Origin of the sequence: Flavobacterium lacustre (assembly GCF_027474525.2) — a bacterium.
In the GTDB taxonomy this organism is placed as follows: Bacteria; Bacteroidota; Bacteroidia; order Flavobacteriales; family Flavobacteriaceae; genus Flavobacterium; species Flavobacterium lacustre.
Genome location: NZ_CP114882.2, coordinates 3,286,376 through 3,344,046 on the forward strand (window position 1 = coordinate 3,286,376; position 57,671 = coordinate 3,344,046).

A 57,671-nucleotide genomic window follows, 5' to 3' on the forward strand; every position below is an offset into this window, starting at 1 on the left:
ACTCCAGACCATTACTTTGAGGATTTTTCTGCGAAAATCATGCAGCAATTACCTGAAAATGAACCTAAAGTAATTTCAATTTTTCATAAAAGAAAAAACATTCTTTTTGCGGTAGCCGCTGTTTTAGTTTTGGCATTGATGATTCCGGTTTACACCACACTTTCAACCAATACAAAAACACTAGACGAAACTACTTTAGAAAATTATATCACGTATCAATCTAATGTGAATCAATATGATTTAATAAGTGAATTGGAACTGGAAGATATCAATAAAATAAAAACAACAATCCCAATTGAAGATGAAGCCATAGAAGATGTATTGACAACCAACTCCGATATGGAGCATCTTATATTAGAATAAAACGCTACAACAAATTGAACTTAATCTCAAAAAATACAACAATGAACCTAAAAAAAATATTCCCCCTAGTACTGCTTTTGGTATCTTTCACTTTTTACGCTCAAGGCGAAAGAATGAGAGAGAAAAAAGAGCAAATAAAAACCATGAAAGTCGCTTTTTTGACAACCGAATTAAATTTAACCTCCAGTGAAGCGGAGAAATTTTGGCCGGTGTACAACACTTTTGATGACAAACAATTTGAATTGAGACATCAAAAAATGAAATCTTTCATGAGACGGATGAATGATGAATCTGTTGATAAAATGAGTGAAAAAGAAGCAAGTGCCTTTTTAAATCAGATGGAAAGTACGGAAGAAGAACTGTTTTTGTTGCGAAAAAAATTCATAGCAACCTTGAAAAGCATTTTACCGGCAACAAAAATCATTCAATTGAGAAAATCGGAAGAAGATTTTAACCGAAAATTATTGCAACAATACAGAGACAAAGGCCCAAAAAGATAAACTTAGTCTTTATAAAAACGAAACGCTTGCTACCATGTAAAGTAGTAAGCGTTTTTTTTATTTTTTAAAATGAATGCGAATCATTTTGTTTTTCCCTGCTGCAATAGCTGTAGTATCATTCCAAAAACGAATCGTATAAAGGCTATTGTCTTTTGACAACTGTTTCCATGATTTTCCCGCATCCGCAGTATAATATAAGCCCGAAGCACCAACAGTAACTATCCCTTTACCCAAACTATGGGGAACATATTGCACACAAGATGCATACCCAAAACCTTGATTTTGCGCAATGAGTGACCAATGTTTCCCTGCATCAACCGTTACGGCTTTATTATCAAAATTCTGATTTGGAACTTCATAATTTCCACCAGCAACAAAACCCACTTTTTTATCATAGAAATCGGCCGTGAAAATCCCTGTCATTTGTTGTCCTTGAACTATTGGAGTTTCATAAACCGTCCATGATTTTCCTTTATTGGAAGAATAAAAAACTCTTGATTTTTTACCTCCCGAAACAATCCAGACAGCATTGCCGTTTATTACGATATTCGAATTACTTGCAGCAAAAGCGGCTTCTCCTTCGCTAACTTGAGGCAATTGACGCGAAGGAATTTTAGTCCATGAATTTCCTCCATCCCGGGTAATTAATATTGACAGTGTGTTTTCTACAGGATCTCCTACCGCTATTCCTTCTTTATCATTCCAAAATTGCATGCTGTCATAAAACACTTTTTCATGATTTTCCTGATACACTATTTTTGTTTCCAAATTGTCTTTTGAAATCCTGTAAAGTAATGCCGGATTTGATACGCAGAGCATAAAAATATATTTTGAAGTTTTGGCTATACTTCTAAATTCTAATTTCAAACTGTCTTTGACGATTTGGTGCTCTATTTTTATATTTTTTTCCAAATCAAAAAAACCAAATCTGGAATTATCAGCCGCATACCACATTTTATTTCCATCAAAAACTACTGCTCTAATGCTTATTTTATCCTGAAACAAAGTATCCGTTTCAACAGCAACAAAAGGCTTATTTATGGTGCCATTCCATTCATAACTATTTGTTTTACAAGATATAAAAACAAGCAAGACGATTACTGACCGTAAAATATTCTTCATAGATTCATTTGTATTTGAAAGCTAATTTACAATTAAATAAATGAATACAAACCGATAGATTTATTTATTGGCACAGTAATTGGATTGTCTGAAATAATTAATTTTTTAATTCTATCTACCATGAAAACTAAACTACTTTTACTGACTGTATTGACCTCTATTTTTGCAGCACAAGCTCAAGATAGAACTTCGATAAACGCTATGAATTCTGAAATTAGCGATAACTTAGATTTGCGAGCTGTTGCGGACATTTTTGGGGATTCAAAAAACATTCAGGACTTTGAAAGACGATTGAACGATCCTACACTACAAATATCAAATTTAGATTTAAACAATGATGACGAAGTAGATTATTTACGCGTTATTGAAACCGTTGAGAAACGCACGCATGTGATTATCATACAAGCCGTTTTAGAGCAAGATGTTTATCAAGATATTGCTACTATCGATGTAGAAAAAGACAAATACAACAATGTACATGTACAAGTTGTCGGAGATGTTTATATGTATGGTCAAAATTACATTTATGAGCCTGTTTACTACACTACTCCATTTATTTATGCCTCTTTTTGGGTATCTAACTACCGTCCGTATTATTCTACTTGGTCTTGGAACTATTATCCAAGTTATTACTACAGTTGGAATCCATATCCCGTATTTAGATATAGAAACAACATTCACCTTAGTTTAAATATACATAACAATTACAATTATGTAAACTACAGAAGAAGTAACAGAGCCGAATATTTACACCATTCCAGACGTTCGAACGGATATGAAAGACAACATCCTGAATATGCTTTTTCAAGAAGAAATGCTAGTGTAGCAAACCGTTACGAATTAGATCAACGAAGAGATTCCAGAAATGTAAGAGCTAGCAATCAAGCAGGCTATTCAAACAGAAGTAATTCTCCTCAAAGAGAATCTGTTCAAAACAGAACCCGTTCCAACAGAGAAAATGCTCCACAACGAACTGCATCACAAAGAGATTATACTCAAAACAGAAGCAATTCCAACAGAGAAAATGCTCCGCAACGAACTGAAACGCAAAGAGATTATACTCCAAACAGAAGCAATTCCAGCAGAGAAAATGCTCCACAACGAACTGAAACGCAAAGAGATTACACTCAAAACAGAAGCAATTCCAGCAGAGAAAATGCTCCACAACGAACTGAAACGCAAAGAGATTATACTCAAAACAGAAGCAATTCCAGCAGAGAAAATACTCCACAGCGAACAGAGACACAAAGAAACTATGCTCAAAACAGAGTTAATTCTTCCAGAGAAGCAGCACCACAACGTACGCAATCTCAAAGAGATAATTCTCAAAACAGATCCAGTTCTGCCAGAGAAAATTCTTCACAACGCTCTGAGTCTCCAAGAGAAAACGGAGGTTCAAGAGGTAATGCAAGACGATCTTAGTACCATAAAATAAATCAATCAAAAAAACACGGTTCCGTCAACCGTGTTTTTTTTTATCTTTTTTTTTATAAATCACTTTAGTTTATTATAAAAGATTAAATTTGAAAAGTTTTTTAATAATTTTTCATGAGCGCATCGCACAAAGACCTCCACAGTAAATTAACATTAGGTGGTTTATTAGTTTCATTAGGAATAATTTATGGTGACATTGGTACGTCGCCATTATATGTTATGAAAGCCATACTTGGCAATCACATCATTAATGCGGATATTGTTTTAGGAGGAATCTCTTGTGTATTTTGGACGCTTACTTTACAAACTACCATCAAATATGTAATTATTACCTTAAGCGCTGACAATCATGGCGAAGGAGGTATTTTTGCATTGTATGCATTAGTCAAAAAAACAAAAATACAATGGCTGATCGTCCCCGCCATTATAGGGGGAAGTGCCTTACTTGCCGATGGAATCATTACGCCTCCCATCTCGGTATCTTCTGCAGTTGAAGGAATCAGAACGTTTTATCCCGAAATAAATACCGTTCCTATCGTTATTGGTATTTTGTTTATTCTGTTTACTATCCAGCAATTTGGGACCAAATTAGTCGGTAAATTTTTCGCACCGATGATGCTTATTTGGTTTGGAATGCTTGCTATTTTAGGAACCTTACAAATCATCGAACATACCGAGGTTTTAAAAGCTGTAAATCCTTACTACGCCTATCATTTACTATCGATACATCCAGATGGCTTTTTTGTACTTGGTTTTGTATTTTTATGTACAACGGGAGCAGAAGCGCTCTACTCCGATATGGGACATTGCGGCAGAAAAAACATCAGAATCAGCTGGATTTTTGTAAAAACGGCACTAGTACTTAATTATTTTGGTCAAGCGGCTTATTTGATTCATCATGAAGGTCAAACTTTAGAAAGTTTAGGCGGAAAAAACGGAAATCCATTTTACCTCATAATGGCAGATTGGTTTCAGCCCATAGGAATCGTTATTGCCACGCTTGCCGCCGTAATTGCTTCTCAAGCCTTAATCAGTGGTTCATTTACATTGATTAATGAAGCGATGCGATTGAATTTTTGGCCAAAAGTCAAAATCAAATATCCAACTGAATTAAAAGGGCAATTGTATATTCCATCCATCAACTGGTTGTTATTTTTTGGTTGTGTGGGTATTGTATTGCACTTCGAAGAATCCAGCAATATGGAACATGCCTACGGGTTAGCCATTATTCTTTGTATGATAATGACCACTATTTTACTCAATTATTATTTGATAATGAAAAGAGTAAAACTTTATTTCATCACACCATTAATCACCATTTATCTGTTGATTGAATTTAGTTTTCTAGCTGCCAACATCACAAAATTTGCCGAAGGTGGTTATGTAACGCTTTTTATAGCTATTCTTTTAATATCTGTGATGACTATTTGGTATTTAGCTAAGAAAATCAATAAGAGCTATACTAAAATCGTTAAAATTGAAGATTATAAAAAAGTCCTTGTTGAATTAAGCGCTGATTTAAGCATTCCAAAATATGCTACCCACTTAGTATATATGACTAATGCAGGAAGAACCGATGAAATAGAAGAAAAAGTGATGTATTCTATTTTGCAAAAAAGACCCAAAAGAGCTGATATTTATTGGTTTGTCCATGTAAATATATTAACAGAACCATACAAAACCGAATATAAAGTAACCGAAATGGTCAAGGATGATTTGTACCGTATCGATTTTAATTTAGGTTTCAGAGAGCCAACAAAAATTAACCTAATGTTCCGTGAAGTAATTCGGGATATGGTAAAAAAAGGAGAAGTAGATATCACCAGCCGATACGAATCCTTAAATAAAAATAATATTATTGGAGACTTTAAATTTGTATTGTCCGAAAAATTCTTGTCTAATGACAGCGATTTATTATGGCACGAAAAATTAATTATGAACTCTTATTTCTTCATCAAAAAACTCAGTTTATCAGAAGAAAGAGCCTTTGGTTTAGACAGTAGTTCTGTTAAAATCGAAAAATTCCCAATGGTACTTCACGCACCGGAAAACATTGGTTTGACACGAGTTAAATAAAAAAATTATCAAAATACAACTAAAAACACTGTCTATAAAACAGTGTTTTTTTATGCCATAAAATATTAAAAAGAACATTCATTATTAAAAATTTAAGTTTCAACCAATTAATAGTACCTTTGCACCTCAATTATTTAAAATGAGATTACACAGAAATTTAGTTTATACTACCATCGACGCCTTGAACGCTATCTTTAATGAAGGAGAATATGCCGATAAAGTGGTAGCCAGATCCTTAAAAAAAGACAAACGCTGGGGAAGTTCAGACAGAAAGTTTGTTGCCGAAACCATCTACGAAATTGTACGTTGGAAAAGACTATATGCAGAAATAGCCGAAGTTAAAGAACCTTTTGACAGAGATAACCTTTGGAGAATGTTCTCTGTATGGGCAGTATTAAGAGGCTACCCAATCCCGGATTGGCGTCAATTAGAAGGTACTCCGGAACGAAAAATAAAAGGGCGTTTTGATGAACTTTCGAAAGTGAGAGCTTTGAAAGAATCTATTCCGGATTGGATGGATGAATTGGGTGTAAAAGAATTGGGAGAAAAAGTTTGGGCTACTGAAATTGCTGCTCAAAATCAACCTGCCAAAGTAATTTTAAGAGTAAATACACTTAAAACTACAAGAGAAGCGCTACGTGCTATTTTGATGGATTTAAACATTGAAACCGAAACATTAAAAAACCAACCGGATGCTTTAGTCTTAAAAGAAAGAGCTAACGTTTTCCTTACTGATGCTTTTAAAGCCGGATTTTTTGAAGTACAGGACGCCAATTCCCAATTAGTAGCTGCTTTTCTTGACGTAAAACCAGGAATGCGCGTAGTGGATACGTGTGCTGGTGCCGGTGGAAAAACATTGCATATTGCCGCTTTAATGGAAAATAAAGGACAATTGATTGCAATGGATTTGTACGAAAGCAAATTGAAACAATTGAAATTGAGAGCTAAAAGAGATGGTGCTTTCAATATTGAATATCGCATTATCGATACCACCAAAGTAATTAAAAAATTACACGAAAAAGCTGACCGTGTTTTAATTGACGCACCTTGTAGCGGCTTAGGTGTTTTGAAAAGAAATCCTGATGCTAAATGGAAATTACAACCGGAATTCATTGATAATATTAAGAAAGTACAAGCAGAAGTTTTAGAAAATTATTCTAAAATTGTGAAACCAGGCGGAAAATTGGTTTATGCTACGTGTTCCGTTTTACCTTCTGAGAACCAAGAGCAAGTAGCTCATTTTCTAACTACTGCCATTGGAAAAGAATTTAACTTTATTAAAGACCAAAAAATTCTGGCTTCAGAGTCTGGTTTTGATGGTTTTTATATGGCTTTGCTGGAGCGTAAGGAAGTGAAGAGTGAGTTGTGAAAAGTGAGAAGTGAAGAGTGAGAAGTTAAGAATATACAAAAAACTCCGATGGTTAATTCCATCGGAGTTTTTTTATGATTTAATTTAATATTGAAAACGATTCTTAATCATTCATCGAGATCAAAAACTCTTCGTTATTTCTGGTTTTTTTGAAACGATCGTTTATAAAATCCATAGCTTCCACCGGATTCATATCCGAAAGATATTTTCTCATAATCCACATGCGTTGCAACGTTTGTTGATCTAATAATAAATCATCACGTCTTGTGCTGGAAGAGGTTAAATCTATCGCAGGGAAAATACGTTTGTTGGCAATTTTTCTATCCAACTGTAGTTCCATGTTACCCGTACCTTTGAATTCTTCAAAGATCACTTCATCCATTTTAGAACCTGTTTCGGTCAAAGCTGTTGCAATAATACTCAAAGAACCTCCATTTTCAACATTTCTGGCTGCACCAAAGAAACGTTTTGGTTTTTGCAATGCATTGGCATCAACACCACCACTTAATACTTTTCCTGAAGCCGGCTGAACCGTATTGTAAGCTCTTGCCAAACGTGTAATTGAATCTAAAAGAATCACCACATCGTGACCACATTCTACTAAACGTTTAGCTTTTTCAAGAACGATATTAGCAATTTTTACGTGCTCTTGCGGTTCTCTGTCAAAAGTTGAAGCAATTACTTCTCCACGCACACTACGCTGCATATCTGTCACCTCTTCAGGGCGCTCGTCTATCAATAAAACAATCAAATATACTTCAGGATGATTGGCTGCAATGGCATTGGCAATGTCTTTCAGCAACATAGTTTTACCCGTTTTTGGCTGTGCTACAATCATTCCGCGTTGTCCTTTTCCAATTGGTGAAAACAAATCGATAATTCGGGTTGAAATAGAGCTGCCTTTTTCGGCTAATTTGAATTTTTCGGAAGGGAAAACGGGTGTTAAATGTTCGAATGATACCCGATCACGAACTACTTGAGGATCATGTCCGTTTATTTTTAAAACACGAACCAGAGGAAAAAATTTCTCTCCTTCTTTTGGAGGACGCACTACTCCTTTTACAGTATCACCTGTTTTTAGACCAAACAATCGAATTTGAGAAGTTGATAAATAAATATCATCCGGAGAAGCTAAATAATTATAATCGGATGAACGTAAAAATCCATATCCGTCAGGCATCATTTCCAAAACACCTTCACTTTCTATAATCCCATCGAATTCAAAATCAGAATGGCTGAAATTATTTTTTTTGTTCTTAAAATTGGGGTTTTGATTTCCGTTTCCATTTCCGTTCCCGTTTTGATTTGGATTTTGGTTCGGGTTTTGATTCGGATTTTGTTTGTTTAACTGGTTTGGGTTCACTTTTTTTACAGGAACCGTAACCTCATTATTTTCAGCCGGAATAGTTTCTACAGGAGTTTCACTTTCGTTTTCTGTATTGACTTCCTTATTGGCTACTTTATCTTTTTGCAGTGCAATTTTCTTTTCGTATGCGGATTTGTTGAACTTAATAACTTTACCCACTTTTTTTTCCGGAGCAGCCTCAATTTGTACTGGAGCCGGACTTTCTTCTGATACTACAGGAGCTATTTCTGCTGGAATATTTTCTACTTTTGGAGCTTCTTCACTTTTAAAAAGCGAATTTGCAGGTGTTTTTTGAATAGCTGCTTTTTTTACAGGAACAATTCGAACTCTTTTAGGTTTTTCCTCTTCAATCGCACTTTGCTCGTTTTTAACAGGCACGGCGGCAGTATTAGCTGCTTGATGCTCTAAAATCTGACTGATTAATGTCTCTTTTTTTACACCGTTAAACTTTATGGTTTTAGCCGTTTTAGCTATTTCTTGAAGCTCAGATAGCTTCATTTCTTTTAATGCAGAAATTTCAAACATGAATGTTCTATGAATTTAATTGATTTTGGAAATAATGTAAAAGATAGGTAGTAAACTTTTTCGTTTTGAATAGACCGCAGTATGAAGTGCTTACGGTATTGTGATGCAATAATACGAATAAAATTTAATCATACAATAGTATTTATTAAAAAGAAAAATATATTTTTGTAAAACAATTTCAAACCATGATACAAAGAATTCAGACGATATATTTACTCCTTGCCTTTGTTGTTACCGGAATTTTACCATTTGTTTTCCCTTTGTGGACAATGAGTGACGGAAAAGACTATTTCTTCATGCAAAATCAAATTTATGTGATTGTATCCGGCCTGAGTACCACCCTTACTTTATTGAGCATTATATCGTATAAAAAAAGACAAAATCAATTTGTTATCGGCAGATTGAATATCATATTGAATTTAATTTTATTAGGATTGTTTGTATATCATTCACTAAATTTATCTGGAGAAACACTGGTTGTTTCTGAGAAAGGTATTGGGATGTTTCTACCTATCTTGGCTATCGTATTATTAGTCTTAGCTAATAAAGCCATCAAGAAGGATGAAGATCTTGTAAAATCTGTGGACCGATTGAGGTAAACCTATAAACTTAGTTTATTAGTGCGAGGAAAGCCCGAATGTTATCATTCGGGTTTTTTTATTGGATTATCACAAATTGTTGCTTTTTTTAAAATAAATAAAATCTTATAAAAGGCCAAGCAGTATTATTTTTTTATAAATTTGGATGGAAGAAAAAATTATGGCCCCAAAAATTAAAATCCATCTGGCAGACGACCATCAAGTACTTATTGATGGGATGCGGTTTTTACTGCATACCGTTTCGGATTTTGAAGTAGTAGGGTATTCTTTAAATGGCCGCGATCTTTTTGACCATGTTATTTCCAATCAAACCGATATTCTCATCATGGACATCAGCATGCCCGAAAAAGACGGTATTGCTGTACTTAAAGAATTCAAACAAAAAGGATTTCCCTGCAAAGTAATTATCTTGTCCAGTTATGATGATTTAAAACTAATTAAAGAAGTCATGAAATTGGGCTCCAATGGCTACCTGACCAAAAAATGCGCCGGAGAAAATATAGTTGAAGCTATTCGTGCGGTTTCTAATGGTGAAGATTATTTTTGCAAATCCGTTCGAGAAAAAATATTCAATTCTGCCACAAAAAACAATCCAAAGTTAAACAAACACAAACCCGTTGATAATTCCATTTTAACCGATCGGGAATTAGAGATTATCACCTTAATTTCATTAGAATATAGCGGAAAAGAAATCAGCGAATATTTATTTATCAGTACCAATACCGTTGAAACCCATCGTAAAAACATTATGAAAAAACTGCATCTCAAAAACACCATCAGTCTGGTAAAATATGCGTTGAGAAATAATTTAATAAAATAACAATTTCTGTTGTAAAAGCCCTCCTTTTATGCCCAAAAGTCTCTTTTTTTCATTCTTGTTGCCACTACTCTATATTTGTAGTCCCTCCGCTTTTGCACAAGAAAAAACACCTTCGTTTGCTCTTATTACACAAGAAGTAAAAGAGGCAAAAATACTCATGAAAGCGGGAAGTTTTGAAAAATCATTAGTCCAATCAAGACTCGCTTTACGGCATGCAATTGCCATTAAAGACGATAATCTTATTGCCTCTTCCTACCACACGATAGCTGCCAATTTTGATGAGTTGTCTGAATATGAAAAAGCATTTTACTATTACAACAAAGGCTTAATTTATGCCAACAAAACCAACAATGATGTCTTGAAAAACTGGATTTATAATAATCTAGGAAACATTTATTGTTTTGATAAAAAGCAGTATGAAAAGGGAATTTTTTATTATAAAAAGTCCTTGGCTTACAGCAAAAAAATAAACGACCCCAGCCAAGTAGTCTTTACAAAACTCAATATTGCATGGGCCTATTTTGATATTGGTCAATTTGGGAAAGGCTACCCCTATTTAAAACACATCAATTTGCACCATAAAAAATATGGAGATTCCTCAACTATTGTGGCACTAAACATGCTAAACGGCATGTACTATTCCTATAAAAACGACACTAAAAAAGCCCATTCCTTTTTTCAGAACGCTATAAAACTAGGGAACGAAGGCACCGAAAAATCCGATTTGTCCTATTCCCACCAAGAATATTCTAAATTTTTATTAAAAAACGGAGATTATAAAAAGGCTTATGAAAACCTTGACATATATAATGCCCTGACCTCAGCACTCAATGACGAAGAAAAACTAAAGAAAGTTAATGTTGCCGGCATCAATCTGGAAATAGACGAATATAAAAGAGAAATCGAAAAAATCGAATCGGAATACAAATCCAAGCAACGCATTTTATTACGGGAACAAGCCTTGAATAAAAGAATTGTTATTGTTGTTATTTCATTATTTATTGTCAGTATCATTCTGTTTTATTTCTTATTTCAAAATACCAATCTGAAACAAAAAAACAGACTCAACAGCATTAAAAGTAAGATTCAGCAAAACGTCATCAACGCCTCTATCACCGGACAGGAAATGGAACGCAAAAAAATCGCTACTTTTTTACATGACAACATTAGCGCCTTACTGTCGTCGGCGGGTTTGCATCTGAATGTTTTTGCTACAAATACCAAGAACGGCTGTCAGGAAATTTCTAAAACCATTGCCCTTTTAGAAGAAGCACATGATAAAGTTCGTGATTTGTCACACGAGCTTTTGCCCGTACTTTTGGCGCGATTTGGATTGTTGTATGCTTTACAGGATTTGTGCGAGAAAAATTCTAATTCCAATATTCTTTTTGAATATGAAAGTGACATTGCTATCACCAAAAGATACTCGGAAGAATTTGAAATGAAAATTTATTTCATCACCACCGAACTCCTCAATAACATCATCAAACACAGTGAAGCTACCCTTGCCAAAGTGATTATCAAAGAGCAAAACAGCTTGTTACACATTCAAGTTTATGACAACGGAAATGGTTTTGACACTAATTTAAACCACATTGAAGGTTTTGGCATCACCCAAATAAGAGCCCGAGTTGATACAATGAAAGGGCTTTTCTTCATTAATTCTAAAGTAGGAACAGGAACGACGATAACGATAGATGTGCCTATTTTTGAGTCTTAGCTAATTATCCTTTTTTTCCGATTTCAACAATTTCTAAGTCCTTTATTTTATCCCCATCAATAACAAAACGCAACATCGTACGCACTTGATGGAAACCACTAATTCCTGCCGCACCGGGATTCATGTGCAACAAATTGTGCTTTTTATCAAATATTACTTTCAGAATATGGGAATGGCCGCAGATGAATAATTTCGGGGGATTCGCCTCCAGTTCAGCACGGACAGCGGGATTGTATTTTCCGGGATAACCACCAATGTGCGTCATCCAGACCGCTACTCCTTCGCATAAAAACCGTTGGTGCAACGGAAATTCCAAACGAGCTTGGGCGTCATCAATATTACCATACACACAACGCAATGGTTTTAGTTTTTTAATGGTATCGGTAACCTTTAAATCGCCAATATCGCCGGCATGCCAAACTTCGTCTGCTTGTGCAACGTATTTCAAAATCGTATCGTCAATATGGCTGTGGGTATCGGAAAGGAGCAGTATTTTTTTCATGTAAAACCGGATTCGTCTTTGTCTTTTTTTTGCATCTAAAAAACGAAGCGACAAAGATAAATAATGTTGTCTGTTCCCTGCCGCATTTGTCACCAAAGTTTCAAAATAGAAATTATAAAAACTTTAAAACACAAGTAGTCCCAAACGACAAACATTCTTTGTAAATTTGCCGCTTTAATTATGCAAACCCGATTCGTTCTGAAACTAATTCTGAACTGAAATCTAAAAAACTAAACTTGAGGTATTTTATACAATTAGCATACAACGGAACCCATTATCACGGCTGGCAATACCAACCTAATGCTTCGTCTGTGCAGGAAACCCTGAACAAGGCTTTTTCGGTTGTATTGAATACCGAGATTAATCTTATGGGAGCCGGGCGCACTGACACCGGGGTTCATGCTAAGGAAATGTATGCCCATTTTGATTTAGATATGCCTTTTGATATTCCGAATTTAGTACACAAACTCAATTCCTATTTACCAAAAGACATTGTGATTTATGCTGTTTTTCCAGTTTCTGATGAAGCGCATACCCGATTTGACGCAACCAAAAGAACCTATGAATACCATATCAATACGTTTAAAAACCCTTTTTCGCAGGAACAAAGCTGGTATTTCCATCAACCGCTAGATGTGGAATTGATGAATGAGGCAGCTCAATTATTACTGAATCACACCGATTTTCAATGTTTTTCGAAAGTGAATACCGATGTAAACACTTTTGACTGTACTATTTTTGAAGCCTATTGGAAACAAGAAAAAGACAGCCTTATTTTCACGATTTCGGCCAATCGTTTCTTGCGCAATATGGTACGTGCCATTGTGGGCACTTTAGTCAACATTGGTTTACACAAAATTACATTGGCCGATTTTGAAGCTATTATAGAAAGTAAAAACAGAGATAAAGCCGGATTTTCGGTACCGGCACATGGATTGTATCTGACTAAAATAGCATACGATTATTTGAAGTAGGTGATGGGTGTTGGGTTTTGGGTGATGGGTTTTGGGTGATGGGTGTTGGGTGTTGGGTGTTGGGTTTTAGATTAAAGATTGCAGGAAATAAATTAGAGATAAAAAAAATAGAATTATAATTCAAAATAGCCCTGATAGCAGTGAAAATCCTTTTATGTTTTTTCTTTAAAAACATAAAAGATTGCAACGGATAGCAGGAATAAGCTCCTGAATAGAATCAGGATAAATATAAAAAAATGAAAGCAAAAGCATTCGATACCCGATTATTCAAACGAATATTACACTATACGAAACCTTACCAATGGCGGTTTAGAGGTGTCATTATTTTCGCCATCTCCTTGTCCGTTTTTGCGGCTTTACGTCCTTATTTGTTGAAACAAACGGTTGATGGATATATCAAAACCCATGATCAATATGGGCTTTTGTTGTATGTGATTTTGATGGGAATTGTACTTTTGGCGGAAGTCTTTTCGCAATTTTACTTTGTGTTTTGGGCCAACTGGCTTGGTCAGGATATTGTGAAAGATATTCGAACCAAATTGTTTCGTCATATTTTAAGTTTCCGAATGAAATATTTCGATTTGGTTCCGGTGGGACAATTGGTTACCCGTTCGGTTTCGGATATTGAGTCGATTGCGCGGATTTTCAGCCAAGGATTATTTATGATTATCAGTGACTTGATGAAAATGTTAGTCGTACTGATTTTTATGTTTTACATGAACTGGAAACTGACTTGGATTGTAATTGTTGCAATGCCCATTCTGGTTTTCTTTACCCGAATATTCCAAAAAAAGATGCAAGTGGCGTTTGAGGAAGTGCGTACACAAATTGCGAATATGAATTCGTTTGTGCAGGAACGCGTTACGGGAATGAAGATTGTTCAGCTCTTTAACCGCGAAGATATTGAGTTCGAAAAATTCAAAGAAATCAACGATAAACACAAAAAAGCGTGGATAAAAACTATTCTTTATAACTCTATCTTCTTCCCTATTGCCGATATTATTTCGTCTTTAACTTTAGGTTTTATTGTCCTTTACGGAGGTTTCAAGATTTTGAACGGAGATAATTTCACAAGTTTCGGGGATTTGTTTTCTTATACGATGTTCATCGGAATGTTATTTAATCCGTTGCGTCAGATTGCGGATAAATTCAACGAAATGCAACTGGGTATGATTGCTGCGAACCGTGTTTTTGATATATTAGACACCCAAGATCAAATTCAGGATACCGGAACTATTGAAGCTCCCATTTTTGAAGGAGACATCCAATTTGAAGCGGTACGATTTGGTTATATTCCGGATGAAGAAGTTATAAAAGGAATTGATTTAGAAGTCAAAGCCGGACAAACTATTGCTATTGTGGGATCGACCGGTGCCGGAAAATCAACGATTATCAATTTGCTGAATCGTTTTTATGAAATTAAAAGTGGTGCTATTTACATCGATAATCACAATATCGAAAATTACACCTTGGGTTCCTTACGCCTGCAAATTGCGGTGGTATTACAAGATGTTTTTCTTTTTGCCGATACGATTTTCAATAATATTACCCTGAACAATTCGGCTATTTCACGCGAAGAAGTTTTGGCAGCAGCCCAAAAAATCGGGGTTCATGATTTTATTATGAGTTTACCGGATAATTATGATTTTGATGTCAAAGAACGTGGTGTCATGTTATCGTCCGGGCAACGCCAATTGATTGCTTTTTTACGGGCTTATGTCAGCAATCCGAGTATTTTAATTCTGGATGAAGCCACCTCATCGATCGATACGTATTCTGAAGAACTGATTCAGCGTGCAACCGAAACCATTACAAAAGGCCGAACATCGATTGTTATTGCACATCGTTTAGCAACAATTGTCAATGCAGATAAAATTGTCGTGATGGATAAAGGGTTAATTGTAGAACAAGGAACGCACCAAGAATTAATCAATAAAGAAACCGGCTATTATAAAAACTTGTATGATTCGCAGTTTTCGGTAGCGAATTAGGTTTTTTTTGGGGAGCTGGGTTTTGGGTGTTGGGTGTTGGGTGTTGGGTGTTGGGTTTTGGGTTTTGGGTGTTGGGTGTTGGGTTATTATGTTTAAAAATCTGGAATTACACGAGTGCCGATTGTTTAAAAAAATAAGGGAATGCTGAAAATTTGTTAGTTTACCACTTTATTAGTTTGAAACTTTCTCAAAACAGAATAAATCCTTAAATTCGCCAAATCAATTAATTTAGAAAAAATTATATAACAATGAAATACGATATTATAGTTTTAGGAAGTGGTCCCGGAGGATATGTTACTGCTATCAGAGCCTCACAATTGGGTTTTAAAGTAGCCGTAATCGAAAAAGAAAATTTAGGCGGTGTTTGTTTGAACTGGGGTTGTATCCCTACGAAAGCATTACTAAAATCAGCTCAGGTTTTTGATTATCTAAAACACGCTTCTGATTACGGATTGACTGTTTCTGAATTTGACAAAGACTTTTCTGCGGTAGTAAATCGTAGTAGAGGTGTTGCAGAAGGAATGAGCAAAGGAGTTCAATTCTTGATGAAAAAAAATAAAATCGACGTTATTGATGGTTTTGGAAAACTAAAACCAGGTAAAAAATTAGACGTTACCGATGCAGCCGGAAAAGTAACCGAATATAGTGCTGATCACATCATTGTAGCAACCGGAGCGCGTTCCCGTGAATTACCGAACTTGCCACAAGACGGCGTAAAAGTAATTGGATACCGTCAAGCAATGACTTTACCAACACAACCTAAATCAATGATTATTGTTGGTTCCGGAGCGATTGGAGTAGAATTTGCGCATTTCTACAACTCTATGGGAACAGATGTTACCATTGTAGAATTCATGCCAAACATTGTTCCTGTTGAAGACGAAGACATCTCAAAACAAATGGAGCGTTCTTTGAAAAAAGCAGGTATCAAAATCATGACTAATTCTTCTGTAGAGCGAATTGATACTACCGGAGCAGGTGTAAAAGCTTTTGTGAAAACATCCAAAGGAGAAGAAGTTCTGGAAGCTGATATTTTACTTTCGGCAGTTGGAATCAAAACTAACATCGAAAACATCGGATTAGAAGAAGTAGGAATTGCTACTGACAGAGATAAAATTTTAGTAAACGCTTACAATGCCACTAATATTCCTGGTTATTATGCTATTGGTGATGTTACACCAGGACAAGCATTGGCTCACGTCGCTTCGGCTGAAGGAATCAACTGTGTAGAAAAAATTGCAGGATTGCATGTAGAACCTATCGATTACGGAAACGTACCGGGTTGTACTTATGCTACTCCAGAAATTGCTTCTGTAGGTTTAACTGAAAAACAAGCGAAAGAAAAAGGATACGAATTAAAAATTGGTAAATTCCCATTCTCTGCTTCAGGAAAAGCAAAAGCTGCCGGAACTCCTGATGGTTTTGTAAAAGTAATTTTTGATGCAAAATATGGCGAATGGTTAGGATGTCACATGATTGGTGCCGGAGTTACTGATATGATTGCTGAGGCAGTTGTAGCCCGTAAACTGGAAACTACAGGACACGAAATCCTTAAATCAATTCACCCGCACCCAACCATGAGCGAAGCTGTTATGGAAGCTGTGGCTGATGCCTATGGTGAAGTAATTCACTTGTAAATAAATCAAGCAGACCGTTTCCAGACGAAACTGCCTATATATTAATCCGTTTAGTTCCGTTGCAACACGAGACTAAACGGATTTTTTTTGGTTCATATTACCCTTCCGTAAAAAAAATGATTGCTTGTATATAAAACCCATTAATTTGCTATATTTGATTATTAGATAAATTTTTTGCAAAAGCCCCAATCTCATTTATCCATTTTTTTTAATTTTAAAATATTGGTTATGAAACTTTTAAAAAAATTTACCCCAGCAGTATTTGCCCTCCTTTTTGTTACTTTGTATGCTTGTGATTGCGGCGACGAAAGTCCAACAACCATATACAGCAGCAGTAAAATTAACACTATAGTAACCGGAACAGTCTGGAAAGTCAGTCAATACTCGGAAGCCAATTCGGATAAAACCAGCAATTATAACGGCTATACCTTTAGTTTTACGAATACCGTCCTGACCGCAAGCAATGGAGACCAAACAGCTTCCGCAAATTGGTCGGTTACCGACAGTAATCCCACAGCCGATTTGATTTCCGATTTAAATTTCACGCTGGATTTTAGCACTCCCGCACTGTTTTCGGTATGGAGTGCCGATTGGCAAATCATACAAAAGTCCAGTACACAAATCAAATTGAAAAACGAAAACAGCAGCACCGGAGCCATTCGATATTTGACTTTTGCTAAAAACTAAATGTTACTTTTGACCAATTCGTATTTAAAAAAAAACGACAGCCTTTTGGCGAAAGCCAAAACCAAATCAAGGTTTAGAACAAACTGCAATTTTGAACACTTTACCATTTATTTATAAGCTGTTCCTTTTGTAGATTGTGAATTCTGAACTATATTTACTATCAAATAAAAAAAAGTCTCATGCGATACAACACTATATTAGAAACCATTGGCAACACGCCACATGTAAAAATCAATAAATTATTTGGTACTACACACAACGTTTGGATGAAACTCGAACGAACCAATCCCGGAGCCAGCATTAAGGACCGAATCGCTTTGGCGATGATTGAAGATGCCGAGCAAAAAGGATTGTTGCAAAAAGACAGTACCATAATCGAAGCCACATCCGGAAACACCGGAATAGGTCTTGCCATGGTCGCTGCGGTCAAAGGCTACCGATTAATCTTAGTCATGCCCGAATCCATGTCGGTTGAAAGAAGACGATTAATGAGCATTTACGGTGCCGAATTTGTACTGACTCCCCGTGAAAAAGGAATGAAAGGCGCTCTCGAAAAAGCACAGGAATTGACTACCGAAATCCCTCATGCTTGGTCGCCCCTACAATTTGAGAATCCGGCTAATATTGAAATCCACAAAGCAACCACTGCGCAAGAAATCATACAAGCCTTTCCTGACGGGTTAGACTATTTGATCACCGGCGTAGGAACCGGCGGACACATAACTGGTTGTGCCGAAATCCTCAAAGCGCATTATCCCAACCTCAAAGTATTTGCCGTAGAGCCGGAAGCTTCACCCGTAATCAGTGGCGGTTCCCCAGCTCCGCACCCCATACAAGGGATTGGCGCCGGATTTATCCCAACCAATCTCCACACATCCGTTTTAGACGGAGCCATACAAGTGAGCAAAGACGACGCTTATGCTTACACCCAAAGAGCCGCCAAAGAAGAAGGAATCCTACTCGGCATTTCATCTGGTGCCTCCTTAGCAGCAGTGGCAAAAAAACTAACTGAAATCCCTGCCAATGCTACCGTCCTAACCTTTTGTTACGACACCGGCGAACGCTATTTGAGCATCGAAGGTCTTTTTGAATAAATGCCTTTTGAACCCTCTTAAAATACAAAACCGATTGTCGAAAGCCAGTCGGTTTTTTTATGGCGTGCCCTTGTTGCCAAAACCCATAAATACACATCTACCCTATGCGGGCAACATGGTCAGGCTATCCGCTGTATCTTTTTCGTCAGCACGCATCTGCCCACCCAAACCGTCCAAAAGACGAAAAAGGATGCTGCTCCTATCCTTCACGCAAACAGTAACACTACTAGTCCTGATTAATTTTTCACCAAGCTGTATATGCAAGATTTTTTGTTTAATTTGTAAGAAAATTTTAATACATTTGAAAATCAATAAAGCGAAACAAACCTTCGCCAATCTACCCATTTTTGGGTGTATATGCGAAGGTTTGTTTCGCCTATAAACTAGTTATCTACAACTTTTCATTCAACCCTCCCAATTGCACTTAAAGTGTTGTATTCATTGACTTTATAAAAATGAACAATGCAATTTTAAGCAACAAAAAGCAACGAAATACTTGTTTTGTTGTACCCAATGTTGTACCTTCGTATCACGATGCACCCAATTGAAAACCCTTTATTTACAACACTTTCACTCGTTTGCATTAATTTACAAAAGTAGTATAACATTTCTAAATTCCTATTATTATGGCATCAGTAAAACTAATTTTAAGAACACATCAGGTAGACCAAACAGGACACAGCCCTTTGTATATCCGAATTATAAAAGATAGAAAAACGAAATTTATCACTGCTGGAGTGAAGTTAAAAGAGAACGAGTGGGATGAAGTAAAGCAGAAAGTTAAAAAGAACCATTCCAATAGTGCCAGAATGAATGCTGCATTATCTCAAAAGATTGCAGATGCCGAAGGTCAGGTTGCAGATATGGAACGTAAAATCAAAACCGTATCGGTTAAAAAACTCAAAGAAGCCATAAAGGGTAAAGAAGTGCCAAACTTTTTTGAATATGCCAGAAAGAGATTAGAGAAAATCAAAAGTACCGTTTCTTATTCCACTTACAGAGCATACACCTCTCAGGTTGATAAATTTGAAAAATATATGGGAACAAAGGATGTATATTTTGATGAAATTACCGTAGCACTATTAAACGACTATAAATTTCATTTAGGAGATACTTTAGGCAACGGAGATACAACGCAACGCCTTTCCATAATTGTGCTCGGAACCATATTCCGGGATGCAATTCGTGAAGAAGTAATTCCCGAAACTATGTTTCCATTTAGCAAAATAACCCTCAAAATCAGCTCTTCTAAAAGATTATTTCTTAATAAAGTGCAGATTGATGCTTTAACCAATTTAAAGCTAACTGAGGGCAAAAAAGCGATGATGTGGAGGGATTTATTCCTTTTCTCTATTTATGCGGGCGGTTTGCGTTTTAGTGATGTTATCGAAATGCAATATTCTAATTACAATGAAGCTGAACATAAAATCAACAAACACATTCGTAAAACTGGAAGAGTACACCAGTTCAAAATTGGAAAAGTGGCTATCGATATTTTAGAAAAATACAAAAAAGTAAATGCCAATCACGATGATTTTATTTTTCCTATTATTATGGACAAAGAAGGCTATTTGAACAGCGAGGCAAAACGTTATTTTCAAACAGCAGCTTTCAATAAATTGGCAAATTGGCATCTAAAAAAATTGGGGACAAAAATAAAACTCCCTTTCGACCTTTCTTTCCATTTATCAAGACACAGTTTTGCAACCAATGCTTTAAATAATGGAATGAGAATTGAGCACGTTTCTAAACTTATGGACCACCGAGACATCAGCACAACTCAAGTTTATGCCAAAATCATCAGCGAAGAACTGGATAAAGCTGTAGACAACTATATTTTTTGATTATTGCAACTAAATATGGTAACTATAATCTTACATAATTGTTAATAAATTATTCTTGTAAATATCTTTTCAATACTTTTATTTATATCTATTTTTACACATACCATTTTTGCTTTTTTTAAAGCAAACAACACAAAACATTCGCTTTAATTTTGTCTAATGATGGGATTCGAAAGCAAAAATATATTTAAGTAAAATAACCTACTGCCCTTTCAAATACCACGACAGTACTTAAAACAATCATGTAAATTGATTTTAAAGGACTTGAAAATTGAAACAGCTACTTTTTTGGAATTAGTCGCTACAACATCTGCAAATGCAACTAATCCTAAATTTGATATAATTATCAATCATGAAATAAATTTAGAGCAGTATTGCATAGCATTATTGAATAAATTTTTTGAACTGCCACTTTCAAAATATTCCGAATTTATTAATTACCAAGCTAAGCATCTTGTTGATCCTTGCAAATGGTTAAGTAAATTAGAAAATTTGATAACCAAAAACGAGGACCTATTTAATACAAAAACCGATTTGATTAAATACAATAAAATTTTTAATTTAATCGAAAAAAAACAACTGGAGCTGCAATCTCCGAGAGTACCTAATATTAAATTAGGCACCCCAAAAAGGTTTATAAATGCCGAAAGTGAAGATCGTTATTTTTCGTTTTCAGAAGCAAAAAAACACATTGCAGAATTAACAAATTATCCAGATAAAATTCTTTATTTGAATGAGGAAATTTGTGAGTACAAACAATCAGAAGTCTATTTTATCAATAATAAACTATTGGATTACAGAAAGCAATGCAAAGCCTTATTGAAACAAATTCAGAATGAGAAAATCTTAAAATGCCAATTAGAAAAAGAACAACAAGACGAAAAAAATAAAATAGCTTTAGAGATAAAACCAACTTTCAAAATTCGTCTGAATGGTCCAATAAATATTTTAACTGATGCGTACAAACAAATGATGAATGAGGTAAAACCAAATGGCAAACCTTATATTGAAAATAAAATCAAAGAAATAGCAAAATTCATTTGTGATAATTATTTAGATGAAAAAGGAAAAGAGCTATCAATCCTAACAATTCAAACCTATTTATCGCCAACTCGTACAGATAAGAACCCAAATAATGATTGGAAAATAAAACTGTAGTCCGATTTTTTCTAAAATTAACATTTCAACTTCTCAACACATATAAGGTCTAACAAACTTTTTAGTCCGATAAGACCAAATAAGTCTAATCGGACTTTTTTTGATTTCGTCAATTTGCACCATAACAATTTAAAACTTTTAAAAATGGATGCAATTATCTTCACAAAAGACCAGTTCACAGATCTAATGAGCAAATTAGACACAATTCAATCCCAACTTTCTATCAAAGCTGACCCTAAGAAAGAAACCTTTCTGGACAATCAAGAATTTCTATTATTGATGAAAATTTCAAAACGTACAGCCCAAACCTGGAGAGACGAAGGCAAAATTTCATTTAGTCAAGTGGGAAACAAAATCTATTACAAACTTTCTGATGTTGAAAAACTCCTAACCGAGCACTACAACAAATCTTTCAAAGGACGATAGTATGAGCAGCTGCAATGGAACCTGCGAATCTTGCGATTGTAAGCCTCGCAAAACGAGATTCACTTTTCACTATTCACTTTTCACCTCTCACTAAATTATGGTAACAATTTTCAAGAATTTCAACGAGGTTGTAGAACACAAAACAATTTCAACAATTTTAGAAGAAATCAAAACAGGAAAGTACAGACCGGGCATAATTTACTTGCGTAAATCACTTGCCGAAAACAAAACAGAAGCATACAACAAAGCCAAAAAATCACTTCCAGCATTCACACCTTCGGGAAAGTTTGTTGGAGGTCGAAAATTGGAATTTCTTGCGAATTATTCCAGTTGTATCATTCTGGACATTGACAAATTAAGTGCTGCCGATTTGCAAAATGCAAAGCATTTGGCCAATCAAAGTGAATTCACATTTGCCAGTTTCATAAGTCCATCAGGCAACGGATTAAAAATTCTAGTAAAAATCAATTCAGATAAAGCCAATCACAAAGAAGCATTTCTCTTGGTTCAAGCTCATTATGAGAGTATTTTAAAATTAGAAATAGACAAATCAGGCAAAGACTTAACCAGACTATGCTTTTATTCTTATGATGAAAACCTTTATTACAATGAAAACGCAAAAATATTTAGTGTTACAGAACAAGAAAAAGAACCTAAAGCTAACATCGAGAGGGAGTTTAAAAGAACAGAGCCAAAAATTATTATTAATAGCGATGCAATATACAACCATTGCGTAAATTTTACTGAAAAAAAAGTGCAATTCGTGAATGGTAGTCGCAACGTATTTGTACATCAACTAGCGTGTAACCTGAACAGAAAAGGAGTTGCTTTAAACGAAGCTTTGGGATATATTTTAACCGATTTTGGGTACGATGAAAAAGAAGTAACTCAAGCTGTAAACAGTGCTTACGGAAATAGTCACGAGTTTGGCAAGAACGAGAAATTTGAACCACCTATTAAACCCAAAAAGGCAGCTAATTTTTCAATAACAGATACCACTGAAGACGACGACGAAGACAAACCAAAACCAACCCAAATTGACCGTTTAGAGTTGTTTTTATCAAACAAATATGTATTTCGGCACAATATGGTTTCTGGGAAATTAGAGTTCCAGTATTTCGGTAAAAAGAAGTGGAATGTTATGAATGATTTTATAGAAAATTCAATGCTTCGAGAATGTTTAAAAGGTAGAATTAAAACAAACTTATCTTCATTACGAAACTTGCTTTATTCTGATTTTTGTGTGCTGTTCAATCCATTTGAAGATTACTTTTTCAATTTACCTTCTTATGATGAAAAGACCGATTATATTAATGAATTAGCCAACACTATCACAACCACAAAACAAGACCTTTGGCAGCAATGTTTCAAAAAATGGTTGGTTGCAATGGTCGGCTGTGTTCTCGATGATAAAGTAATCAATCACACCGTTATTGTGTTCAGTGGCAAACAAGGATTAGGAAAAACAACTTGGGTGGAGAAACTCGTTCCGAAACCTTTGAAAGAATATCTATTTTCTGGGACCATAAACCCAAACAACAAAGATACACTGGTGCAGCTTTCAGAATGTATGTTAATCAATTTGGACGAGCTCGAAAACCTAAACCGTTCCGAGATTGGATCACTAAAAGAAATCATCACAAAAACCCAAATCAGAATGAGAAAAGCCTACGGACACAACAACGAAACAATGCCCCGAAGGGCATCGTTTGCCGGAAGTGTCAATACAGCACAATTCTTGAACGATAGTACAGGAAGCAGAAGATTTCTTTGTTTTGAGTTGGAAGGCATAAAATACCAACACAATGTAGATATTAATATGGCATTTTCACAAGCATTGTTTCTTTTTAAAAGTGGTTTTAGATATTGGTTCGACCAGGAAGAAATTAAGTCAATTACCGAAAATAACGAACAATACCAACTACACAGCCCAGAGGAAGAATTGCTTTTAACGTGGTTTGAACCTTGCGAAAGAGAAAAGGCTAATGTTTTCCTCAATGCTTCGCAAATAGCAGCCAAACTGGCTGAAAAAGCTAAAATAAACATCACAGATGGAACAATTAATAAATTAGGCAAAGCATTAAAAAAACATAATTTCATTCGGTTTAACACCAAAAAAGGCTATGTGTATTCTCTTAATGAGTTCAGTTATGAAGAAGTAGATAATAAAAACAGGGAACTAAAAGAATAAATTCAAAATACCAAAATTAAGGGTGCATTTTGCATCCTTTTTTATTCTTTTTTATTGATAAGATTGATAACCAAATTTCAGCAAAAACAGTTAATGTTTTTTTATTCAAAAATAATCAAGCCAAAACGATATAAACTAACGCAAAAGAGTAAATCAGTTCTGTCAGTTTGCACCCTATTAACCAAATAAATCCGTTTTTTATAAATCCCTAAAATAAAAAAATGTTTACTTCATTTTTTGCTTATCAATCTTATCAATTTAGATTAAAGTAAACCGAAGTAAAGAAGTGTTGCTAATATTGTGTTTTATACATTATGATTTTCAAGAATATGCTTAAAATGTTTCTCATTTTTATAAACTTGCGCTAATAAGCTTGGCAAAACTACCAACAACAATGGCATTGCTATAATAAATCCACCAATTACGGCAATGGCTAAAGGCTGATGCAATTCTGAACCAGTTCCTATTCCAATTGCTAATGGTAAAAGTGCTATAATCGCTCCTAAAGCAGTCATTAACTTTGGACGTAATCGTGTTGAAATAGAATAGATTATAGATTGATTTACATTTCTTGTCAGTTTGACAGTTTCTCTAAATTGAAGGAATGTAAAAATCGCATTTTCGGCAATGATGCCCACAATCATAATAATTCCAGTATAACTTCCAACGTTTAGTGGTGTTCTTGTCATAAAAAGTAAAATATAACTTCCTGCAATTCCTAAAACCGAAATTAAAAGGATAACCAATGCAATTCTGAAATCTCGAAAAAGAAATAAAATTACACCAAAAACCAATAATGAAGAAGCAATTAAAATCAGTAGTAATTCTCTGAAAGATTGTTGTTGGTCTTTGTAAGCTCCAGCATATTCAATATAATAGCCGCTTGGCAAATGAATAGCTGAAGTAACTTTGGTCTGAATTTCTTTCATTACGCTTCCCAAATCTCGGTTATCCAATCTTCCTGTTACGACACTCATCATTTGTAGATTTTCACGTTCAATTTCGGCAACGCCTTTTTGAACAGAAATAGTAACCAAACTCGAAATAGGAATGGATTGTCCGTTGGGCAAAAATATTTTGAGTTGCTTAATATCTTCTAAACTTCGTTTCTGACCGTTGGCATAAATCAATCTGATAGGTGTTAGTTTTTCATTTTCCAACAAACTGCCTACTACATTGCCTTCCAAAGCAGTTTGCATTTGAAATTGTAAATCGGTTGGTGTAATTCCATATTGTGCCAATTGAGAATAATTAGGTTGAATATTAATCGCTGGTCCAGCCAAAACAATACCATCAAAAACATCGGCAGTTCCTTTTACTTTTTCAACAATTGCACTAACTTCTTTGGCTATTTTTTGTAATTCTACTTGATTATTTCCATAAACTTTTACTTCAATTGGAGAAACAGAACTCATTAAATCGCCCAACATATCGCCAATAACCTGACCAAAATCAATTCGCAAAGCAGGTTGTGTGGCTTCTACCTTGGCACGAATTTCGTCAATTACATCGTTACTGGTTTTGCTTCTGTCTTTCTTTAATTGAATTAGATAATCTCCACGATTGGGTTCGGTTATAAAAAAACCCATTTGAGTTCCAGTTCTTCTACTATACGCTTCAACTTCGGGAACTTTTATAATTATTTTTTCGACTTCATTCAACATTCTATCCGTTTCTTCAAGTGAAGTTCCTGGTGGACTTTCATAATCTAAAATAATACTTCCTTCGTCCATTTCAGGTAAAAAACCAGTTTCTAAATTGGGTAAAATAATAAAAATAGACAGCACTAAAACAACGCAAAAGGCAATACTAATAATAGGTTTTCCAATAAAATAACCAACCCAATTTTGGGTTTTTACTTCGTGAATTTCAATTATTTCTTGTTTTTCAGAGTTAGTTCTTTCTTCTTTAGATAGCAACAAATAAACCACTGGAAGCAGTAACCAGGTAACAAAAAACGAACAAACCAAAGTGATAATCATTGTATCTGTAAGTACTTTAAAATAAGAACCCGCAACGCCACTCATCAAAATAAAAGGAATGAAAATGACAATTGTACTGATGGAAGAACCAACCATTGCAGGAAATAAATAATGAATTGCTTTTTGCAAAAGCGTAACTGTTGGCTCGTCAGGATGTTCTTCGTGTGTGCGATGAATTTGTTCTACAACTACAATAGCATCATCAATAATTAATCCTAATGCAGCTGCAATGGCACCCAAAGTCATAATATTGAAAGTATTTCCTGTGAGGTATAAAACGATTAACGTCAATCCTAAAGTTACTGGAATGATAATCAAAATTGTGGCGCTGGCTTTGACCGATTTCAGAAATAAAACAGCAACAATTATGGCTAATAATAACCCGATTAATAAACTATCTGTAACACTTTTTACTGCATCATTTACAAAACTTGCCTGCTCATAAAATGGTTTTATAGAAATGTCTTTTGGAAGTATTTTTTTTAAATCCACCAACTTTACATTCATTGCATCAGAAAGCGAAATTAAATTAGAATTGGGTTGTTTAATAACAGCGATTAGAATACTTTCTTTACCGTTAGCATTAACTTTTATGTATTCTTTTGCTTCTTTAATTTCGACAGTAGCAATATCTTTTAGTGTTACAATTCCTTTTCCGTTATTGCTAATTACCAGGTTTTCGAGTTCATCTTTTTTATCAACTTGTGCATCGGTAATTGTTAAATATAAATACCGATAATCAGCTAAATAACCATTAGATTTGATAAAATTGGTTTGGCTTAAAACTTGCGAAATAGTATTTGGAGTAATTCCAAGGGCAGTCATTTTATTAAAATCTAACGCCAACCAATATTCTTTTTCTTTTCCGCCAATAATCCGAATTTCGGAAACGCCATCAATTTGAGAAAGAAATGGTTTGATGGTAAAATTGGCTATTTTTTTTAACTCTATCGCCGATTTCCCTTTACCTTCAATCGCGTAACCAATAACAGGAAGAATAGAAGGGTTCATTTTTTCGACCGTGATTTGAGTATCTGGCGGAAGATCATTTTTAATTTGATTAATTTGAGCTTCAATTCTAGTTTTACTCAAATCAATATCGGATTTCCAATCCATAAAAGCCGAAATTTCGCAACTTCCACGACTAGTTGTACTGCGAACAGTTTTTAAATCTTGTACTTTTTTAATGGCATTTTCTAACGGTTTAGTAACCGTAATCATCATTTTGTCGATGGGTTGTTGTCCTGCATCGGCAATGATTTTTATTTTTGGAAACGTGATTTCGGGAAACAAACTCGTTTGCATTTTTGAATATGCAAAAAATCCTCCCAAAATAATTAGGAAGATAACGGCACTTAAACCATTTTTATGTTTTACAAAAAAGTTGTTCATTACAATTCCTTTTTAATCACTTTTACTTTAATCGTATCTGCTACTCCATAATTTCCAGTAAGTAAAATTTTATCTTCACGAGTTAAAACGGGTGATATGATTTCAATTCTATCTTCCGTTTGAATTCCTTTTTGTATTGGAACTTTAATCGCTGTATTGGAGTTTATCATTTTCATAATCCAAAAGTCGGTTTCGGTTTCATCACTCAAAACGGCAGATTTTGGCAATGAAACAGTCTTGAAATTAGAAGATTTATATATCCGAACCTTAACAATTAAATTCTCTGGAATATCTTGTTTGCCGTTTATTTTCAAAACCACATTTTGCGTTTGTGAAGTGGCGTCAACAGTTGGCGAAAATTTTTGAACTGTTGCAATTCTTGATGTACCATCAGGTAAAGTAAAAATCAATTGTTGACCAATTGAAACGTAACTTTTCAATTCATAAGGCAAGCTCAAAATAATTGCAAAACTTTTGGCATCGTTAATCGTAACTAAAACATCACCATCTTGAACATAATCACCATCTTGAACATTGACCATTGTTACAATTCCATTGGTATTAGAACGCACCCTTATGGCACCCCCAAAATTTAAAGTTGGATCTATTTTATTGATGGTGTTTCCTAAAACTTTGGCTTCTCTGGTTTTAATAGAAAACAACTCCTTTCCGTTAGTTACAAAATCATTAGTTGCTACATTAACCGAATTCAAATAACCTGTTGCACTAGATTTGATAGTATTTTTAACCAGATAAGCTGCTGTTGCATTAAGATCAATATAACTTGCAATTCCAGAAGTGTCAATTGTAGTTAAAGTTACAGGAACACTTGCATCAATAGGTTTTTCGGTTACTGTAGAATCTTTACAAGAAATAAAAAGGATAGTGCTTAGTATAAAAGATAAAATAAATTTCTTCATAGTATTAGTTATTAGAACTCCAATAATTGATTTCGTTTATAAGTTGGAGCTTGTTTATTTTATTTTGCGAAATGCTATTGTTGATAGTTATTACATTTCCGATTGCAATAACAAAATCAGTAATTTGAGCATCGCCAGACAATAATAATTTTTTATCCGCTTCGATAAGAGCATCGGCAATTTGTAGTTGCGATTGCAGTTGGTTTTCGGTTTCTATAGTTTGTTTCATTTTCTGGTTGAGCATCAATAATTGCTGTGCATATTGCTTGTTGAAATTCTTTTTGTATGCCAAATTGGTAGCCAGCGCCGTATCATTTTTTTGATGTTGTAACGATTTTTGATTACCATCATAAATAGGAATTGACAATCCTAAACCAACACTAACTCCAATGTTTTTAAACGCTTGATAAGTAAAACTCGATAAATATCCTGCATCAGCGAGCAATGATAAAGAGGGTTTGTAGGCATTATCGATTAACTTATTTTGATTTTTGATTTTTAAGCTATCTACTTCAAATTGTTTTAAAAAAACAATTTTATCGTTATTTTGAATATTCTTCAAAACAATATCTGGATTTTTTAATTTAACGAAAGTCGTATCTGTTTCTCCTGATAAATAATTGAGTAAACTTAAATCATTTTGATATTGTTGTTTGAGCAATAAAACTTGTAATTCCTGTTGTTTGACAGTCGAAATAAATAACAAATAATCGGTTTGTTTGTATATTGAGTTTTGAGTTAACTTTTTCAAAACAACAGCTCCATTTTTTAAAAGGCTTATCATTTTTTGATTGTAATCAATTTGTTCTAAACTTCCTGATGCAGTTATGTATTGAGAAACTATGGCTTTATTCAAATCTTTTAAGGCAATACTTTTATTCAAAAGCAATCCGTTTTTCATTAATTTGAATGTTTCAGCTTGTGAATTGACGATATTTTTTCCAATAATTTTTTGATTAATCCCTATCAAACCCGAAACCGTTTGCCCATTAGTTATAGCAGTATCATATCCATAACCATTTATAGTTGGAGCATAATTAGCATTAAGGTTTCCTGCAATTTGGGGTTTATAATTGGCTCTATTAATCAAACTATCTAAAGCATTTGATTTAATTTGATTAGTCAAATCTTTCAATAAGGGTGAATTTATTTGTGCCTTTTCTATATAAAATTGTAAGTCCTTTTCTTGCGAAAAAGACTTAATGGTAATCAGTACAAGAATGAAACAAAGGATGTTTTTCATTAGATAAATTTATACAAAAAAAGCAGGCTATTTGATATTGTTTTCAATAACCAAAACTGCAAAAGAATTTGGAATTAAACTTGCTCTTGGTTTTGGGTTTTCAGTAGTTGGTTCTGGTTTCGCACCAAATTCAGCTGTTGGTAAATATAATTGATTTGTGGTTTTGTTCAAAGCTATTGTTCGTGCTCCTTTTTGAGTTTTTACAGTTTCTAAAACGTAAAAGTTGTTAGCGTTTTCTTCTTTTACAACGGTAATGGTACCATCTCCATTGGAACTGAATACCAGTTCCCTTTTGGTATCAAAAGCAACTCCATCACAACCATCTCCAATAGGTAAGGTTTTAATAGTTTTCCCATTTGAGGCATCTACAATTACCATTAAATTATTTCCACAAACCGAAAATAATTTGTTCGTTTCCAAATCAATTGCTAGTCCTGATGGTTCATCGCCAGGTGCAATACTCCAAGTTGCTATAACTTCTAATTTAGTTGCATCAATGGTTTTGATTTCATTTTTATCTTCAATATTTACATAAATCAAACCTTTAGTATTGGTAACTGAAAATTCAGGTTTTCCTCCAAGTGGAATTGTTTTTACCACTTTATTGGTAACAGCATCAAGAACTGTTGCATCATTACTTTTGGCATTATAAGTCAAAACCTTATGTGAAAATTGGTCATACAAAACAGCATCTGGTTTTTGACCTTCAATAGTTACTTTTTCTATTAATTCAAAGGTTTTCAGATTTACAATTGTTACAGCATTGTCCTTACCATCAGTGATAAAAGCTTTATTCAAATCGTTTGCAATAGCAATTCCGTGAACTCCTTTAGTATCATCAATTGTTGCAATTGTTTTGTCTGTAATTAAATCCACCACATTAACAACGCTTCCGTGAGAAACAAATAAATGTTGATTTACTTCATCAACCGTCAGGTAATCCCAACCTTCATTACCTACGATTTTAATTTTTTTGGAAACTTTATATTCTTGGCTTATGCAGCTCATAAAACAAAAACTGATCAGTGCTATTGAAAATATTTTTTTCATTGTGTTGTTTTTTTTAAAGTATAAATATCGGAATTACTATTTGTTATTATATTAAATATTATTATTTTATTCCTTTTGTGCAGTAAAATAGAATAGTTTTATTCTTTTTCTTAATCTATTTCTTCAACTGATAAGGACGCTATTTAACACTTTGATTATTTCATCATTATTACTATTATTAGTGTTTATTCCAATACTTCGATTATTATAGGGGCTATATTTTTTTAAATCAGAAACTGAAAACAACCCTATTGTAGGTGTGAATACTGAACTTGAAAGATGCATAATACCACTATCGGCACCTATAAACAATTGGGTATTTGCAATTAACGATCCTATTTGACGAACATCTTTACTATAAAATGTAGGGGCTTTGAATGCAATTTGTGAAACATTTTCAATAGGTAATACTTCAATAATATTGTAATTTGGATATTCCGTTTTTAATCGGTCATAAAAATTTCCCCACCACAACCCTGAATTACATTTATCTCCAGTTGCAAAAGTAAACAAGCATATTGTCTTTTTCTCTTTACTTACAAGGCTGTTTAATATTTTTTTGCCCTCAGCAATTTCAAAAGAACTTAACTTGAGGTTTAATGATGCAATCGGTGAGTCATTTTTTTCGAATCCTAATTGAGTTAAATAGCTACGGAAATTATAAACTGGATATTTTGCAATGTGTTCGTCATTTTCTTGTTTCAATTGAATAACTTTATTAGCATCACCAAAAAATTTATTTTTTGAATTAGAAAATTGTGTAGCAATTCTTCCAGATGAAGAGTTTTCTTCTACATTAATAACAATATCATATTTTTGTTTTTTGATGGATAGCCATACTTGGATATATTTAATTAAGTTTTTAAAAGGTCTTTTTGGTAATTGAAAAATGAGATTAACATTTTTATAATTTTCAAACAGTGTTGGAGCCAAAAAACCTTTTACAAACAAATCAATTTTACACTCGGGAAAAGTGGTAATTAATTCTTGTACTAATGGTGTAATTAGCAAAAGATTACCTAAACGTTGATTTGGTCTACAAATTAAAATTCTTTTTATTTCAAGTTTGGTATTACTGCCTCTATCTATATAGGAATTACCTATTTTTTTAGTTATTAGATGCATTAAAGACCTTCTTAATTGATTAATTTTCTTAGAAAAATTCATTTATTAGTTTATTTAAATTCCGATTCTTTTCCATCAAAAAAAATCTTTTTTTGTTTTTTCTTATTTATCCATTTATTCAATTTATAAGTTAGATAAGCCGAACCGCTTCCCACAATTGCACCTGCTAAAACATCGCTAGGATAATGAACTCCTAAATCCATACGCGAATAACCAACTGCACCAGCCCATAAATATGAAGGGATTATTACATACCATTTAGGAAATGCAATACTTAACGAAGTAGCTGTAGAAAAAGCTTCGGATGTATGTCCTGAAGGGAACGAGTAGCTACCTCCATCTGATTCTTTTTCTATATCAGGATAGGTTACAAATGGACGATCTCTTTTGATAGTGTTTTTTAATGCAACCGTAATAAAAGCATTAACCAAAAAGGATTCTCCTATGAAAATCCCTTTCTTTTGCAATGTCTTGTCTTTATTGAGCAGACCTATGGAGTATATAATTATTGGAGTTGCTATACTTATCGGTGATGCACTATTACTTATAACTTTAAAAGTTGGGTCGTAGGATTGTTTACCATCAAGATTTATGCTCCTTAAAAGTTTAATATCTATATTTTGGCCATATGAAAAGCAGACATAAAATAATAGTATAATAAAAGTTGCTGTTTTAAAAATCGAATCTTTATTTTTTTCTTTCACTATAAATTACATTAATCAGCTGTTTCTTTTGCTTGTTGTATTACTTCATTGTCAACATTCACTCCATTTTCATATCTTGGGTTTACAATATTATTAAATATGGAACCAAAGGTATATCTTAGCCCAACTTGCAAATTGTAACTAAAATTGGTAAGTGTTTCTTTCTGTCTTAATATAATTTGTTCTGGAGTTAAATTTATTGAACTTAATGATACCTGATTGTTTATTAAAGCAACTGATCCTGTAGCATTAAAAAACAAACCTTTTGCTAATCTAAAATTCATTTGCGAAACTAAATCTACTCGATACGCTTTTGGAACATTCAGATAATAGGCGCCAGTTAAAGTTGTAGAGATATTACCCCAAGTTGTAATATGAGTGTAGGTTGCGTCTATCAATTGGTTTAAAAGAAACTCTTTTGTTTTTGAAAATACAGTCGGGTCTGTATAGGTGTTGTAAATCGGTTGCAACCTATATTTAAATGTAAAAAGATGATCTGTCGATTCTGAATACGGAAATACATCATACTCAACACCAGGAGCAATCGAATATTGGGATTTTATGTTACTATAGGTTGATGCATAATAACCTGCCTCTAAACCCAAACTCCAATGGTCGGTTAAACTTTTTACAACCAGTCCGTTAATGCCTCTAACGAATATTGACCCCGCTGAACTATAGGTAGCTGTTTCATAGCTATTACTTCCAAAAGTTCCATAAATATTAAAGCGTTTTTTCCATTGTTCAGTAATTTTTGAAGCACTAAAGGATGCGTCTCCTACAATTACAGTTGAAACATTATCTCCATTCAAATCCGTATTTAAAGTAGCTGTATAAACCCAATTTTTGTATTTATCAATACTTTCCTCTACCTGTTTGCTCTTGTCTGTATAATCAAATGCCATATATTTTTGCTGACCGTTCAAAGCCAGATATGGCATTAAACCCATTGTGATAACATTAGCCAACTGATCGCGAGTATCACGATTACTGTTGTCTACGGGAGCAATCATCTGTAAAGTATCATTTTTCTTTTCAAACTTTTCTTTTCCTATAAATCGTATATTGTATTCTAATCCTCCAGAAGCAGTAGGCTGAGTATTGATAAAAATATGTACTTGTGATTGTTTTGGGTCACGAACATAATTGACATACCACAAATGAACTTTAAGATAATTGACATAGTTATTATCATTAGAATTCTGGTCTAAGTAAACTCTTAAAAAATTATTTTTTTGGATAGTGTCATTTTCCTGCGAAAAAACATTTGAAAATGTTCCCAAAATTAATAGTGCAACAAAAATTATTTTCTTCATAGTATAGTGGATTTAAGTATTGTATTTAAAAAAAGAGGGCAATTAATTTCTTAATTGCCCATTAACTAAACCAAATAAACTAATCCCCTTCTACAATTTTTATAAATTTTCCTGATGCATCAAAAAGTACATCATATGTTTTACCATCTTTCCCAATTTCAGCTTCATAGGTAACTACATTTTTGTCATCAGTGATTTTTGCAGCTTCCGTAATTTTAGTTGCTGGGTGATTATTCTTTACATACTGCAAAGCATTAACAGGAAGTTCGGCAGTTTTAATAGTAACTTCCAAAGCTTTACGATGACCCGCTTTATCATAAACAGCAGAGGCATCACTACCATTTATTTTAAATTCGGCTTCATAACCACCATCTTCCATTCCCCATCCAGCCTTTTTCCCTGGGAATTCTTTTGCAAAAGCACTACTTACTGCACTAGGAACGGTTACTTTTTTTTCTTTTTCTTTTGCTTCAGTTTGTGCAAAAAGTGTTGCACTGAATGCGATTGCCATTGCTAAAAATACTTTTTTCATTTTTTTTTAATATTTAAAAGTTAATTGTAAATAATTTTATAGTACAAATATTAGATACAATTCTATTTTAATTCTATGCTAAAACGGTAGCAATTCAGTTTTTTTAGTTGATGAAAAAAGGATGTGGTTTTTACATCTGATCGATAATTTGAAGAAATATATTTTGCCAATAATTAGGATGATAAGAAGTGTCTGTGTTTCCAAAACGAACAATGATAATATTCTTTTCGGGATAGACATACAAGTATTGACCGTATAAACCAACAGCAAAATAGCTGCCATACTTTAATGGTCCAATTCCCCAATTGTTATTATAAAAGTGTTTGTTGTTACCAGCAGCATCAGAATGTGTTGAATTGTAAACCCATTGCTTTGAAATAATTTGATGACCATTCCAGTTGCCATTATTCAAATACAATCGCCCGAACTTAGCAAAATCTATTGCTCTGGCTTGCAAACAACAAAAAGATTTTTCTATTGCTTTATTGTCATTCCGGTCTAAACTCCAAGTTGCCGGTGCTTCCATTCCTAAAGGTTTCCAGATTTTATCTTCGAGATAATTAGAAATAGTTCCACCTGTGACTTTTTCAATAATCAAACTCAACAATAAAGTGTTGGCACTACTGTATTTGAATTTTATATTGGGTAAACACTCCAATTTTAAATCCATTAATTCGGTTCTTAAATTATTGCCCCAATAAAATTCAGCATTATTGGATATTGGATTTAAAAAACCGTCACTAAATTTTATACCAGAGGTATGTTGTAACAAATTTTTAATTGTAATCTTTTCCCATCCTAATTTAGCTCTAAATTCAGGAAGATAAGTTACCATAAAATCATTTTCGCTTTTTATTTTACCTTCATCAATGGCTATTCCTATCAAGGTTGAAATAAATGGTTTCACCATAGAAAAACTAGAGAAAAAAGAAGTTTCATTAAATCCTTTACTATAATTTTCATATAAAATAGTATCGTTGCGTATAATTAATAGAGCATTTGTTTTATGTATTGTAGCAAAACTATCTAGGCTGATATTGGTTGAATTTAGATCACGATTAATAACGCCAATTTTCTCTCCTAATTCATAATCTTTATTGGCTTCTAAAAAATTAAAAACAGGGCTTTCATTACTCACAACTCTTTGAGGAAAATGCTTGTAATCGGCTTGACTTGGAATGCCTCCAAAACGTAATGATTTATATACATTACAAGAAGTACAAAACGAATAAAGCAATAAAAGGACTATGCATTTTTGCATTACTATAAAATTTATAATCGAAATGGATTTACAATTAATCTTTATCAATTACTTTTAAAGTAAAGCGGTGTCTATTGCTTATAAACATATATTTTAAAGATAATCCACTTACTTCCGCGATTTCATTGGCTATGGCTAAACCTAATCCTATTGATAAATGGGAAGTTGAATTTTTTTGAAAACGTTTAAAAAGTAATGCCATATTAAGTGGTTTCTCCTTGCCAGTATTGTGTATCGAAATGATATTATCCCTAATAAAAATGACAATATCACCACCTTCAATATTGTGTCTAATGGCATTTTGAAACAAATTATTAATAAGTACCAAACATAAATCGGCATTCATATTAATTAAAAAATCTTCTTCAATATTTTTTAGCACTTTAATTTTATTGGCTTTAATATGTTCTTCAAATAATATTAACGATTGATCTATAATTTTTTCGACAGAAACTTTTTCAGTGGTTCTAAACTGCCTGTTTTCTATTTTTGTAAGTAATAATAATGATTTATTCAATCTAATTAATTTGGAACAAGCATCATCAATAGCAACAATTAGTTCCACTTCATTTACTTTTAAATTTTCGGATTGAATAAGTAAATCAATCTTCGATTTTATTACTGCTAATGGTGTTTGAATTTCGTGAGAAGCATTTTCTGTAAATTTCTTTTGACCATTATAATCGACAATCATTTTTTCCATCATTTGATGAAGAGAATTATTTAATTCTGCGAATTCATTCACAGATGTTTTTTCAAATTCTGGCAGCTCGTTATCACTTGCCCTAAAATTCTTTAAATTCTGAATAGCCTTATAAAAAGGTTTCCATAGCGTTTTTGAAACCCATAAATTAATCAGCAAAGAAATCAAAAACAAGAAAAATAAAATAAAAGTCAATAAATAAAAAATTCCTTCAATTAATTCGTCAAATTCTAATGTACTTCGCCAAATTTTGATTTGATAATTGACATTTCTAACTTTTACTATAGAAGTAATCATTCTATTAGCCGCCAACTCATTCTCTTCTTTGTCAAGAATTAAAGTATCAGAGAATATTGTTTTTGTTCCGTTTTTAAAATTAGAATATGCGATTTTATCTATCTGGGCTTCCTTGCTTTTTGTGATTAAAAGTAAAGCAATGGTGTCATTATTTTTCAAATAGTGCTCCACTTGAAATTTACGATTTAGCAACAATTCATTATTACTATCCTTAACTTCAGTTGTTATAACATAATAACAAATAAACCCAGAGAAAATTAGAATAGGAATGCTAAATATCAAATAATACAAACTGGTTTTGGCAAGTAACTTCATTCTTGTGTTTTAAAATTATAACCTATTCCATAAATGGTTTGAAGATAATCTTCACACTTTTTTTCTATCAATTTTTTACGTAGATTTTTTACGTGATTGTAGATAAAATCAAAATTATCCAGCCTATCTGCATTATCACCCCAAAGATGTTCTGCTAAAGCATTTTTACTAACAACACGGTTTTTATTGGCTATAAAATACAACAGTAAATCGTATTCCTTTGAAGTCAAAATTACATTCTTGTTATTCACGAAAACGCTTCTTTCAGATGGCAAAATTTTAATCTCATTGACAATAATTTCTAGATTTCCATCGAAACTTTTTCGTCTAATCAATGCTTTTATTCTCGAATTTAATTCCGATAAATGAAACGGTTTTGGTAAATAATCGTCGGCACCAAGGTCTAATCCATAAATTTTATCATCAAGCGAATTTTTTGCTGAAATAATAATAATCCCAGCTCTCGATTTTTTTAGTTTTATTTCCTTAATTAAATCCAATCCAGAACCATTAGGCAAAGTAATATCGACCAAAATACAATCGTAATCGTAAAGCGCTATTTTTTGAGCAGCTTTGCTATAATCAGATGCAAATTCAACTACATTACCTTCCATTTCAAGGTATTGTTTGATGCTTTTTTGCAATTCGGGTTCGTCTTCAATTAGTAATATTTTCATAATGATTGTAAAAATAAAGCTTAATTCTATTGTAATTCTATTGTCACCAAAGTTTTTATATTCATTACTCTTCAACTCCACTATAAGTCCGTTTACGTTATGTTTGCCAAAACGCTAGAGCGTTACCGCTATTATTCTACTAATTGCTATTTTAATAAATGCAACATAAATTTCAATTGTTCTGTTAAAAGGATAATTTTTAACTCTGGCTAAGTGTTTGAAAACAAATAAGTTAATATTTTTTATAATAGTGCACCATATAACACTAAATTCAGTATTTTTGCATAGTGAATAAATCAGTAAACATAGCAACAATTTTTCCCAAACACTTATTTTGGGATATGGATTATAGTAAACTTAATCTTTCTAAAGATAAGTCTATTATTATACCAAGGGCTTTGTTTGCAACAACTCCAGAAACATTTGAAACAGATATTCTAAAATTAGAAGCACTATATTCTGCTAAAGATATTGTTAAATACTTAAAATTAACAACAGAGAATATCAGTAACAAAGTTTGTATAAGTGTTGCAAAAAGATACAATGTAAAACCATTTCTTCGTTTTTCACTTTAATTTATGAGGGCAGTTACTCCAGCAATAATTAAAGCCATCATAGAATTACAAGCATTACCAACAGTATCAAAATTTACTTTAGGTGGTGGTACAAATCTGGCACTACAATTCAATCATAGAATTTCTGATGATATTGATTTCTTTTATGATGGAATAATTGGCAAAGAGGGGTTTAAAAATATCGAAAACGAAGTTAAAAATTACTTTGGTAATAAAGCAAAAAGCTTTGATAATCCTTGTGATATAAACGACCAATATTGTTTTCTTCGTTTCTTTCTTGATTTAGAAGATGGCGTAACTATAAAAGTGGAGATGCTTCAAAATATGAAGAATTTGTTCGATGTAGAAGTCAATCAAGGGATAAGTTTACTTTCAAAAAAAGACATTGGTTTGTTCAAATTAATCAGTACATCAAACCGTTCTACCAAAAAAGACATTTACGATTTAGACTTCATAACCGATACAATTTCATTAATTGATTTGTATGAAGACTTAAAAGTTAAAACACTTAAATTCAATAAAGAAGAACACAAGACAATATTTGATTTAAGCAAAAACAACTCACCTATTGACAATCCAGAATTATTATTAAAATTTGATGATAATTCCGATTATTCAAAGTTTCCATCACACACTAACGATACAATACAAATCATCGAGGGAAGCAAAACTTGGATTGATGCAAAAATAAGTTGGCGTTCAAAAGTAAGACGACTTTATAGTCATTTAGGCAAAGATTTTCCTGAACCAAAAGGAATAAAAATCAAATAAGCCATTATCTCATTCAGCTGCACAAAACTTTCATTTAGTCCACGTATTCCTAAATTCAGGTCTTTGTTTGCTTCATTTCGCTAATTACTTTTCCAATAGCGAGAATGTTTTTTTTCGTTCGGTGCTAAAAATGACGTTTTACATTTCAAAAGCCACTCCTTTGCCAACGCTCCAAAAAAAATTACTGGCACAGTTTTTATCAAAAACACGTACGCTTCGCAACTTGCGCCAGTAATTTTTTCCCCCAAGCTGTGTTACATAATTGAGTATTATAGTTCATTACAAAGCTTTTATATTGTTTTTTTGGTTTTTGCAATGAAGCTATAATATCATTTATGTAAAACAGCCGCCACACCCAACGCGCAAGACAGTGGCTCCAGGACAGTCTTTTTTATTGCTTCCTCGCACCGGCCTGCAATAAAAAAGACCATCTTTCGCCACTGTCATTAACAACGTTCGCTATTTCATAAGAATGTTTACGGAACTACCTAGTTTCAAGAGCGTTCACGGTCACTGTTTTTAGCAACTTGATGTTTAAAGCGGTAAGTTTTTGCATTGTTTTTGTGCGTGTCGCAAATTGCTTATCAACTTTATTTCTAACATTCACGACATAGGAATAAGCAATTTACGACACCCACAAAATCAAGAGAAGCCAGCAAGAGTGTGGTTTTTTATTTGCCAGAAAATAAGCAGTAATTGCTTCAGCGGAAAAGCCGATGCCATACCGTTCCATAACATAATATTGACCAGCCCGAAGCATTGTCTTTCTTTCAAGTCAATGGCACCAGCTTTTCCACTAAAGCAATCAGAAACACCCCAGTAAGCAAATAAAAAACCACACACTTGCCTGCGCTACTGCCCCATCGCACTCGGTATTATTTTTTCATTGTTTTTGTAAGTATTGAAAATCACTTGAAAAACTGTAGTATAAAATTAAAACTCTCCGTAAAGTGATTTTCAATACCCACAAAATCAAGTCCAAGAAAGAGTGTGGATTTTCAAAACAGAAAAATAATAGGAATGGAAGTGTTGTTTCTTTTTCCTGTTTTGAAAATCCACACCCCTTCCGAAAACCACCCTATTCCAAATCAACTCCCTCTCCTTAAAAAAACTTCCGATTATACGATGATGATTGGTTAATGAAATCAAAACAAAAAATAAAAAAAAAGAAGGCAAAGGTAAGTTCCAGGTTTACAAAAAAGCAAGTTCGAGCCTCCGGTTTTTGATAAAATCTCCACCCTATCGGGTAGTATTTTATCAAAAAAACTTGCTTTTTTGAAACCCTCCACTTGAACGAATGGCTTTCTTTTTTTTCCTTTTTTTTCTTTTGAAAAATTTTATGGGCGAAGCGTAGCGAAGCACATTGGTCTTTCAACCGAAACCCTGTGGAAAATTGAAAACCTAACCCAGTTTTTAAATCCAATGCTATGCTAAATTTCATCATCAAGACCCACCGAAAAGACACCGTTTACACAAAACCCCATTTATTCATACTTAACAAGGGGATGAACAGCGGAAAGCCTCAAAAAACGCCATTTACTAACAGTTTTGTAGTCATTTTTCAAAACGAAGAAGATTGCGAAAGCCTTTTTTTCATTGCTTACAGTTTATGGCAAACAAAATTCTGGCACCCATTTTTAATTGGTTCGGTTATTCCGTTTTTGCGCCTCCCGGACTTCAAAAAAGAATTCAATCCTCAAGCTCGTTTGATGATGGTCGAACACGAGCAGCACCAAAAAAATGTTGCAGCTCTCAAACTTTTGGAGAAAAAAGAAAAACAATACAAAGAGGATATGATGCTCATAAATGACATCCGAAAAGCCATTTTGTACCGCTATTGCAGAAAATAAAACAATCCTGGTCCTTACCGACGGGGATTGATTGCACCTCATTCCCAAGCAAACTAACGCATAAGTGCAATATGATTGCACCACTTAAATAAATCGAAGAAAAGCAAAGCAATCCACATTTATTAACTGCTATAAACGAAAAAAGCCCCAAATAATGGAGCTTTCAAAGTGGTTTTTAACCGTTTTTAAGGGTTTGTTATTGGCTCTTCTTCCGATTTTACAGCAGTTTGAGAAACTACTGAAATAATACTTCCGCCCAGAACCAAATAACCAGCTGCACTTACCAAACCAACTGGCAAAGCAACCGGAGAAGCGATGATAATTCCGCCAACGGATGCCAAAGCTATTCCGACAGTTCGAAGAACTTTAAACCATTTTGGCGTTGGTGCCATTGTTCTTTCAACGATATTCATTTTATTATTTTTCATAATCTTGATTTTTTAAAATTGATAATTCTAAATTGTGTACTCTTTTTTCGATGTATTCTACTTTTTGGTTCAGTAAATCATTCCCGCTTTTGAACTCGGTTTTGATGATTAAAGCCATCGTTTTTACTTCAATCAAATCTTTCTCCATACTCTTGAAATCAGTGTGTAATTGCTTGATAAAATAAGCCACAACTGAGAGTAACAAGGTGATGAGAGTTCCAAAAAGTGCTGCTATGGCATTAATATTTTCCATTGGATTTGCTTTTTAAAATTGAAAATTATTTTCAATGGTAAATTTGTTAGAAGGATCCTTTGCCAATGCAACCAACTTGGGATAAATCATTTTGTAAGCTGCAATACTTTGGGTAACTTGAAAATCGCCTTCAGCAAATTGGAAACCAAAACCACAAAGCGGACAACCGGCAGTATCTTTTATGGTATTTCCAACGTGAATATAGACAAAGCTGAAATTCGGTAAACCCGAAATCTCAATCATTCCCTGGTGTAGGTTTCCAAAAGCTCTCTTGTAATCCGCATTTTTTGCTCCCCAAGTGTTGAGTTTTATTTCGAAAATACCCGTAGGAATGGCAGTTTGTGAAGCAATCTTCACTTCCCTGATTTTATCTTCTAACAAATAACATTGGAAAATTCCGTTGATATACAACTGGCTCAATGTACTTTGTTTGCCTTGGGCGACCCTGATTATTTTATTTTCCATTGTTTTTGTTTTAAGGAGTTGATAAAAAAAATCCCTCGTTTTTGGCGAGGGATCCTTCAAGGGTTCTTCTAGAAAGCGTCCTCGACTTTCAAGCAGTTCCCACTGGAGAACAAGTAAAAGTTTCCGCCTACTTGTTGGTAGAACTCAATTCCGATGCACTGCAAAACTGTAGTGTTTACTGTTGGAATTGCTCCATTAGGTAAAGTTGCAACAATTGTAGTGGCTGGAACTGGAGCATACAAGTCCAAAAAGTCACTGTATTGAATGTCGTTTACTTCATTCAAAGCTGCATCCATTGGATCATAGCTGTTTGTGGTAGCGTTGTACTCAAAATCACTCACAACGGAAATTGAACTAATCAAACGGAAATGAGTTGCACCAGATGGAGCGTTAACCAAATTTGCTGGATTAAAATCAGCAACTACAAAATCACAACTTTCTCTGTCAATTGTATGAGCAATTGAATAGGGTGCATTGAAAATGCCATTGAAAGAAACGTTTTTGTTAAACTCGAAACCTTTCAAGTAATTACGTTGGGTACTAATTTCAATTTTTCTGTACCCCCTAGCTTCAGTTTGGTCTTCCAAGTTGATTTTCTTCATAATAGAAGTTAATCTTCCTGTTACTTGACTATCGGCCATTTGTTTCATCACTTGGGATAAACCAGTTCGTACCGATTTCCCGGCTTTGGCGCAAGCACCAAATTCATTCATATTCTCACGAGTTCTTTCGAACTCTGGTGCAGTGTTTACCTGTTCACCACTTGGACCGCCAACCATTCCAGCGAAGTAGCCTTCTTGTCCTTTAATTTTGAAGTGTCGGATATCTCCAAGAGTTCCAACATACTTAATAACACCTTTTTGTCTTGCCATTTTTTCTAAATTTTTAAAGTTAATATTTGCTTGCAATTGCAGTAACAAAGTTCAATGATTATCTTTGATTTACAATAGCTTAAAATACTGAAAATCAATGCAATACAACGCAAAAGCACCCTATTTAGTGGAAACCCATTGGCAAATAGATGAAGTCAAAGATGGAGATAGCATAATCATTAGCAACCTTTTCACTCGTTTGCGAAAAGAGATACGACTATATGGTTTAGATGCACCAGAAGTAAAGTACAATAGAAAGATGAAAGAAGACGAGCATGCAAGTCATTTACCTGCCGAATTACTGCTGCAATTTGGTTTGCAATCCTTATACTTCGTTTTATCGGTTGCGCCTCCTAAAACAACTATTACGATAATTACAGAATGGGAAAACCCATATGACTTTTGGAACAGGCAACTTGCTTATGTTATTCTTCCAGGTGGAGAATGTTTAAATGAGTTGCTTTTGATCAATGGATTTGCAAAAGTGACCGATAAATATTTTTGTAGTAAATTAGCAGACTATCAATTACTAAATCGTGAGGCACAGCTCAATGAATTAGGCATTTATAGTCAAGTAAAAAGGTTCTGATTTGTTGTACTTATGTTGTACTTACTGAACCTAAAAAACAAATAATATCAATAAATACAAGCCCTTACAGGCGTAAAGAGTATATAAACTAGTTATGTGACATTTTAGAAAAAAACCAATAGTGAAAGACTACTACTGCCTAAATTTAAAATTTAAGGATAAAAAAATATCTGATAAAATATTTCATTCACATTTATTTGTTAATGACAAGGAAATGTATTTTCAAATAATTGATAATGATACCACTTCTCGAATTGATTCATATTTTTCAATATCAGAAAATGCTTTAGGCTTATTTGAGGAAAATTTTGAAGTTATTGATACCGAAATTTCAATTATTTTTGACCAAAGTCGAATTTTTAAAGTCGTCTCTTTTCAAAATGATGATAAAAATCAATACTTTACGATTTATGTCAGCAAAATATGTCTTATTCATAAAAATCTCCATAATGAATTTGTAAATGAAGGTGTCGCTTATTTAAACAACAATGGATTAAGTGTTACAAATCTTTTTTATTCTTTTTTTACTAACTTTAAAAATAAGAATACATTCTCAATATCACGAATGAATGGAATGCACGATTTCTATAAAATTGACAATATAAAATTTAGACCAGAACTTGAGTTCAAAAATAATGAAAAAAGAGGAAGTAAAAAGTTAACAATAAAGAAGATACCAACCATAAAGTTTAATTTTGAAGAAATTGAATTTGAAGAAATTAAAAATAGAATTCAGTTAATTTGTAATTTCTTATCCTTTTGTTTCAGCGTAAGAATAATTGTTGAAAAAATTGTTTTTAGAACCGAAGATGAAATTTTCATTTTTAGAGACACTGAACCAAACAATAAAACTTATATATCTGAATTGACAAATAATTTTAGATTTCTAAAAGAAAATTTTACTATTGACAAAATATTAAAAACTGATTGGTTTAGTAATTATAAAACAAATGAGATATCCCTAACAAAGGCTATAGATAATTTTTTACACGCTAGAGAAGTTAGTCTAGGAGCTTCTTTTCTATTACTTTTTAATATTATCGAAATATTTAATATAAATAAGAATCAAGAAAAATTCAACTTTAATATTAGCAAAGATGAAATGACAAAAGAGATTGTTTCTCATTTCAAGCAATATTTAACAGATAAAAATGATGAAATTGAGTTTGAAAAAAAACTTGAAGGTGTATTTAATAAAATAGAATATAAACCTTTTAAAAGCCCTCTAGAAGAAACTTTAAAAACAAATAATATTGACCCAACAAAATTTGGTTTTACACTCAATAAATTAAAGAGAACAAGAGATAGCATAACACACGGTAGCCTGAGTTCAATCAAGGAAGAAGATTTGAAACTACAAATCTATTGTATACGAAAAATTGCAATTTGCTTAATTCTTTCTAAATTCGGATTGAAAGATGACCTACATAAAAACGTCACATAACAGCTACTACAACGGATTTGGGCAATTGGCTTAATGGAAAGTTGGTTTTGTATTTGGGATGATTTGGCAAATCCGAAGAATGGGCTTAATTTAGTCCCAAACCCGCTTTAGTACAAGAACGTTAGTCCTCAGTTTTGAGAACCCCAGATTTAAAAAGAAAATATGAAAATAAGATTTATTATTATAGTATTATTAGTATCAATAAATATCATTTTTTCTCAAGAAAAAACAGTGAAATTAAACGGAAATGAAATCCTGACGATTGAAGTTCCTGAAAATGGAAAAGTAGAAAATGGAATTTATACTTGTAATCTGTTTGACTGGAAAATTACGATACCAGAAAACTACAAGATAACTGATATAAAAAGAACAGAAGAATTAGAAGATAAAGGTTATGAAGCAACAAAAAATGCAAATCCAGGAATAAAAATAAATCCACATCCAACTCAATTAATCGGCTTTGAAAAAGATAAATATACCTATTTCAAATCAAGTTTTGAATCATTGACTGGAACCAAAAAAGTGACTTTAGAAGAGCATAAAAAGTTTTCGGAACAATTGCTATCAGATACTTATTCAAAAATTAAAGAACTTAGATGTGATATATCTTCATCAGACATTAAATTGGGAAAGTACAGTTTTTATAAAATAGAAATTCGTGTATACAATCCTAAAAATGACATGCTTCTATTAACCCAAGAACTATATAATAGCTTTATAAATAATCATTTATTTAGTGTTTCTATTAACTATAGAAATGCGGAAGAGGGAATGATTTTGAATTATGCTTTTACAAAGTCGATGGAAAATTAAAAAACTGAACGGCTAACAGCCGTTTCTCGCAATTGCGAATTTTGTGGTAAGTTCACGTTTACGTTTCGCAAGAATTTTTATCTTTAACGGAAAATAAAAAAGTTCCGCAGTCCGCAAGCATCTTGAAGCAGCAAAACATTAGCGGTAAGCTTACGACCGAATACCTAAAACGACCCTCTCAACAAAGTAAAGTTGGTCTTTAAAACAAAGCAATTCGTTTTAATGTACTATATCTTTGTGCAAACAAAAAATAAAAATAGTATGCTAGATCACATTATCATTACAGTAAGCGACTTAGAACGTTCAGTTGCTTTTTACAGCAATGCCCTAAAACCACTTAATATTTCATTGTCTATGGATTTCAAGGGCAAAGACGGACATCCTGATTTAAAAGGTTTTGGTGATGGCAATACCGTCTTTTTTTTTCTAAAGGAAGGGAAAAGTATGTCCAATTCGAATGAAGTGCATATTGGATTTGTTGCAAAAGACCATAATCAAGTAGAAGCATTCCATACATCAGCTGTTGAGGCGGGTGCTAAATCAATGTATGCACCTAGAATTTTTCCAGAATACTATCCCGGCTATTTTGCAACGTGGATAATTGATCCTGATGGATATGAAATTGAACTAGTGCATAAAAGTTAAGATGATTTTAATAAATCAGAAAAAAATAGTTTTAAAAGAGGTGTTGAAATCAACACCTCTTTTAAAATATGTAATTTGTATTTAAAATTATGGCAGGACAACAACAAAGTGAATATGCTGAAATTCTTTTATCGTGTATAGAAGAAAAATATTTCAAAGACGAAATTGTTTTGGAGCATCATTCATTTGCACGAATAGTTTCGGGTGAAATGAAAGTGATTCAAGCAGACAAAACCTTCACTTTTGTTACAGGCGACACCTTGCTATTTCCCAGCAATCAACTTTCTACACTTATTAAGAGTCCAAAAAATGGACAACCGTATAAAGCGATTGTTATTTTCTTTACGCCAAAAAGATTAAAAGAGTTTTATTGCAATAATCCTATTCAACACTCCGAACCGCATACCCATAAAATAAAAACTTATAAAAAGCATCCAATGTTGGAAAGTTTTTTTGCTTCACTCATTCCCTATTTTGATTTGGAAAGTGAATTACCCGAAAAAATTATTTCCATTAAAATTGAAGAAGCATTAACCATTCTCCGTTCTATTGACAAGGACATAGACAATATATTAGCCGACTTTTCTCAACCCTATAAAATCAACCTTACCGATTTCATGGAGAAGAACTATATGCATAATTTGACAATGGAAAAATTTGGCTATTTAACAGGACGTAGCTTGACCACTTTTAAGCGTGACTTTAAAAAAACATTTAATACCACACCACAAAAATGGATTATCCAAAAAAGATTAGAACTTGCCCATTATCAATTGTCTGAAAAAGGACAAAAACCAATTGAAGTTTATCTTGAAACCGGTTTTGAAAATCTTTCCCATTTTTCTTTTGCATTCAAAAAGTATTTCGGTTATGCTCCAACAAACTTGACAGACCGAAAAGCCAGCCGCTAAAAGCCTTCTGGCGCTATTTAGGTATCGGTGATTTTTTGGAAGCTTGATTGTTGAATTAATATTTTGTCTATATTTGTTAAGGTTTGGCGCTAAAAATACGCAACATCGCCAAGCTGCAAAACCTTGGTGGCAATGGCAAAAAAACACCTTCGTCAAAATATAACGCAGAAAGTTTTTTTTTAAAGGATAGATTTATTAACTATAAATAGTTATAACAATGAAAGGATTTTATATTATCTCAATCACTTTATTTTTTAGTCTTAATGCTATTTCTCAAAAAAATGATAAACTAGAAATTGCTACAATTCCTCATGAATTGCGATGGGAAAACAATCCGTTGACATATTCAATTAAAGATAATGAACTCATTATTTTGGCAGGGGAAAAGACAGATATGTTTAGAGATCCAAATGTTACATACAACACAGACAATGCACCAAAATTAATGTTTAAAGCTGATGTTAATTTTGTACTTTCAGCTGCAATAGAGCATTCTTTCATAAACAAATGGGACGGTGGAGCAATAGTTATAAAAAGTGATAGTATTAATTGGATCAAGTTTTGTTTTGAAAAGGATTACACTGGAGCTAAAAGAGTTGTTAGTGTTGTGACAAGAAATATATCTGATGATTGTAATTCTGTTGAGATTAACTCAAATAAAGTTTTTTATAAGGTAGCAAAAGCTGACAATGTAATAACCTTATATTGTTCAACTGATGGACAAAGTTGGTTTTTAGTAAGACATCTTCAATTTGAAACTAAATCAGATTTTGAGGTTGGATTCTTAGCACAATCGCCTATTGGGTCAAAATGTGAAGTGAGATTTTCAAATATTCAGTACCAAACTAAAAAGATAAGTGACCCTTATCTTGGCGAATAATATATAATAGAAATTTACTTAGAAAGTTTAACTTCGGCAGAGAGAACTCAGTTCGCTTAAACGCAACCACTTGAATCGCCAGAACGTTTGCAGTAATAAAAACTCAAGAATCTAACCCAATTTTCACATTCGACACATTACGCACTACAGCCAATACATATTCCTGGTATTTTCTCAATTGCTAACTTCAAGCTTATATCCTTTGCCGCGAATAACAACAATTTTGATATTCGGATCAAGTTCCAGTTTTTTTCTAAGTTTCGATATGAACATGTCCAGACTACGCCCCACAATAACACCTTCATCTTCCCAAATCTCTTTTTGCAGTCGGCTTCGCTCTATGATTTCGTTGGGAGACGATGCGAAAATGAGCAATACACGGGTTTCCGTTCCGGTCAAGTCTATTGTCTTTCCACCTATGATGAGTTTCTTATTTTTTGAATCAAACAACACCGAGCCCAAAGTGAACTTATCAGTATATTGACTATCAGGTAACGCTTTTCGAGGCTTAACCGATCTCCAAAAAACAAAACCTACAAATGCTAAAAATGACAGGCCGCCCAAAAGATATCCATTTTTTACTGTAGTTATTCCTGTCGGTTTGAATTTAATGTTAATCCTGTAACAGGCTTTGGGCTGCCTTCTTTTACTACAAGTTACAATATCATCTTTTTTATTTTTGGAGATAGCATAGCTATAGATTATACTTGAATTATCACAGTTCAGAACATTAACAATATAATTACTTGAAAGTGGCCCGTTATCCAAAAAACGTCGGGTAATACTCATTAGGGAGTCCGGTAGAAAACTAAGCTCCTTCTCAAACCTAATCTGATATTCATTTTCTGCGATCTTTTTTATTGGGAGTACCCTTGATGTACTATCACCCGACTGAAGGAGCATTTCATGTCCAATCCTGCGAAGTACAACTTCCCTTCTGGAAATATTAAAATCGTCACTATCCTCAGTACGGAAAGCCACCGAGATTACAGCAATAAATAAGAGTAGTATCAACCTAAAAAGGTAGTTGCGTTTTCCGGAAAGGAAATTTCGACTTTTGTGCATAGTGTCACGTTTATATTTACAAAGTTTACATTTTAATTTACAATTATAATCTCTCAAGCCGAAAAATATTAAAGTAATTTTGATGCATAAAATTTAAAAAGAGATAAAACTATGTCATTAATTAAACCTACAAAAAACAGAAAAAAAACCATCTATATACTCATCGTATCGCTGGCTGTAGTGAGCGGACTAGTATTGGCTAATTGTGAAATTAAAAACGAAACTAAACCATCCCCAAAACCGTTGACCATTGCTCACAAGAAATCCGCCCTGGATGAAAGGAAAAAATGGGAGGCTTCTCCTGACGGTATAAAGTACAAAGCGTGGGAGGTTTCACCCGAAGGTAAAAAAGTGCATGCCAGTCATGATAAAATAAAATCGTACCTAAAGGCTTTCACCGATATGGAGGCCGTGGTAACCTCTGTTACTTTTCAGCGTAAAAACGCGAAATCATCAGGACCAAAATGGCTTATAGTCCGGATTAATGGCGAAGAATACATGATGCAATATATTCCTAAAGATTTTGAGCAATTAAAAAGTCTGAAAGTAAATGACAAAATAATTGTAAGAAGCCGCAGTGCAGGGTATTCGCCTAATCACCCCTATTTGATTCTATCGGGCGACTATATTGCACGAAATAATACGGTCCTTTTTAAACGTGACTTTAGCAAAAATAACGGTTGCTAAGGATAAGCGACCTTGCGATTAGCAAAAAAAGCAGTAAGAAACCTCACGGTGTTTTGTAGTCAAAATATAGTTTTTTCAGGAGCTGTTTCCCGCTTTACACTTCAATCTTTTTTGTAATCCTCCCCGGGCATACCACCCGGATAGGATTACAAAAAAGGATTTCCGTTGCAATCGGGGCTAGGGAATCCTGCGTTTCGAGTACCTTTATTTTAGTTTAGATTCAATTGTTAAAAGGCTTGATTAATAAAACAACTTTTTGATAATTTGTAATAAAAATATTATTCATACATTTATTAAAAATAAAGCCTGACGTTTGTCAGACATATATACAAGATCCTTTCCAATGAAGAACGTATTTCCGCTATTTTTCCTAATTTGTTCATTAAGTTGTACGACGCCGAAACCAGTTAATTATGATTACCAAGAATCTTATATGATAATTGGTTACCAAGAAAAATATAACATATTTAAGAATTCTAAACCAACAGAATTAAATGAACAGGAAATTAGTAATTTAAATAGAATCCTTGAAGATGCACTTTCTCAATATAATTTATCAAAAACAAGCAAATTTGATTTAAATGATTACAAGCGTCAGTATGTTCCTGTAATAAATGATTTAGGTGAAAAAGAGGTTTGGATTAACTGCCTTTGTAATCAAAATAATGAAAATTGGAAAAATGGAATCATCTTAGTTGAAGACGGTGGAAGTTGTTATTTTAATTTGAAAATTAACTTATCGAAAAGCAAATATTACGATTTAATTATAAATGGGGACGCATAATAACGTCAAATACCAGCTACTACAACGGATTTGGGCATTTGACTTAATGGAAAAATTGGTTTGTATTTGGCAGTTTAGTGACAACCGAAAAATAAATCTTAAATTAGAACCCAAACCCGCTTTATTACCAGAGCGTTATGGGCAATGCAAAAAAAAATGGAATATGAAACAATTGATGTTTTTCATCTTATCAATAACTTTTTTTCAAGTATATATTGGATTTTCAAAGAAAGTAAATAAGCCAATTACTGATAATCAGCCAGCTAAAGTATTGGGAATTTATGAATATAAATATGATTATAATACCAAAGACTTAACCGAAAACCACTACATCAAATTAGAGGAAACTAACGGTAAAATTTCAGGTATATATTACGGCACAAGTGATGACTTTGACGAAGCTCGGGAAGGTTATTTACCAGGATTTTTTAAAGCTAAAATGCTAGACATAAATATTACTGACTCAAAAATAAGTTTTAAAATTAAAGTAAACGATTCCGATGTTTATGATAAAGCAATTACACCGTTTAAAAATCCAAAGAATAACAAACAATGGACAATTGGCTTAAGAAATTATGAGAGGAGTTATTTTGGCAAAATATCTGAGAACAAAATTTTAGTCGAGACAAAAGACTTCGACAAAAGAATATTTATAAAACTAAATAATCACTAGTAATAAACAGAATGCATAGGTGCTAACACCCCTGCAAAGAATTTGGGCAATTGGCTTAATGAAGAGCTGGTTTTGCATTTGGGATGATTTGCTTCGCCTGTTCGCTATCGCTCGGTTGGTAAATACGCTCTAGTACCAAAACATTGTATACAATTCTGGAAGACCCAACTTGAATTCTAACAAATTTCAAAATGAAACAAACTTATCTAATACTATTTACTTCCCTTCTTTTTTCAAAATTCTGTTTTGGACAAGACCATAACAGCATCGAACCGGAGCCGATAAAGACGGAATTACACCAATCCAATATTAGTAAAATACTTTTCACAGAAAAACGCATTTCCTATGAAAATATTAAGAAGGAAAATTTCTTAAATACATATAAGCTGACAAATAAGAGCGACCTTTTTTTTGTAGCGTATTTCAATAATTCACTAACTAATTATAAGCATCAATTACTGCCTCAGGTTTCATCTGATTCACTTTTTAAAATTGGTAATTACCAATTTACTTTATACATAGACAGCAAATTAATTTATCAAAGCAATCTTCTTCCAGGTGCTCCACCAGCTAAAAATCAAAACACTGACACCTATTTGAATCGTCCATTTATAGACAATGTAAACGGGCAGGGAACTTGGAGTGAATCTTTTTGGAACCGTTTCATGAATAATGGTGGAGACAAGATTCTGACGGATGGGAATCATTTATTGAAAATGGAAATTCGCCCATATGTGAAAACAGATACTATTAAAACAGGCGAGATAATCGCATCAGGAGAATTGATATTGGAAGTTGCCAGACATCCAAAAATTGACATCACAAAAATTCAATTGAATAAAATAAAACCTTACAATGGATTAACAATTTCAAATGCCTCTTTCAACAAAAAGAAAATTAAGCAATTAAAAGGAGCTATTGACGAAGGTATTTTTAAAAAGATAAATAGCATTATTGTTTTAAAAGAAGGAGAAATTTTGATAGAAGAATACTTTAACGGTGAAAATAGAAATTCACTCCATGACCCACGTTCTGTAGGGAAATCTTTTTCATCAACATTAACAGGAATAGCAATTAATGACGGTTTTATTAGTGGTGATACTCAAACATTAAGCCATTTTTATAATCTAAGTCAGTTTAAAAATCTTACTCCATCCAAAGGAAATGCAACTATCAAAGATTTACTGACTATGAGTTCAGGTTTCGACGGAAACGATGAAGATGGAAGTTCAGTTGGCAACGAAGAAAATATGTATCCTACACAAGATTGGGTGAAATTCACTTTGGATTTACCATATCAAGAAAGCCTAAAAGAAAAATGGCATTATTTCACAGCTGGTGTGGTTTTATTAGGTGACATTTTAAATAAATCAGTTCCAAATGGTTTAGAAAAATATGCTGATGACAAACTGTTCAAACCTCTGGGAATTACAAAATACAAATGGCAATATACACCCCAAAATGTTCCCAATACTGCCGGCGGAATTCAAATGAATGCACTTGACTTTGCAAAATATGGACAACTCTATAAAAATGGCGGAACTTGGAATAATCAACAAATTCTGCCTAATGATTGGGTAGAGAAAACTTTCACTAAACAAAAACAAATAGTCGGTAGAGATAGTGAATACTATGGTTATTTGTTTTGGAACAAAACATTCAAAGCCAATACCAAAGATTATGAAGCGTTTTATTGTGCAGGAAACGGAGGAAACTATATTTTGGTTTTTAAAAATGAACCATTGGTTATAGTAATAACTGCAAGTGCATACGGGCAGCATTATGCCCATTCACAGGTTACTGAAATGCTATCTAAATATATATTACCCGCAATAACAAAATAAAAAGAACGGCACACAACAGCCACCACAACGGATTTAGGCAATTATCTGAATAGGAAGTTGGTTTTTATTTGCAAGTTTTGGCAAATCCGAAAACAAGGCTTAATTTAGTACAAAACTAATTGTAGCAAGACGTTAAGCCACATAACATTGCGACAATTTGCAGTCAAACATTTGGAAAACAACTTAAAAAAATAAAATTATGGCACTTATCAATCCTCACATTAACTTCAACGGAAATGCCGAAGAAGCGTTCCTTTTTTACCAATCAGTATTTGGCGGAGCATTCGCAAAGATTATGCGTTTCAAAGATTTAGCAAGCCCTGAATTTCCAATACCAGAAAATGAAGCCAATAAAATCATGCACATTGCTTTGCCTATTGGCGAAAATGTTTTAATGGCGAATGATGTTCCAGAAAGTATGGGTCCCGTAAATGAAAATGAAAACAGATCTAAAATATCCATCAGCGCAGCAAGTCGTGAAGAAGCAGACAAGTTATTTAACGGACTTTCAGCTGGCGGAAATATTGAAATGCCCATTAGCGACAGTCCTTGGGGTTCTTATTTTGGAATGTTTAGAGACAAATTCGGTATCGAGTGGATGGTGGATTTTGACCCACAGTATAACGGAAAAATATAAACAGAAAACAACGCACACCTAAAAGCGGTTTAGTACGATAGCAGGTTTGGGTTTACTTTAATTTTGTAGAGCAGTTCTTAATTTGTCTTCAATATCCCCTATTTGAACTGTTATAAATACAAAGCAACAGCGAAAATGTTCCCCGAAAAAATAATTAAAAACTGAAGATTAAACTCAGAATATGGATAATGAATTAATTGTAGAAAAAAGTTGGTGGAACAGGAATTGGAAATGGTCCTTACCCACTTTCATTGTACTGATTTTATTCGTATTTGGAATCCTTATCACGACAACCATCGACGGAAATCTGACGGATATCGCTCAAGCCTATTCCGAACATTCCCTTTATGGAAAAGCGATTGAAAAAGCCCAAACCAATACCCGGGTTCTTGACGTTATAGGAACAATAGAACCAATAGATCAATTGGCTGTTCTGGAAGGAAATGCCATCTATTCAAACCATAACAAAGCTGTTGCAGTATCGGTACGAATAAAAGGAAACAAAGGAAAAGGTAAAATGGATATTGCTGCTGTCAAAAACGGAAAAGAATGGAAATATCAAAAAATAAGCATCCGAATTAAAGACCCTAAAGAAGAAATTCAAATTTTAAAAGATACCCTAACAACAAGAAAAAACTAAAAGCCCTTTAACCGCAACACACAAGAAACCCAAATCTAATACACCGTAACACATCATGAAAAAAAGCACTGCCTTTTTATTATTTTTTATTTTTCTGGCCAGCAAACTCACTGCACAAATTCCGCCAAATATCAAAAAATTATTTCCTCAAGGCACCGTTATGCATCCGGACATTCCTTATGCTTCGGATACACTCGTAAAACATACACTCGACTTGTACCTGCCGGCTAAACAGGAAAAAAAAGTGCCACTTGTGATTTGGATTCACGGCGGTGGTTGGAGACAAGGCAACAAATACAGTGATATGGAAAACATGAAAACAACCCTAAAAGCAATTGTAGACAATGGTTTTGCCGTGGCATCTATCAATTATCGCTACAGCACTACCGCAATTTTTCCTGCTCAAATACAAGATTGCAACCAAGCCATTGATTTTCTGTATAAAAATGCCAACAACTATCTTTTAGACCCAGAGAATATAGCCGTAATCGGTTTTTCGGCAGGAGGCTATCTGGCTTCATTCCTGGGAACCTCCAATAACAATTATAACGAAGCCTTTTATCTCCATAAAAAACAACCTGATTTTAAAATCAAAGGCGTAATTGATTTTTATGGCCCCTCCGATTTTGTTGCCCGTATCGGTAGCATGCCGTTGTACGAAGGAGAACAAAAATCAACCTCGACCGCTCTGCTTGGAGCACAGCCACTGCTGCGCCCGGATTTAGCAAAAATAGCAAGCCCTACCACTTACATTGATAAAGATGACCCACCCTTTCTCATCTTTCACGGCGATAAAGATCAGACCGTTACTATTTCGTTATCAAAATTATTAGATTCCTACTTACAGCTGGCAAACGTCCAAAGTGATTTTGTAATTGTAAAAGAGGCCCAACATGGCGGAACACAATTTAATTCGGAAGACACCAAAAACAAAATTATATCCTTTTTGAATACCCATCTAAAAAAACAGTAATCGTACTCCACACCTCAACCTAACGGGAGAACGTTGGGGTGTTGTTCCGATTCTCCTATGCATTTCACGATATTCGTATGCATTTTGCGATACTCGTATGCATTTCACGATACTCCTATGCGCATTTAGGATATTGCCATGCACATTCACGATACTCCTATGCACATTTAGGATATTGCCATGCACATTCACGATACTCCTATGCGCATTTAGGATATTGCCATGCACATTCACGATTCTCCTATGCACATTTAGGATATTGCCATGCACATTCACGATTCTCCTATGCACATTCACGATTCTCCTATGCGCATTTAGGATATTGCTATGCAACTTTACGATTCTCCTGTGCATAAGGCAATCTGGCACGAACCACAACTACAATACAATTTGGTACACTTTATAAAAAACACTACTTTTAAATTTATTAAACCCTATTACTATGAAACAAAAACTAACCTTATGCCTGCTTATTGCCATCAGTCTTGCAGGCTACAGCCAAAAAACCGATGAAGCAGAATCCATCAAAAAACTATTAGAAAAAGAATCCGCTACCTGGAGAGCACAAGACAGCAAAGGCCACACTGAGTGTTGGCACATTCAACCGTACAGTCGCATATTAGTCTCTACTCTCGAAGGGAAAACTTATGATGTTCCTCCAGCCGCAATGATTGACAGCAAACCGGAAGCTATGGGAAATGGTGGTTTTGCAGTACAAACAAACTACAAAATGAGCATCAAAGGCGACACCGCCTGGGTAAGTCATGATGAAGAATCAACCTCAAAAGAGGGTAAGAAAACACTTTCTTATGAAATTCGAATGTTAGAAAAAATAAATAACCAATGGAAATTAGTCGGACAATCCATTCACATTTATAAATCGGAATAAACAACCAAACCATTCTGTACTAAGTACAACACTTACACTCCTTCGTTCCAAAATACCGGAATAAAGGAGTATTTTTTTTTATTCATAAGAGGTTAATTCTACACCTTAAATAAGATACCGTAACATCTCATTTGGATACTATTGTTTCAACAAATACACAATATATTGATTTTCAATTGTTTTAATCAAAATTAATTTTTAATTTAGCTACAGAATAATGGATTTCAAAAAATCCAACCTCCCCAAATGTATCGTATACCAACCTATTTGACAGTCTCAAAAAACACTGTCAGCTGATGCTTTAATTCTTTTGTTTTAAAGAATGGCGGGATCCCTACTATCCCTATTTAGTTTTTACATTAATACAACAGTATCAAACGGCAACCAGACAAAATCTGATGCCGCATTGAAGTCATCGTTCCTCATCCATTTGATATAAGAACGAAAAGACGCCGCTAAGCTATAACTTTAAAATACTAGAATATGGTGAACCTATCCAAAAATCGTGTGCGTAACAAAGTGAAGCAATTAAACCGATGGGCTGTAGCATCCTTGTTGCTGTTAACCATTCTGCTGGTTTGGATAAGCTATCAATTCAAAAACGAAAATCGCTTTGCCGTTCTCACTTTCTATGGAAAAGGATTTGCAACAAACCAATCCAAAGAGTACGCTTTAACCCAATTTTCTACTGCTGCAAAAAACAAAGTATCGCTTTTGGCAGAGCAAGGAGATGTGTTGGGCTTCAATAATGTATTGCTGTCCTTTGATGAAGCTGAAAACGATTCTATTCAAATAGAAGATGCCGGCGACTCTCTCACTTTTGTAAACGGAAAAGTAAACACCATAACCCTGTCCGACCAATCCGATTTACTGCCTTGGTTTCGCCAAATGAAAAAAAACGAACTCACCGATTTGAAAAGAATCTTTTTCAAGTCTGTCATTCCGGATGTTTATATTCCGTTTCTAAAAGAAATTGCGCGTTTATACCCTCAAACGGCTCTGGGTTTTGAAGAAAATGATGCGGCACAAGTCATACCGTCTTACCTAAAAAAAGCCAATTTCTTTCAA

At 33.7% G+C, this 57,671-nt stretch carries 54 protein-coding genes (2 of these 54 running past the window's edge); 35 read left to right on the forward strand and 19 right to left on the reverse strand.

Annotated features, from left to right (window positions below; translation table 11 throughout):
* A protein-coding gene (locus O6P34_RS14190; protein ID WP_269685170.1) for a hypothetical protein crosses the window boundary here: on the forward strand, positions 1 to 363 show its 3' portion. The gene continues 51 nt to the left of window position 1, outside the view; 363 of the gene's 414 nt are visible here — the last part of the coding sequence; its start codon lies beyond the left edge, outside the window; its stop codon occupies positions 361 to 363.
* Between the two features lie 41 nt (positions 364 to 404).
* The gene (locus tag O6P34_RS14195) at positions 405 to 863 is read left to right on the forward strand and encodes a sensor of ECF-type sigma factor (protein ID WP_269685171.1); all 459 of its coding nucleotides are present in this window, start codon (positions 405 to 407) and stop codon (positions 861 to 863) included.
* Between the two features lie 57 nt (positions 864 to 920).
* Here the strand turns inward: O6P34_RS14195 and O6P34_RS14200 are convergent, their stop codons facing one another.
* Positions 921 to 1,985 (reverse strand): WD40/YVTN/BNR-like repeat-containing protein, encoded by a 1,065-nt coding sequence (locus O6P34_RS14200; protein ID WP_269685172.1) that lies wholly within the window; start codon positions 1,983 to 1,985, stop codon positions 921 to 923.
* Positions 1,986 to 2,105: 120 nt separating this feature from the next.
* On the opposite strand from O6P34_RS14200, the gene O6P34_RS14205 reads away from it, so the two are divergent.
* From O6P34_RS14205 to O6P34_RS14215, 3 genes are all read left to right on the forward strand, one after another.
* Positions 2,106 to 3,407 carry a hypothetical protein gene (locus tag O6P34_RS14205; RefSeq protein ID WP_269685173.1) on the forward strand — a complete coding sequence of 434 codons (1,302 nt, stop codon included), beginning with the start codon at positions 2,106 to 2,108 and terminating at the stop codon, positions 3,405 to 3,407.
* A gap of 126 nt (positions 3,408 to 3,533) precedes the next feature.
* The gene (locus O6P34_RS14210) at positions 3,534 to 5,495 is read left to right on the forward strand and encodes a KUP/HAK/KT family potassium transporter (protein ID WP_269685174.1); all 1,962 of its coding nucleotides are present in this window, start codon (positions 3,534 to 3,536) and stop codon (positions 5,493 to 5,495) included.
* Between the two features lie 139 nt (positions 5,496 to 5,634).
* Positions 5,635 to 6,864 (forward strand): RsmB/NOP family class I SAM-dependent RNA methyltransferase, encoded by a 1,230-nt coding sequence (locus O6P34_RS14215; RefSeq protein ID WP_269685175.1) that lies wholly within the window; start codon positions 5,635 to 5,637, stop codon positions 6,862 to 6,864.
* A gap of 103 nt (positions 6,865 to 6,967) precedes the next feature.
* Here the strand turns inward: O6P34_RS14215 and rho are convergent, their stop codons facing one another.
* Positions 6,968 to 8,755 carry a transcription termination factor Rho gene (gene rho, locus O6P34_RS14220; protein WP_269685176.1) on the reverse strand — a complete coding sequence of 596 codons (1,788 nt, stop codon included), beginning with the start codon at positions 8,753 to 8,755 and terminating at the stop codon, positions 6,968 to 6,970.
* 185 nt (positions 8,756 to 8,940) lie between these two features.
* On the opposite strand from rho, the gene O6P34_RS14225 reads away from it, so the two are divergent.
* The 3 genes from O6P34_RS14225 to O6P34_RS14235 all read left to right on the forward strand — a co-directional run bounded on the left by O6P34_RS14225 (position 8,941) and on the right by O6P34_RS14235 (position 11,894).
* Positions 8,941 to 9,354, forward strand: a complete 414-nt coding sequence (locus O6P34_RS14225; RefSeq protein WP_269685177.1) for a DUF4293 domain-containing protein — start codon at positions 8,941 to 8,943, stop codon at positions 9,352 to 9,354.
* A gap of 160 nt (positions 9,355 to 9,514) precedes the next feature.
* Positions 9,515 to 10,174, forward strand: a complete 660-nt coding sequence (locus O6P34_RS14230) for a response regulator (protein WP_269685178.1) — start codon at positions 9,515 to 9,517, stop codon at positions 10,172 to 10,174.
* A 28-nt stretch (positions 10,175 to 10,202) separates the two neighbouring features.
* Positions 10,203 to 11,894 (forward strand): tetratricopeptide repeat-containing sensor histidine kinase, encoded by a 1,692-nt coding sequence (locus O6P34_RS14235; RefSeq protein WP_269685179.1) that lies wholly within the window; start codon positions 10,203 to 10,205, stop codon positions 11,892 to 11,894.
* 4 nt (positions 11,895 to 11,898) lie between these two features.
* Here O6P34_RS14235 and O6P34_RS14240 read toward each other — a convergent pair whose 3' ends face one another.
* A complete protein-coding gene (locus tag O6P34_RS14240; RefSeq protein ID WP_269685180.1) occupies positions 11,899 to 12,396 on the reverse strand; it encodes a metallophosphoesterase family protein in 498 nt (165 codons plus the stop codon).
* Between the two features lie 236 nt (positions 12,397 to 12,632).
* Here O6P34_RS14240 and truA point away from each other — a divergent pair, with 236 nt between their 5' ends.
* From truA to O6P34_RS14285, 9 genes are all read left to right on the forward strand, one after another.
* Positions 12,633 to 13,370, forward strand: coding sequence for a tRNA pseudouridine(38-40) synthase TruA (gene truA, locus O6P34_RS14245; RefSeq protein ID WP_269685181.1), 738 nt, complete (start codon positions 12,633 to 12,635; stop codon positions 13,368 to 13,370).
* 236 nt (positions 13,371 to 13,606) lie between these two features.
* A complete protein-coding gene (locus O6P34_RS14250; protein ID WP_269685182.1) occupies positions 13,607 to 15,361 on the forward strand; it encodes an ABC transporter ATP-binding protein in 1,755 nt (584 codons plus the stop codon).
* A gap of 248 nt (positions 15,362 to 15,609) precedes the next feature.
* Entirely contained in the window at positions 15,610 to 16,998 is a 1,389-nt protein-coding gene (lpdA, locus tag O6P34_RS14255) for a dihydrolipoyl dehydrogenase (protein ID WP_269685183.1), read from the forward strand.
* 228 nt (positions 16,999 to 17,226) lie between these two features.
* Complete coding sequence (locus tag O6P34_RS14260) at positions 17,227 to 17,685, forward strand: hypothetical protein (protein ID WP_269685184.1); 459 nt, start codon at positions 17,227 to 17,229, stop codon at positions 17,683 to 17,685.
* A 179-nt stretch (positions 17,686 to 17,864) separates the two neighbouring features.
* Positions 17,865 to 18,779, forward strand: coding sequence for a cysteine synthase A (cysK, locus tag O6P34_RS14265; protein ID WP_269685185.1), 915 nt, complete (start codon positions 17,865 to 17,867; stop codon positions 18,777 to 18,779).
* Between the two features lie 626 nt (positions 18,780 to 19,405).
* On the forward strand, positions 19,406 to 20,623 hold the full coding sequence (locus O6P34_RS14270; RefSeq protein WP_269685186.1) for a site-specific integrase: 1,218 nt from the start codon (positions 19,406 to 19,408) through the stop codon (positions 20,621 to 20,623).
* Positions 20,624 to 20,872: 249 nt separating this feature from the next.
* Positions 20,873 to 21,781, forward strand: coding sequence for a hypothetical protein (locus tag O6P34_RS14275; protein WP_269685187.1), 909 nt, complete (start codon positions 20,873 to 20,875; stop codon positions 21,779 to 21,781).
* A 144-nt stretch (positions 21,782 to 21,925) separates the two neighbouring features.
* On the forward strand, positions 21,926 to 22,207 hold the full coding sequence (locus O6P34_RS14280) for a helix-turn-helix domain-containing protein (RefSeq protein ID WP_269685188.1): 282 nt from the start codon (positions 21,926 to 21,928) through the stop codon (positions 22,205 to 22,207).
* Between the two features lie 97 nt (positions 22,208 to 22,304).
* Positions 22,305 to 24,398, forward strand: coding sequence for a VapE domain-containing protein (locus O6P34_RS14285; protein WP_269685189.1), 2,094 nt, complete (start codon positions 22,305 to 22,307; stop codon positions 24,396 to 24,398).
* Positions 24,399 to 24,703: 305 nt separating this feature from the next.
* Here the strand turns inward: O6P34_RS14285 and O6P34_RS14290 are convergent, their stop codons facing one another.
* From O6P34_RS14290 to O6P34_RS14340, 11 genes are all read right to left on the reverse strand, one after another.
* Positions 24,704 to 27,772, reverse strand: coding sequence for an efflux RND transporter permease subunit (locus O6P34_RS14290; RefSeq protein ID WP_269685190.1), 3,069 nt, complete (start codon positions 27,770 to 27,772; stop codon positions 24,704 to 24,706).
* Positions 27,772 to 28,692 carry an efflux RND transporter periplasmic adaptor subunit gene (locus O6P34_RS14295; protein WP_269685191.1) on the reverse strand — a complete coding sequence of 307 codons (921 nt, stop codon included), beginning with the start codon at positions 28,690 to 28,692 and terminating at the stop codon, positions 27,772 to 27,774. The genes O6P34_RS14290 and O6P34_RS14295 overlap by 1 nt, the downstream gene beginning before the upstream one ends.
* A 4-nt stretch (positions 28,693 to 28,696) precedes the next feature.
* Positions 28,697 to 29,935: a TolC family protein gene (locus tag O6P34_RS14300; RefSeq protein WP_269685192.1), complete on the reverse strand. Its 1,239-nt coding sequence runs from the start codon at positions 29,933 to 29,935 to the stop codon at positions 28,697 to 28,699.
* 27 nt (positions 29,936 to 29,962) lie between these two features.
* On the reverse strand, positions 29,963 to 30,985 hold the full coding sequence (locus tag O6P34_RS14305; RefSeq protein WP_269685193.1) for a YncE family protein: 1,023 nt from the start codon (positions 30,983 to 30,985) through the stop codon (positions 29,963 to 29,965).
* A 123-nt stretch (positions 30,986 to 31,108) separates the two neighbouring features.
* Entirely contained in the window at positions 31,109 to 32,152 is a 1,044-nt protein-coding gene (locus O6P34_RS14310; RefSeq protein WP_269685194.1) for a glycosyltransferase family 9 protein, read from the reverse strand.
* 8 nt (positions 32,153 to 32,160) lie between these two features.
* Entirely contained in the window at positions 32,161 to 32,814 is a 654-nt protein-coding gene (locus O6P34_RS14315) for a phosphatase PAP2 family protein (RefSeq protein ID WP_269685195.1), read from the reverse strand.
* A gap of 11 nt (positions 32,815 to 32,825) precedes the next feature.
* A complete protein-coding gene (locus tag O6P34_RS14320) occupies positions 32,826 to 34,130 on the reverse strand; it encodes a hypothetical protein (protein WP_269685196.1) in 1,305 nt (434 codons plus the stop codon).
* A gap of 79 nt (positions 34,131 to 34,209) precedes the next feature.
* Complete coding sequence (locus tag O6P34_RS14325; RefSeq protein ID WP_269685197.1) at positions 34,210 to 34,662, reverse strand: PepSY domain-containing protein; 453 nt, start codon at positions 34,660 to 34,662, stop codon at positions 34,210 to 34,212.
* 130 nt (positions 34,663 to 34,792) lie between these two features.
* Positions 34,793 to 35,923 (reverse strand): serine hydrolase domain-containing protein, encoded by a 1,131-nt coding sequence (locus O6P34_RS14330; protein ID WP_269685198.1) that lies wholly within the window; start codon positions 35,921 to 35,923, stop codon positions 34,793 to 34,795.
* 34 nt (positions 35,924 to 35,957) lie between these two features.
* Entirely contained in the window at positions 35,958 to 37,238 is a 1,281-nt protein-coding gene (locus tag O6P34_RS14335) for a sensor histidine kinase (RefSeq protein ID WP_269685199.1), read from the reverse strand.
* Positions 37,235 to 37,915, reverse strand: a complete 681-nt coding sequence (locus O6P34_RS14340) for a response regulator transcription factor (protein WP_269685200.1) — start codon at positions 37,913 to 37,915, stop codon at positions 37,235 to 37,237. Before O6P34_RS14340 ends, O6P34_RS14335 begins: the two co-directional genes overlap by 4 nt.
* A gap of 287 nt (positions 37,916 to 38,202) precedes the next feature.
* Between O6P34_RS14340 and O6P34_RS14345 the strand changes: the two genes are divergently transcribed.
* The 3 genes from O6P34_RS14345 to O6P34_RS14355 all read left to right on the forward strand — a co-directional run bounded on the left by O6P34_RS14345 (position 38,203) and on the right by O6P34_RS14355 (position 41,111).
* Entirely contained in the window at positions 38,203 to 38,490 is a 288-nt protein-coding gene (locus tag O6P34_RS14345; RefSeq protein WP_432419577.1) for a DUF6922 domain-containing protein, read from the forward strand.
* 3 nt (positions 38,491 to 38,493) lie between these two features.
* A complete protein-coding gene (locus O6P34_RS14350; RefSeq protein ID WP_269685202.1) occupies positions 38,494 to 39,261 on the forward strand; it encodes a nucleotidyl transferase AbiEii/AbiGii toxin family protein in 768 nt (255 codons plus the stop codon).
* A 1,427-nt stretch (positions 39,262 to 40,688) separates the two neighbouring features.
* A complete protein-coding gene (locus tag O6P34_RS14355; protein WP_269685203.1) occupies positions 40,689 to 41,111 on the forward strand; it encodes a DUF6943 family protein in 423 nt (140 codons plus the stop codon).
* A 185-nt stretch (positions 41,112 to 41,296) separates the two neighbouring features.
* Here O6P34_RS14355 and O6P34_RS14360 read toward each other — a convergent pair whose 3' ends face one another.
* The 4 genes from O6P34_RS14360 to O6P34_RS14375 all read right to left on the reverse strand — a co-directional run bounded on the left by O6P34_RS14360 (position 41,297) and on the right by O6P34_RS14375 (position 43,129).
* Positions 41,297 to 41,539, reverse strand: a complete 243-nt coding sequence (locus O6P34_RS14360) for a hypothetical protein (protein ID WP_269685204.1) — start codon at positions 41,537 to 41,539, stop codon at positions 41,297 to 41,299.
* Positions 41,529 to 41,792, reverse strand: a complete 264-nt coding sequence (locus O6P34_RS14365; protein WP_269685205.1) for a hypothetical protein — start codon at positions 41,790 to 41,792, stop codon at positions 41,529 to 41,531. Before O6P34_RS14365 ends, O6P34_RS14360 begins: the two co-directional genes overlap by 11 nt.
* A gap of 12 nt (positions 41,793 to 41,804) precedes the next feature.
* A complete protein-coding gene (locus O6P34_RS14370) occupies positions 41,805 to 42,257 on the reverse strand; it encodes a DUF5675 family protein (RefSeq protein WP_269685206.1) in 453 nt (150 codons plus the stop codon).
* Between the two features lie 68 nt (positions 42,258 to 42,325).
* Positions 42,326 to 43,129 (reverse strand): hypothetical protein, encoded by an 804-nt coding sequence (locus O6P34_RS14375; protein WP_269685207.1) that lies wholly within the window; start codon positions 43,127 to 43,129, stop codon positions 42,326 to 42,328.
* A gap of 97 nt (positions 43,130 to 43,226) precedes the next feature.
* Here O6P34_RS14375 and O6P34_RS14380 point away from each other — a divergent pair, with 97 nt between their 5' ends.
* From O6P34_RS14380 to O6P34_RS14405, 6 genes are all read left to right on the forward strand, one after another.
* Complete coding sequence (locus O6P34_RS14380) at positions 43,227 to 43,718, forward strand: thermonuclease family protein (protein ID WP_269685208.1); 492 nt, start codon at positions 43,227 to 43,229, stop codon at positions 43,716 to 43,718.
* Positions 43,719 to 43,839: 121 nt separating this feature from the next.
* Positions 43,840 to 45,162, forward strand: a complete 1,323-nt coding sequence (locus O6P34_RS14385) for a HEPN domain-containing protein (protein ID WP_269685209.1) — start codon at positions 43,840 to 43,842, stop codon at positions 45,160 to 45,162.
* A gap of 162 nt (positions 45,163 to 45,324) precedes the next feature.
* Positions 45,325 to 45,975 (forward strand): hypothetical protein, encoded by a 651-nt coding sequence (locus O6P34_RS14390; RefSeq protein WP_269685210.1) that lies wholly within the window; start codon positions 45,325 to 45,327, stop codon positions 45,973 to 45,975.
* A 261-nt stretch (positions 45,976 to 46,236) separates the two neighbouring features.
* Positions 46,237 to 46,620, forward strand: a complete 384-nt coding sequence (locus tag O6P34_RS14395) for a VOC family protein (protein ID WP_269685211.1) — start codon at positions 46,237 to 46,239, stop codon at positions 46,618 to 46,620.
* An 89-nt stretch (positions 46,621 to 46,709) separates the two neighbouring features.
* Positions 46,710 to 47,531 carry an AraC family transcriptional regulator gene (locus O6P34_RS14400; RefSeq protein WP_269685212.1) on the forward strand — a complete coding sequence of 274 codons (822 nt, stop codon included), beginning with the start codon at positions 46,710 to 46,712 and terminating at the stop codon, positions 47,529 to 47,531.
* Positions 47,532 to 47,748: 217 nt separating this feature from the next.
* Positions 47,749 to 48,411 (forward strand): DUF1349 domain-containing protein, encoded by a 663-nt coding sequence (locus tag O6P34_RS14405; RefSeq protein ID WP_269685213.1) that lies wholly within the window; start codon positions 47,749 to 47,751, stop codon positions 48,409 to 48,411.
* Positions 48,412 to 48,585: 174 nt separating this feature from the next.
* Here the strand turns inward: O6P34_RS14405 and O6P34_RS14410 are convergent, their stop codons facing one another.
* Complete coding sequence (locus O6P34_RS14410) at positions 48,586 to 49,476, reverse strand: winged helix-turn-helix domain-containing protein (protein ID WP_269685214.1); 891 nt, start codon at positions 49,474 to 49,476, stop codon at positions 48,586 to 48,588.
* Between the two features lie 111 nt (positions 49,477 to 49,587).
* Here O6P34_RS14410 and O6P34_RS14415 point away from each other — a divergent pair, with 111 nt between their 5' ends.
* The 9 genes from O6P34_RS14415 to O6P34_RS14455 all read left to right on the forward strand — a co-directional run.
* Entirely contained in the window at positions 49,588 to 50,163 is a 576-nt protein-coding gene (locus tag O6P34_RS14415) for a hypothetical protein (protein ID WP_269685215.1), read from the forward strand.
* A gap of 343 nt (positions 50,164 to 50,506) precedes the next feature.
* On the forward strand, positions 50,507 to 50,947 hold the full coding sequence (locus tag O6P34_RS14420; RefSeq protein WP_269685216.1) for a hypothetical protein: 441 nt from the start codon (positions 50,507 to 50,509) through the stop codon (positions 50,945 to 50,947).
* 46 nt (positions 50,948 to 50,993) lie between these two features.
* Positions 50,994 to 51,620 carry a hypothetical protein gene (locus tag O6P34_RS14425; protein WP_269685217.1) on the forward strand — a complete coding sequence of 209 codons (627 nt, stop codon included), beginning with the start codon at positions 50,994 to 50,996 and terminating at the stop codon, positions 51,618 to 51,620.
* A 191-nt stretch (positions 51,621 to 51,811) separates the two neighbouring features.
* A complete protein-coding gene (locus O6P34_RS14430) occupies positions 51,812 to 53,464 on the forward strand; it encodes a serine hydrolase domain-containing protein (RefSeq protein WP_269685218.1) in 1,653 nt (550 codons plus the stop codon).
* A gap of 199 nt (positions 53,465 to 53,663) precedes the next feature.
* Positions 53,664 to 54,101 carry a VOC family protein gene (locus O6P34_RS14435; protein WP_269685219.1) on the forward strand — a complete coding sequence of 146 codons (438 nt, stop codon included), beginning with the start codon at positions 53,664 to 53,666 and terminating at the stop codon, positions 54,099 to 54,101.
* Between the two features lie 181 nt (positions 54,102 to 54,282).
* Positions 54,283 to 54,741 carry a cytochrome c oxidase assembly factor Coa1 family protein gene (locus tag O6P34_RS14440; protein WP_269685220.1) on the forward strand — a complete coding sequence of 153 codons (459 nt, stop codon included), beginning with the start codon at positions 54,283 to 54,285 and terminating at the stop codon, positions 54,739 to 54,741.
* Positions 54,742 to 54,796: 55 nt separating this feature from the next.
* Positions 54,797 to 55,714: an alpha/beta hydrolase gene (locus O6P34_RS14445; protein ID WP_269685221.1), complete on the forward strand. Its 918-nt coding sequence runs from the start codon at positions 54,797 to 54,799 to the stop codon at positions 55,712 to 55,714.
* Positions 55,715 to 56,156: 442 nt separating this feature from the next.
* Complete coding sequence (locus O6P34_RS14450) at positions 56,157 to 56,603, forward strand: endo-arabinase (protein WP_269685223.1); 447 nt, start codon at positions 56,157 to 56,159, stop codon at positions 56,601 to 56,603.
* A 483-nt stretch (positions 56,604 to 57,086) separates the two neighbouring features.
* Positions 57,087 to 57,671, forward strand: the 5' portion of a protein-coding gene (locus tag O6P34_RS14455; protein WP_269685224.1) for a leucine-rich repeat domain-containing protein. Its footprint extends 825 nt past the window's final position; 585 of the gene's 1,410 nt are visible here — the first part of the coding sequence; the start codon lies at positions 57,087 to 57,089; its stop codon lies off the right edge, out of view.

Excerpts from the sequence above, each read along its gene's own strand:
- O6P34_RS14230 (WP_269685178.1), top strand. The coding sequence starts at position 9,515 with ATGGCCCCAAAAATTAAAATCCATCTGGCAGACGACCATCAAGTACTT.
- O6P34_RS14325 (WP_269685197.1), bottom strand. The coding sequence starts at position 34,662 with ATGAAAAAAGTATTTTTAGCAATGGCAATCGCATTCAGTGCAACACTT.
- O6P34_RS14195 (WP_269685171.1), top strand. The coding sequence starts at position 405 with ATGAACCTAAAAAAAATATTCCCCCTAGTACTGCTTTTGGTATCTTTC.
- O6P34_RS14360 (WP_269685204.1), bottom strand. The coding sequence starts at position 41,539 with ATGAAAAATAATAAAATGAATATCGTTGAAAGAACAATGGCACCAACG.
- O6P34_RS14310 (WP_269685194.1), bottom strand. The coding sequence starts at position 32,152 with ATGAATTTTTCTAAGAAAATTAATCAATTAAGAAGGTCTTTAATGCAT.
- O6P34_RS14430 (WP_269685218.1), top strand. The coding sequence starts at position 51,812 with ATGAAACAAACTTATCTAATACTATTTACTTCCCTTCTTTTTTCAAAA.
- O6P34_RS14335 (WP_269685199.1), bottom strand. The coding sequence starts at position 37,238 with ATGAAGTTACTTGCCAAAACCAGTTTGTATTATTTGATATTTAGCATT.
- O6P34_RS14260 (WP_269685184.1), top strand. The coding sequence starts at position 17,227 with ATGAAACTTTTAAAAAAATTTACCCCAGCAGTATTTGCCCTCCTTTTT.
- O6P34_RS14365 (WP_269685205.1), bottom strand. The coding sequence starts at position 41,792 with ATGGAAAATATTAATGCCATAGCAGCACTTTTTGGAACTCTCATCACC.
- O6P34_RS14450 (WP_269685223.1), top strand. The coding sequence starts at position 56,157 with ATGAAACAAAAACTAACCTTATGCCTGCTTATTGCCATCAGTCTTGCA.
- O6P34_RS14420 (WP_269685216.1), top strand. The coding sequence starts at position 50,507 with ATGAAGAACGTATTTCCGCTATTTTTCCTAATTTGTTCATTAAGTTGT.
- O6P34_RS14405 (WP_269685213.1), top strand. The coding sequence starts at position 47,749 with ATGAAAGGATTTTATATTATCTCAATCACTTTATTTTTTAGTCTTAAT.
- O6P34_RS14395 (WP_269685211.1), top strand. The coding sequence starts at position 46,237 with ATGCTAGATCACATTATCATTACAGTAAGCGACTTAGAACGTTCAGTT.
- O6P34_RS14380 (WP_269685208.1), top strand. The coding sequence starts at position 43,227 with ATGCAATACAACGCAAAAGCACCCTATTTAGTGGAAACCCATTGGCAA.
- O6P34_RS14355 (WP_269685203.1), top strand. The coding sequence starts at position 40,689 with ATGCTAAATTTCATCATCAAGACCCACCGAAAAGACACCGTTTACACA.
- O6P34_RS14295 (WP_269685191.1), bottom strand. The coding sequence starts at position 28,692 with ATGAAGAAATTTATTTTATCTTTTATACTAAGCACTATCCTTTTTATT.
- cysK (WP_269685185.1), top strand. The coding sequence starts at position 17,865 with ATGCGATACAACACTATATTAGAAACCATTGGCAACACGCCACATGTA.
- O6P34_RS14435 (WP_269685219.1), top strand. The coding sequence starts at position 53,664 with ATGGCACTTATCAATCCTCACATTAACTTCAACGGAAATGCCGAAGAA.
- O6P34_RS14240 (WP_269685180.1), bottom strand. The coding sequence starts at position 12,396 with ATGAAAAAAATACTGCTCCTTTCCGATACCCACAGCCATATTGACGAT.
- O6P34_RS14375 (WP_269685207.1), bottom strand. The coding sequence starts at position 43,129 with ATGGCAAGACAAAAAGGTGTTATTAAGTATGTTGGAACTCTTGGAGAT.
- O6P34_RS14205 (WP_269685173.1), top strand. The coding sequence starts at position 2,106 with ATGAAAACTAAACTACTTTTACTGACTGTATTGACCTCTATTTTTGCA.
- O6P34_RS14320 (WP_269685196.1), bottom strand. The coding sequence starts at position 34,130 with ATGAAGAAAATAATTTTTGTTGCACTATTAATTTTGGGAACATTTTCA.
- O6P34_RS14270 (WP_269685186.1), top strand. The coding sequence starts at position 19,406 with ATGGCATCAGTAAAACTAATTTTAAGAACACATCAGGTAGACCAAACA.
- O6P34_RS14330 (WP_269685198.1), bottom strand. The coding sequence starts at position 35,923 with ATGCAAAAATGCATAGTCCTTTTATTGCTTTATTCGTTTTGTACTTCT.
- O6P34_RS14400 (WP_269685212.1), top strand. The coding sequence starts at position 46,710 with ATGGCAGGACAACAACAAAGTGAATATGCTGAAATTCTTTTATCGTGT.
- O6P34_RS14410 (WP_269685214.1), bottom strand. The coding sequence starts at position 49,476 with ATGCACAAAAGTCGAAATTTCCTTTCCGGAAAACGCAACTACCTTTTT.
- O6P34_RS14350 (WP_269685202.1), top strand. The coding sequence starts at position 38,494 with ATGAGGGCAGTTACTCCAGCAATAATTAAAGCCATCATAGAATTACAA.
- O6P34_RS14390 (WP_269685210.1), top strand. The coding sequence starts at position 45,325 with ATGAAAATAAGATTTATTATTATAGTATTATTAGTATCAATAAATATC.
- O6P34_RS14425 (WP_269685217.1), top strand. The coding sequence starts at position 50,994 with ATGGAAAAATTGGTTTGTATTTGGCAGTTTAGTGACAACCGAAAAATA.
- O6P34_RS14440 (WP_269685220.1), top strand. The coding sequence starts at position 54,283 with ATGGATAATGAATTAATTGTAGAAAAAAGTTGGTGGAACAGGAATTGG.
- O6P34_RS14370 (WP_269685206.1), bottom strand. The coding sequence starts at position 42,257 with ATGGAAAATAAAATAATCAGGGTCGCCCAAGGCAAACAAAGTACATTG.
- O6P34_RS14415 (WP_269685215.1), top strand. The coding sequence starts at position 49,588 with ATGTCATTAATTAAACCTACAAAAAACAGAAAAAAAACCATCTATATA.
- O6P34_RS14340 (WP_269685200.1), bottom strand. The coding sequence starts at position 37,915 with ATGAAAATATTACTAATTGAAGACGAACCCGAATTGCAAAAAAGCATC.
- O6P34_RS14445 (WP_269685221.1), top strand. The coding sequence starts at position 54,797 with ATGAAAAAAAGCACTGCCTTTTTATTATTTTTTATTTTTCTGGCCAGC.
- O6P34_RS14210 (WP_269685174.1), top strand. The coding sequence starts at position 3,534 with ATGAGCGCATCGCACAAAGACCTCCACAGTAAATTAACATTAGGTGGT.
- O6P34_RS14250 (WP_269685182.1), top strand. The coding sequence starts at position 13,607 with ATGAAAGCAAAAGCATTCGATACCCGATTATTCAAACGAATATTACAC.
- O6P34_RS14200 (WP_269685172.1), bottom strand. The coding sequence starts at position 1,985 with ATGAAGAATATTTTACGGTCAGTAATCGTCTTGCTTGTTTTTATATCT.
- lpdA (WP_269685183.1), top strand. The coding sequence starts at position 15,610 with ATGAAATACGATATTATAGTTTTAGGAAGTGGTCCCGGAGGATATGTT.
- O6P34_RS14305 (WP_269685193.1), bottom strand. The coding sequence starts at position 30,985 with ATGAAAAAAATATTTTCAATAGCACTGATCAGTTTTTGTTTTATGAGC.
- O6P34_RS14215 (WP_269685175.1), top strand. The coding sequence starts at position 5,635 with ATGAGATTACACAGAAATTTAGTTTATACTACCATCGACGCCTTGAAC.
- rho (WP_269685176.1), bottom strand. The coding sequence starts at position 8,755 with ATGTTTGAAATTTCTGCATTAAAAGAAATGAAGCTATCTGAGCTTCAA.
- O6P34_RS14300 (WP_269685192.1), bottom strand. The coding sequence starts at position 29,935 with ATGAAAAACATCCTTTGTTTCATTCTTGTACTGATTACCATTAAGTCT.
- O6P34_RS14285 (WP_269685189.1), top strand. The coding sequence starts at position 22,305 with ATGGTAACAATTTTCAAGAATTTCAACGAGGTTGTAGAACACAAAACA.
- O6P34_RS14290 (WP_269685190.1), bottom strand. The coding sequence starts at position 27,772 with ATGAACAACTTTTTTGTAAAACATAAAAATGGTTTAAGTGCCGTTATC.
- O6P34_RS14280 (WP_269685188.1), top strand. The coding sequence starts at position 21,926 with ATGGATGCAATTATCTTCACAAAAGACCAGTTCACAGATCTAATGAGC.
- O6P34_RS14225 (WP_269685177.1), top strand. The coding sequence starts at position 8,941 with ATGATACAAAGAATTCAGACGATATATTTACTCCTTGCCTTTGTTGTT.
- O6P34_RS14235 (WP_269685179.1), top strand. The coding sequence starts at position 10,203 with ATGCCCAAAAGTCTCTTTTTTTCATTCTTGTTGCCACTACTCTATATT.